At 41.1% G+C, this 57,671-nt stretch carries 59 protein-coding genes, 4 tRNA genes, 1 pseudogene, 1 riboswitch and 1 other annotated feature (2 of these 66 only partly in view); of the genes and pseudogenes, 16 read left to right on the top strand and 48 right to left on the bottom strand.

The annotated features are described in order from the left end of the window. A protein-coding gene (locus ACSSTM_RS12340) for a Rap family tetratricopeptide repeat protein (protein WP_095285588.1) crosses the window boundary here: on the top strand, positions 1–256 show its end. The gene continues 923 nt to the left of window position 1, outside the view; only the last 256 of its 1,179 coding nucleotides appear in the window; the start codon falls outside the window, past its left edge; its stop codon occupies positions 254–256. Between the two features lie 100 nt (positions 257–356). Here ACSSTM_RS12340 and ACSSTM_RS12335 read toward each other — a convergent pair whose 3' ends face one another. From ACSSTM_RS12335 to ACSSTM_RS12320, 4 genes are all read right to left on the bottom strand, one after another. Continuing rightward, the gene (locus tag ACSSTM_RS12335) at positions 357–1,205 is read right to left on the bottom strand and encodes a PRD domain-containing protein (protein WP_034660546.1); all 849 of its coding nucleotides are present in this window, start codon (positions 1,203–1,205) and stop codon (positions 357–359) included. Positions 1,206–1,235: 30 nt separating this feature from the next. After that, complete coding sequence (locus tag ACSSTM_RS12330) at positions 1,236–2,702, bottom strand: glycoside hydrolase family 1 protein (RefSeq protein ID WP_106030713.1); 1,467 nt, start codon at positions 2,700–2,702, stop codon at positions 1,236–1,238. A gap of 4 nt (positions 2,703–2,706) precedes the next feature. Continuing rightward, a complete protein-coding gene (locus ACSSTM_RS12325; protein ID WP_437404187.1) occupies positions 2,707–4,566 on the bottom strand; it encodes a beta-glucoside-specific PTS transporter subunit IIABC in 1,860 nt (619 codons plus the stop codon). A gap of 310 nt (positions 4,567–4,876) precedes the next feature. Then, complete coding sequence (locus ACSSTM_RS12320) at positions 4,877–5,743, bottom strand: hypothetical protein (protein WP_052004378.1); 867 nt, start codon at positions 5,741–5,743, stop codon at positions 4,877–4,879. Between the two features lie 219 nt (positions 5,744–5,962). Here ACSSTM_RS12320 and ACSSTM_RS12315 point away from each other — a divergent pair, with 219 nt between their 5' ends. After that, positions 5,963–6,514: a PadR family transcriptional regulator gene (locus ACSSTM_RS12315; RefSeq protein WP_106030715.1), complete on the top strand. Its 552-nt coding sequence runs from the start codon at positions 5,963–5,965 to the stop codon at positions 6,512–6,514. Between the two features lie 4 nt (positions 6,515–6,518). Then, positions 6,519–7,001, top strand: coding sequence for a DUF4188 domain-containing protein (locus tag ACSSTM_RS12310; RefSeq protein ID WP_095285585.1), 483 nt, complete (start codon positions 6,519–6,521; stop codon positions 6,999–7,001). Positions 7,002–7,012: 11 nt separating this feature from the next. Here ACSSTM_RS12310 and ACSSTM_RS12305 read toward each other — a convergent pair whose 3' ends face one another. Next, positions 7,013–7,636 (bottom strand): NUDIX hydrolase, encoded by a 624-nt coding sequence (locus tag ACSSTM_RS12305; RefSeq protein ID WP_437404186.1) that lies wholly within the window; start codon positions 7,634–7,636, stop codon positions 7,013–7,015. A 170-nt stretch (positions 7,637–7,806) separates the two neighbouring features. Here ACSSTM_RS12305 and ACSSTM_RS12300 point away from each other — a divergent pair, with 170 nt between their 5' ends. Then, the gene (locus ACSSTM_RS12300; protein ID WP_034323321.1) at positions 7,807–8,013 is read left to right on the top strand and encodes a helix-turn-helix transcriptional regulator; all 207 of its coding nucleotides are present in this window, start codon (positions 7,807–7,809) and stop codon (positions 8,011–8,013) included. Further along, positions 8,010–8,690, top strand: coding sequence for a DUF3169 family protein (locus ACSSTM_RS12295; RefSeq protein WP_060597653.1), 681 nt, complete (start codon positions 8,010–8,012; stop codon positions 8,688–8,690). Before ACSSTM_RS12300 ends, ACSSTM_RS12295 begins: the two co-directional genes overlap by 4 nt. A gap of 48 nt (positions 8,691–8,738) precedes the next feature. Here the strand turns inward: ACSSTM_RS12295 and ACSSTM_RS12290 are convergent, their stop codons facing one another. Beyond that, positions 8,739–10,085, bottom strand: coding sequence for an amino acid permease (locus ACSSTM_RS12290; protein ID WP_034660556.1), 1,347 nt, complete (start codon positions 10,083–10,085; stop codon positions 8,739–8,741). Positions 10,086–10,247: 162 nt separating this feature from the next. Next, positions 10,248–10,327, bottom strand: a riboswitch (glycine riboswitch). A 261-nt stretch (positions 10,328–10,588) separates the two neighbouring features. Between ACSSTM_RS12290 and ACSSTM_RS12285 the strand changes: the two genes are divergently transcribed. From ACSSTM_RS12285 to ACSSTM_RS12275, 3 genes are all read left to right on the top strand, one after another. After that, on the top strand, positions 10,589–11,611 hold the full coding sequence (locus tag ACSSTM_RS12285) for a LacI family DNA-binding transcriptional regulator (RefSeq protein ID WP_437404185.1): 1,023 nt from the start codon (positions 10,589–10,591) through the stop codon (positions 11,609–11,611). A 430-nt stretch (positions 11,612–12,041) separates the two neighbouring features. Then, a complete protein-coding gene (locus ACSSTM_RS12280) occupies positions 12,042–13,223 on the top strand; it encodes an MFS transporter (RefSeq protein ID WP_095285584.1) in 1,182 nt (393 codons plus the stop codon). Positions 13,224–13,241: 18 nt separating this feature from the next. Then, complete coding sequence (locus ACSSTM_RS12275) at positions 13,242–14,144, top strand: shikimate dehydrogenase (protein ID WP_034660559.1); 903 nt, start codon at positions 13,242–13,244, stop codon at positions 14,142–14,144. 39 nt (positions 14,145–14,183) lie between these two features. Here the strand turns inward: ACSSTM_RS12275 and ACSSTM_RS12270 are convergent, their stop codons facing one another. The 6 genes from ACSSTM_RS12270 to ACSSTM_RS12245 form a co-directional block, all read right to left on the bottom strand. After that, the gene (locus tag ACSSTM_RS12270; protein WP_034660560.1) at positions 14,184–15,377 is read right to left on the bottom strand and encodes an MFS transporter; all 1,194 of its coding nucleotides are present in this window, start codon (positions 15,375–15,377) and stop codon (positions 14,184–14,186) included. Positions 15,378–15,692: 315 nt separating this feature from the next. Continuing rightward, on the bottom strand, positions 15,693–16,082 hold the full coding sequence (locus ACSSTM_RS12265) for a YxiF family protein (protein ID WP_034660561.1): 390 nt from the start codon (positions 16,080–16,082) through the stop codon (positions 15,693–15,695). 471 nt (positions 16,083–16,553) lie between these two features. Then, positions 16,554–17,219: a hypothetical protein gene (locus tag ACSSTM_RS12260; protein ID WP_034660562.1), complete on the bottom strand. Its 666-nt coding sequence runs from the start codon at positions 17,217–17,219 to the stop codon at positions 16,554–16,556. A 21-nt stretch (positions 17,220–17,240) separates the two neighbouring features. Continuing rightward, positions 17,241–17,780 (bottom strand): DUF2247 family protein, encoded by a 540-nt coding sequence (locus ACSSTM_RS12255; RefSeq protein ID WP_034660743.1) that lies wholly within the window; start codon positions 17,778–17,780, stop codon positions 17,241–17,243. A gap of 13 nt (positions 17,781–17,793) precedes the next feature. Continuing rightward, positions 17,794–19,389 carry a ribonuclease YeeF family protein gene (locus ACSSTM_RS12250; protein WP_437404294.1) on the bottom strand — a complete coding sequence of 532 codons (1,596 nt, stop codon included), beginning with the start codon at positions 19,387–19,389 and terminating at the stop codon, positions 17,794–17,796. 163 nt (positions 19,390–19,552) lie between these two features. Beyond that, a complete protein-coding gene (locus tag ACSSTM_RS12245; RefSeq protein ID WP_437404184.1) occupies positions 19,553–20,788 on the bottom strand; it encodes a TerD family protein in 1,236 nt (411 codons plus the stop codon). 160 nt (positions 20,789–20,948) lie between these two features. On the opposite strand from ACSSTM_RS12245, the gene ACSSTM_RS12240 reads away from it, so the two are divergent. Continuing rightward, on the top strand, positions 20,949–21,110 hold the full coding sequence (locus tag ACSSTM_RS12240) for a hypothetical protein (protein ID WP_223251416.1): 162 nt from the start codon (positions 20,949–20,951) through the stop codon (positions 21,108–21,110). A gap of 4 nt (positions 21,111–21,114) precedes the next feature. On the opposite strand, the gene ACSSTM_RS12235 is transcribed toward ACSSTM_RS12240, so the two are convergent. The 3 genes from ACSSTM_RS12235 to ACSSTM_RS12225 all read right to left on the bottom strand — a co-directional run bounded on the left by ACSSTM_RS12235 (position 21,115) and on the right by ACSSTM_RS12225 (position 25,596). Further along, positions 21,115–22,095, bottom strand: coding sequence for a restriction endonuclease (locus ACSSTM_RS12235; protein WP_066031490.1), 981 nt, complete (start codon positions 22,093–22,095; stop codon positions 21,115–21,117). Between the two features lie 153 nt (positions 22,096–22,248). Continuing rightward, positions 22,249–23,685, bottom strand: coding sequence for a 6-phospho-beta-glucosidase BglA (bglA, locus tag ACSSTM_RS12230; protein ID WP_437404183.1), 1,437 nt, complete (start codon positions 23,683–23,685; stop codon positions 22,249–22,251). A 12-nt stretch (positions 23,686–23,697) separates the two neighbouring features. Then, positions 23,698–25,596 carry a beta-glucoside-specific PTS transporter subunit IIABC gene (locus ACSSTM_RS12225; protein WP_060597661.1) on the bottom strand — a complete coding sequence of 633 codons (1,899 nt, stop codon included), beginning with the start codon at positions 25,594–25,596 and terminating at the stop codon, positions 23,698–23,700. A gap of 154 nt (positions 25,597–25,750) precedes the next feature. Between ACSSTM_RS12225 and ACSSTM_RS12220 the strand changes: the two genes are divergently transcribed. Further along, positions 25,751–26,461, top strand: a complete 711-nt coding sequence (locus ACSSTM_RS12220; RefSeq protein WP_437404182.1) for a GntR family transcriptional regulator — start codon at positions 25,751–25,753, stop codon at positions 26,459–26,461. Positions 26,462–26,510: 49 nt separating this feature from the next. Here the strand turns inward: ACSSTM_RS12220 and ACSSTM_RS12215 are convergent. The 6 genes and pseudogenes from ACSSTM_RS12215 to ACSSTM_RS12190 all read right to left on the bottom strand — a co-directional run. Beyond that, positions 26,511–26,738, bottom strand: a pseudogene (locus ACSSTM_RS12215) (LysR family transcriptional regulator); the annotation flags it as partial. 26 nt (positions 26,739–26,764) lie between these two features. Then, a complete protein-coding gene (locus tag ACSSTM_RS12210) occupies positions 26,765–27,271 on the bottom strand; it encodes a hypothetical protein (protein WP_187704258.1) in 507 nt (168 codons plus the stop codon). 49 nt (positions 27,272–27,320) lie between these two features. Continuing rightward, entirely contained in the window at positions 27,321–27,827 is a 507-nt protein-coding gene (locus ACSSTM_RS12205) for an LURP-one-related/scramblase family protein (protein WP_034660571.1), read from the bottom strand. A 102-nt stretch (positions 27,828–27,929) separates the two neighbouring features. Further along, positions 27,930–28,667: an ABC transporter permease gene (locus ACSSTM_RS12200; RefSeq protein ID WP_034660573.1), complete on the bottom strand. Its 738-nt coding sequence runs from the start codon at positions 28,665–28,667 to the stop codon at positions 27,930–27,932. Beyond that, the gene (locus ACSSTM_RS12195) at positions 28,664–29,398 is read right to left on the bottom strand and encodes an ABC transporter ATP-binding protein (protein ID WP_437404181.1); all 735 of its coding nucleotides are present in this window, start codon (positions 29,396–29,398) and stop codon (positions 28,664–28,666) included. Before ACSSTM_RS12195 ends, ACSSTM_RS12200 begins: the two co-directional genes overlap by 4 nt. Further along, entirely contained in the window at positions 29,395–29,832 is a 438-nt protein-coding gene (locus tag ACSSTM_RS12190; protein WP_034660576.1) for a helix-turn-helix transcriptional regulator, read from the bottom strand. Before ACSSTM_RS12190 ends, ACSSTM_RS12195 begins: the two co-directional genes overlap by 4 nt. A gap of 342 nt (positions 29,833–30,174) precedes the next feature. Here ACSSTM_RS12190 and ACSSTM_RS12185 point away from each other — a divergent pair, with 342 nt between their 5' ends. Together ACSSTM_RS12185 and ACSSTM_RS12180 are read left to right on the top strand one after the other, a co-directional pair. Further along, positions 30,175–30,423: a hypothetical protein gene (locus ACSSTM_RS12185; protein ID WP_034660577.1), complete on the top strand. Its 249-nt coding sequence runs from the start codon at positions 30,175–30,177 to the stop codon at positions 30,421–30,423. A 14-nt stretch (positions 30,424–30,437) separates the two neighbouring features. After that, positions 30,438–30,668 (top strand): hypothetical protein, encoded by a 231-nt coding sequence (locus ACSSTM_RS12180; RefSeq protein WP_223249962.1) that lies wholly within the window; start codon positions 30,438–30,440, stop codon positions 30,666–30,668. 79 nt (positions 30,669–30,747) lie between these two features. Here ACSSTM_RS12180 and ACSSTM_RS12175 read toward each other — a convergent pair whose 3' ends face one another. The 9 genes from ACSSTM_RS12175 to ACSSTM_RS12135 form a co-directional block, all read right to left on the bottom strand. Further along, positions 30,748–31,596, bottom strand: coding sequence for an MBL fold metallo-hydrolase (locus ACSSTM_RS12175; RefSeq protein WP_034660578.1), 849 nt, complete (start codon positions 31,594–31,596; stop codon positions 30,748–30,750). Between the two features lie 91 nt (positions 31,597–31,687). Next, positions 31,688–32,866, bottom strand: a complete 1,179-nt coding sequence (locus ACSSTM_RS12170; protein ID WP_034660579.1) for an MFS transporter — start codon at positions 32,864–32,866, stop codon at positions 31,688–31,690. A 137-nt stretch (positions 32,867–33,003) separates the two neighbouring features. Then, positions 33,004–33,306, bottom strand: coding sequence for an ArsR/SmtB family transcription factor (locus tag ACSSTM_RS12165; RefSeq protein WP_034660581.1), 303 nt, complete (start codon positions 33,304–33,306; stop codon positions 33,004–33,006). A 247-nt stretch (positions 33,307–33,553) separates the two neighbouring features. Further along, on the bottom strand, positions 33,554–34,033 hold the full coding sequence (gene rlmH / locus ACSSTM_RS12160) for a 23S rRNA (pseudouridine(1915)-N(3))-methyltransferase RlmH (protein ID WP_034660583.1): 480 nt from the start codon (positions 34,031–34,033) through the stop codon (positions 33,554–33,556). A gap of 80 nt (positions 34,034–34,113) precedes the next feature. Continuing rightward, entirely contained in the window at positions 34,114–34,284 is a 171-nt protein-coding gene (locus ACSSTM_RS12155; protein WP_066031484.1) for a CxxH/CxxC protein, read from the bottom strand. 161 nt (positions 34,285–34,445) lie between these two features. After that, complete coding sequence (locus tag ACSSTM_RS12150; protein WP_034660585.1) at positions 34,446–35,276, bottom strand: energy-coupling factor transporter transmembrane component T family protein; 831 nt, start codon at positions 35,274–35,276, stop codon at positions 34,446–34,448. Then, positions 35,267–36,982, bottom strand: a complete 1,716-nt coding sequence (locus tag ACSSTM_RS12145) for an ABC transporter ATP-binding protein (protein WP_420734997.1) — start codon at positions 36,980–36,982, stop codon at positions 35,267–35,269. Before ACSSTM_RS12145 ends, ACSSTM_RS12150 begins: the two co-directional genes overlap by 10 nt. 19 nt (positions 36,983–37,001) lie before the next feature. Further along, positions 37,002–37,559, bottom strand: coding sequence for an ECF-type riboflavin transporter substrate-binding protein (locus ACSSTM_RS12140; RefSeq protein WP_012011871.1), 558 nt, complete (start codon positions 37,557–37,559; stop codon positions 37,002–37,004). 14 nt (positions 37,560–37,573) lie between these two features. Further along, entirely contained in the window at positions 37,574–38,434 is an 861-nt protein-coding gene (locus tag ACSSTM_RS12135) for an SAM hydrolase/SAM-dependent halogenase family protein (protein WP_034660590.1), read from the bottom strand. A 110-nt stretch (positions 38,435–38,544) separates the two neighbouring features. Continuing rightward, positions 38,545–38,815 (bottom strand) — a binding site (T-box leader). Positions 38,816–39,007: 192 nt separating this feature from the next. Between ACSSTM_RS12135 and ACSSTM_RS12130 the strand changes: the two genes are divergently transcribed. Continuing rightward, on the top strand, positions 39,008–39,697 hold the full coding sequence (locus ACSSTM_RS12130; protein WP_420734998.1) for an ABC transporter permease subunit: 690 nt from the start codon (positions 39,008–39,010) through the stop codon (positions 39,695–39,697). Continuing rightward, on the top strand, positions 39,698–40,579 hold the full coding sequence (locus ACSSTM_RS12125; RefSeq protein ID WP_060597676.1) for an ABC transporter ATP-binding protein: 882 nt from the start codon (positions 39,698–39,700) through the stop codon (positions 40,577–40,579). Between the two features lie 39 nt (positions 40,580–40,618). Here the strand turns inward: ACSSTM_RS12125 and ACSSTM_RS12120 are convergent, their stop codons facing one another. The 11 genes from ACSSTM_RS12120 to ACSSTM_RS12070 form a co-directional block, all read right to left on the bottom strand. After that, a complete protein-coding gene (locus ACSSTM_RS12120; protein ID WP_223253272.1) occupies positions 40,619–41,089 on the bottom strand; it encodes a GNAT family N-acetyltransferase in 471 nt (156 codons plus the stop codon). A 62-nt stretch (positions 41,090–41,151) separates the two neighbouring features. Beyond that, positions 41,152–42,342: a S1C family serine protease gene (locus ACSSTM_RS12115; RefSeq protein ID WP_411266061.1), complete on the bottom strand. Its 1,191-nt coding sequence runs from the start codon at positions 42,340–42,342 to the stop codon at positions 41,152–41,154. Between the two features lie 78 nt (positions 42,343–42,420). Beyond that, positions 42,421–43,215, bottom strand: coding sequence for an MBL fold metallo-hydrolase (locus tag ACSSTM_RS12110; protein ID WP_034660602.1), 795 nt, complete (start codon positions 43,213–43,215; stop codon positions 42,421–42,423). Between the two features lie 6 nt (positions 43,216–43,221). After that, positions 43,222–44,085, bottom strand: coding sequence for a two-component system regulatory protein YycI (locus ACSSTM_RS12105; protein WP_034660604.1), 864 nt, complete (start codon positions 44,083–44,085; stop codon positions 43,222–43,224). Continuing rightward, positions 44,072–45,451 carry a two-component system activity regulator YycH gene (gene yycH, locus ACSSTM_RS12100; protein ID WP_034660605.1) on the bottom strand — a complete coding sequence of 460 codons (1,380 nt, stop codon included), beginning with the start codon at positions 45,449–45,451 and terminating at the stop codon, positions 44,072–44,074. Before yycH ends, ACSSTM_RS12105 begins: the two co-directional genes overlap by 14 nt. After that, on the bottom strand, positions 45,441–47,279 hold the full coding sequence (walK, locus tag ACSSTM_RS12095) for a cell wall metabolism sensor histidine kinase WalK (RefSeq protein ID WP_034660608.1): 1,839 nt from the start codon (positions 47,277–47,279) through the stop codon (positions 45,441–45,443). Before walK ends, yycH begins: the two co-directional genes overlap by 11 nt. Positions 47,280–47,286: 7 nt before the next feature. Beyond that, entirely contained in the window at positions 47,287–47,994 is a 708-nt protein-coding gene (gene yycF, locus ACSSTM_RS12090; protein WP_034660610.1) for a response regulator YycF, read from the bottom strand. A 349-nt stretch (positions 47,995–48,343) separates the two neighbouring features. After that, a tRNA-Phe gene (locus tag ACSSTM_RS12085) sits at positions 48,344–48,416 on the bottom strand. Positions 48,417–48,442: 26 nt separating this feature from the next. Next, positions 48,443–48,519, bottom strand: a tRNA-Asp gene (locus ACSSTM_RS12080). A gap of 81 nt (positions 48,520–48,600) precedes the next feature. Further along, positions 48,601–48,672: transfer RNA gene (locus ACSSTM_RS12075), tRNA-Glu, on the bottom strand. 6 nt (positions 48,673–48,678) lie between these two features. Then, a tRNA-Lys gene (locus ACSSTM_RS12070) sits at positions 48,679–48,754 on the bottom strand. Positions 48,755–49,096: 342 nt separating this feature from the next. Between ACSSTM_RS12070 and ACSSTM_RS12065 the strand changes: the two genes are divergently transcribed. Next, complete coding sequence (locus ACSSTM_RS12065) at positions 49,097–49,621, top strand: peroxiredoxin family protein (RefSeq protein WP_095286155.1); 525 nt, start codon at positions 49,097–49,099, stop codon at positions 49,619–49,621. Between the two features lie 36 nt (positions 49,622–49,657). Here ACSSTM_RS12065 and ACSSTM_RS12060 read toward each other — a convergent pair whose 3' ends face one another. The 4 genes from ACSSTM_RS12060 to ACSSTM_RS12045 form a co-directional block, all read right to left on the bottom strand. After that, the gene (locus ACSSTM_RS12060; protein ID WP_095286156.1) at positions 49,658–49,861 is read right to left on the bottom strand and encodes a hypothetical protein; all 204 of its coding nucleotides are present in this window, start codon (positions 49,859–49,861) and stop codon (positions 49,658–49,660) included. Between the two features lie 15 nt (positions 49,862–49,876). After that, positions 49,877–51,010 (bottom strand): DUF418 domain-containing protein, encoded by a 1,134-nt coding sequence (locus ACSSTM_RS12055; RefSeq protein ID WP_342689872.1) that lies wholly within the window; start codon positions 51,008–51,010, stop codon positions 49,877–49,879. A 136-nt stretch (positions 51,011–51,146) separates the two neighbouring features. Continuing rightward, positions 51,147–52,436: an adenylosuccinate synthase gene (locus tag ACSSTM_RS12050; protein WP_034660617.1), complete on the bottom strand. Its 1,290-nt coding sequence runs from the start codon at positions 52,434–52,436 to the stop codon at positions 51,147–51,149. Between the two features lie 216 nt (positions 52,437–52,652). After that, on the bottom strand, positions 52,653–53,234 hold the full coding sequence (locus tag ACSSTM_RS12045; RefSeq protein ID WP_034660619.1) for a TetR/AcrR family transcriptional regulator: 582 nt from the start codon (positions 53,232–53,234) through the stop codon (positions 52,653–52,655). A gap of 136 nt (positions 53,235–53,370) precedes the next feature. Between ACSSTM_RS12045 and ACSSTM_RS12040 the strand changes: the two genes are divergently transcribed. After that, positions 53,371–54,576 (top strand): cytochrome P450, encoded by a 1,206-nt coding sequence (locus tag ACSSTM_RS12040; protein WP_034660621.1) that lies wholly within the window; start codon positions 53,371–53,373, stop codon positions 54,574–54,576. A gap of 33 nt (positions 54,577–54,609) precedes the next feature. Here the strand turns inward: ACSSTM_RS12040 and ACSSTM_RS12035 are convergent, their stop codons facing one another. The 3 genes from ACSSTM_RS12035 to ACSSTM_RS12025 all read right to left on the bottom strand — a co-directional run. Continuing rightward, complete coding sequence (locus ACSSTM_RS12035) at positions 54,610–55,023, bottom strand: VOC family protein (RefSeq protein ID WP_034660623.1); 414 nt, start codon at positions 55,021–55,023, stop codon at positions 54,610–54,612. A gap of 130 nt (positions 55,024–55,153) precedes the next feature. Then, a complete protein-coding gene (gene dnaB / locus ACSSTM_RS12030; protein ID WP_003214779.1) occupies positions 55,154–56,518 on the bottom strand; it encodes a replicative DNA helicase in 1,365 nt (454 codons plus the stop codon). Between the two features lie 251 nt (positions 56,519–56,769). Beyond that, positions 56,770–57,671 carry the 3' portion of a DUF4885 family protein gene (locus ACSSTM_RS12025; RefSeq protein WP_334750656.1) on the bottom strand. The gene runs 55 nt beyond the window's last position, so only the last 902 of its 957 coding nucleotides appear in the window; the start codon falls outside the window, past its right edge; the stop codon is at positions 56,770–56,772.

Raw genomic sequence — 57,671 nt, 5'->3', positions numbered from 1 at the left:
AGCCTGTTTCGATGAAATCAGCATTCTAAAAGAATTAAAGGATGCTGAAGGTGCCTGTGAATTAAGTGCTCTAGCTGCAAAACACTTTGAGGAATTGGGTGACATTCATCAAGCCTATCTCTTTTTAAAGGAAGCCTATCACGGGAACCATCCTATACTTGACTGGAGGAATTCTAATGAAAAAAATGAGTTTATTGATCATCGCTTTAACCATCGTTGTTTTCGGACAAACAGCGTCTTTCAATTCGTTAAATGAGACGAATGCTGGTACAACAGAACGACCTATCGGAACTTAATATAAAAATTGGTCATAGCAAAGAACCACTTGCCTGATCACAAGGCAAGTGGTTCCACCATTATTTTAATTGCTGATAAGATATGAGGCGGTGTATATGTACCGCAAGATAAGTAAGTTCATCATTAGGAATGACGATACTATGCACCTGTTTAATATAATCTTTGATTTTAAAAGCAACATCCATCGCTTGAGGATACAAGTGTGCAATTTGTTCAAACAACTCATTTTCTTGATCTGAGAGTAATTTATTTGCATAAAATCTTTCTACAAAGAACTTCACATGTGTAATGAACCGACTGTAATGAATATTCTCTTGGTCCATCTTCATATTCAATGTATAGCGCACAAGATTGACAATACTCCCGATCATTTTGGCATATTTCATGCCATCTTTCGAATCAGATTCTTCACCTAATGCATTAATTAAGTGAAAGGCGATATTGGCGGCTTCTTCTTTTGGTAATTGTATGCCCAATGTATCATTGACTAACTCAAGTGCGTACTTCCCTACTTCAAATTCTTCAGTATAGTAATTTTTGATTTCCCAGTACACGCGATTCGTAATATTAATATTCTTTTTATGTCGTTCGACAGCAAAATTCAAATGATCCATTAAGGTAAAATAAACACCTGAATTTAGATTTGAATTTAACCGTTTTTCTGCATATTGGACGATGTGCTGAGTTAAATCGATAAACTCTTGAGGCATTGAATCTAACAGTTGAAGAAATTCTTTTGCTCTCATGTTATCGACTGACATAAAGACTTGGTCCGCTTTTTTCTCTTCTATCATTTGACCCGGTTTCTGTCCATAGCCAATCCCTCGGCCAAACAAAACCATCTCCTGTTGGTTCTGATCTTCAGCCAGGACCACACTCGAGTTTAAAACTTTTTTGATTTTAAACATCGTCATCACCTGTTTTCATGATTGTGGTGTTCAATCAAGCGATTCACCATTTGTCTCAATGACTTTTTGGTACCAATAAAATGAGTCTTTTCGAGATCGTTTTAAGGTTCCGTTGCCATCATCATCTTGATCTACGTGAATGAAGCCATAGCGTTTTGACATTTGTGATGTACCTGCACTAATAATATCAATTGAGCCCCAGCTCGTATATCCAAAGAGATCGACGCCTTCTTCAATCGCTTCTCTCATCTGACGGAAATGCTCTTTAAAATAGTTAATACGATAGTCGTCATGGATAGAGCCATCACTTTCAACTACATCCTTTGCACCCATTCCGTTCTCGACAATGATAAGAGGTTTTTGATAGCGATCATACAATTCGATTAAAGAAATTTTCAGACCAACCGGATCAATTTGCCAGCCCCAGTCAGTTGAAGGAAGATAAGGGTTTTTGACTCCACGAATCGTATTCCCTTCTGTCTGTTCTAATCCTTCTTGGGCTGATTCAGTTAAAGACATATAGTAGCTAAATGAGATAAAATCTACTGTGTTTTCTTTTAGAATGGTTAGATCATCTGCTTCCATATGAATATGAATATTTTTTCTCTCAAGCATACGTGTAATCAGTGGCGGATATTCGCCAAACACCTGAACATCTGCATAGAAGTAGTTTTCTAAGTTTTGTTTCAAGGCTTGTTCCACATCATTCGGATGACATGTATGCGGATACGTTGTCAATTTTGTCAGCATACACCCAACCTCGCTGCCTGGGATAATACGATGGCAATCTGCTGTTACAAGAGCAGATGCGACAAATTGATGATGAAGCGCTTGATACACCGTCTCTTCTACTTTTCCTTCTGGGCAACGATCAGGAATAATTCCTGCAGTAATGAATGAGTGGCGGTGTATACTATCAATTTCATTAAAAGTGAGCCAATATTTCACATCATGTTGATAACGTTCGAAACAAACATTGGCGAACTTCACAAAGAGATCGACCACTTTTCTTTCAACCCAGCCGTTATATTTCACACTAAGGGCTAAAGGCATTTCATAATGAGAGAGTGTCACAATCGGTTCTATGTTGAGTTTTTTCATTTCGGCAAATACACGATCATAAAATTGCAGCCCTTTTTCATTCGGTTCAGCTTCTTCTCCAGTAGGAAAGATCCGGCTCCATGCAATAGAAATGCGAAGTGTTTTAAAGCCCATTTCAGCAAATAGAGCCAAATCCTCTTTATAGTGATGATAGAAATCAACACCTCTGCGTTTTGGGTACTTTTTATCGTCTGGATCCTTTATTGCACGATCTATATTTTCAGAAGTAACAGCAAGATGTCCTTCATAATCTTCTACACTTAAATTGGAACGATACATTGCAATATCTGCAACTGATGGTCCCTTTCCATCTATATTCCAGGCGCCTTCTGCCTGGTTGGCGGCAATGGCGCCGCCCCATAAAAATCCTTTTGGAAAACCTTTAATTGTTGTCATATGATTAGCCTCCTAATTGTGTGACAACCATCAATGTATCTTGACGATTGACCTCTTGTAATGGCTGTACCTTTATATCATATTGATCTGTATTTGTGATTACAGCAAGTGTAACTGGATCATATCCTGCTGCTATGATTTTTTCTACATCAAATTCAATCAGTAAATCTCCTGCTTGAACACGTTCTCCTGCCTGCACTTTTGGATGAAAATACTGTCCTTCCAGCTGAACGGTATCGATGCCAATGTGGAATAATACTTCAACCCCTTGGTCCGTTTTCATACCAAGTGCGTGATTTGTTTCGAACAGCAAGGTCACCTCGCCATCTACTGGTGCATAAAGCGCTCCTTTTGAAGGTACTATGGCAATTCCTTCACCCATGACCTTTGAAGAGAAAATATCATCTTTTACTTCAGATAGAGAGATCATTTGACCAATCACAGGGCTTTTGAATGTTTCACCTGCTCCAATTTGTTCAGCAAATGCAGCTTGATCATTTGTCTTTTCTTCTACTGTTTTATCCTTACCTAATACAAAAGCAGCGATAAAGGCGACAATAAACGAAATGACTGCTCCAATGACAGCAAACATCAGATTTCGCGGGAGCTCATCTGAGATAAACATCGACATACTTGCTAATCCAGGGCCAACAAGTACAAAGGCTTGTATACCAACTAATCCAATGAAGATTCCGCCAACAAACGAACCAATCATGACACTTCCAAGGACCCGCTTATTTTGAAGTGTCACACCATACAAAGCAGGCTCTGTGATGCCAAAAAATGCTGAAATCCCTGCCGAAATGGCTGTTGATCTGAGTACCTTGTCTTTTGTGCGTAGTGCCACAGCGAAACACGCTCCACTTTCAGCAATATTATGTGCAAGTGATGCAGGTAAATAAAGCGCTTCTTTCCCAAGGGTCCCCATTGTTGTGACTGCATAAGGGACCATTGCTTTGTGCATACCTGATGCGACCATGAATGGGAGGACTGCTGCTAAAATTGCGACAGCTACCCAGCCTACTGTATTAAACATTGCAAGAATGATGGATGAAAAACCTTGTCCTGCTGTAAAACCAATCGGTCCTAATAGAAGTAACGTAACTGGTACAGTAATGACCAATGACATCATTGGGACAAAGAAAATCCGAATTGGTTTTGGTGAAAATCGTGTAAAGAATTTTTCCATTTGAGCGTAAAGCAATACAGAAAGGATTGCTGGGAACACTTGATACGCATAAGCTATATTTTTTACGTCGAATGTCATCAATTGCGCACCTTCAGTAAGCATAGCCGTCATGTTCGGAAGAAGGAGCGCACCGACTGCTGATAATGCGACCAGTGGGTTTACTTTTAGTTTATTGGCAGTCGTTACAGCGACTAGTAAAGGGAGGAAGTAAAGAGGTGCGTCCCCTACCATGTTCAATATTTGATAGGTTTGGCCCTTTGCATCCATCCAGCCTAATAAAGAGAAAAGGAGAAGAAATGATTTTAAAATCCCTCCGCCTGCGATAGCTGGAACAAGCGGCTGGAAGACACCTACAATGAAATCTAACAGAACTGTGCCTGCTTTTCTTTTTTCTTTTGGCTGATTGGAAGGCGCGTCTTTCCCTGATGAGCTGCTACCTATTAACCTTGTTAATTTTTGATACACTTCGATGACGTCATTCCCAATGACCACTTGGCATTGACCTGACATTCTGACAGCTATGACACCTGGCGTTTTTTCTAGAGCCGGTACATCTGCCTTCTTCTGATCAATCAGTGTGAAGCGAAGTCTTGTTGAACAGTGCTCAAGGTGCGCAATGTTTTCTTTGCCACCTACATGCTGTAAAACGTCTTTGGCAACCTGTGTGTAATCCATTTTTTCTCCCCCTTTTCTCATACATGAGACCTATATTTCAGCAATAAAAAAAGGACCTAAAACGACAAATTAAAGAAATTCATCGTTTTTAGATCCTGCCTGCATGACCAGTCACATGTCTAATTTATCAATATTGGATTTGATTTTAGTATATATTGAGTTAATGTAAGCGTCAACATATATTTTTGAATTTAAAAAATATTTTTTTACAAGTCTAATGTCATCAAAACGACCTCATTTTACTTTAGAGGAAATTTAAATCGAAAAAGTCAGATAGTCTCAAATGTCCTATCTGACTTAATTATTATCATTATTTTTTCTTTGCTTTTTTCTTTGCGGCATTTTTAAATGCTTCTTCTTGCTTTTGATATTGTTTCTTATTCACAGCTTTCAGTTTCATTTTTTCATTCTTTTTCCAAATCGGTAACTCAATATAGGAAGCCTCTACATCAGATGACCCTATCATCTTAGACAAGCCACACTTTATTTTTGGTGTGGGATATACCCAAAAGTTTTTAAAACCTGTGGTTCCAACTGCTTGATATTTTTCTTTTTTCAATGGCTTACTTTTCTTCCCTGTGGCTTTGGAGATTGTAATAGCTCCTGAAAAATCCCCTTCAAAAACGGCTTCTTCGATATCAAGGAAAATTTGATATGAATTGTTTTTTGCTGTATACAGATAGCCGTAGGCTTTATTTAAATTATCTGTGTATTTCCCTATGATCTCATAGTAACGGTCTTCTGCTGTATCGACGTACTCATCATAGCGCTTATCTATGGCTTTTTTGTATTCTTTTAATTTCTTCTCATCAACAGCTTGATAGCGTTTACTTTTCTTTGCTCCTTGCTTTTTGACCATGAGATCTTTTCCAGAAAAATAGATGTCATATACGATTGTTTTCTTCTTTTGTTGGACTTTAAGTTTGTATCCTTTTTTGGTGGTTTTCCCGGTTAGTTTGTATTTTGTTTTCACCATAAAAGGTTCAATTGGATCAATCTTAACACCCTTACCGTTTAGGTAACCCGTGACCTTGCCTTTCTTTTCAGTCACCTTCAGCCAACTGACATTGTCCTTTGTTTTATAAGCATATGCATAAGATTGATTCAGTGATTCTTTTTTAGCAGATGCTTTGTTTCCTCCAAAACTTCCAACACCAATCAATAGTGCAACAATCATGAACAATATTCCTATGTTCCTCAACTTCATTTGTACACCCTCCATTCTTTTATGAATAGATGCGCAAGCACTTTACACATCAAGTATATATTACCATATTTATGATTTATCTCCTGTATTTCAAAAATATAAATCTATCAATTATTATTTTCTTGCTTTTTATTCATTTCAAATTTATTATATATCTAATTGATATATCTTTTGGATAGGTGTGCTGATATGAAAAAATACAATGATACGACGTATGCAATTTTAGGTATTTTAACGACAGATTGTAAGTCAGGGTACGAAGTGAAGCAATTAATTGATAAGAGCTTGCATCATTTTTGGAAAATTAGTTATGGACAAATTTATCCAGCTTTAAAGTTTATAGTCGAGGAAGGTCTTGCTGAGGTTTCACCCGCTTCTACGTCTGGCCGCTCAGACAAGCGGGAATATCATTTGACTGAAAAAGGGCTGAAGACGTTAAGGCAATGGCTGGCAAAGCCCCTCGATCAGTTACCAGCAGAACGAAATGAAGTGTTATTAAAGTTATTCTTTGGACAATATCTTTCGTTTGAGAAAAAGCTGGTGCTTCTACAGGATTATGAAAGGCAGCTTCGTATCCGTTATGAGACCTATGTTTCGATTGAAGAAAACATTCAAGAGCTTTATCCAGATGAAGCGGATGCGAAGTATTGGCTGTTTACTTTAGATTACGGAAAAAGAGTGGCTCAAGCGGGAATTGATTGGTGCGTGGAAACATCCCATTTGATGAAGAAGGAAGGGTAAATGAATGAAAAAAGACATACGTGCTGGCAGGTTTACAACAGAGAATTCTGACTCGATTGTTGTGTTCATTATCGGCATGCGGATTAACAAACGCTGGGCAGTTCATCAATGGCTGCCTGTGTTCATGGCGATGCCTGGCATGATCAAAGAGCTGTATACCCATCAAGATGAGCTTGGTTTCCTCGGGACAGAGAATTACTTTGGCTTACGCACGACAGCGATGATCCAATATTGGAAATCAACAGATGACCTCCTTGCCTATGCGAAGATGGAAAAACATTTGGCGGCTTGGAAGAACTTCCATCAGAAGGCTCAGAACAATGACGCAGTGGGCATTTATCATGAAACCTATCAAATTCAAGCCGGCTCGTATGAATCCGTCTATATGAACATGCCTTCCTACGGACTGAGCCAAGCGAGAGCTCCTATTCCAATTGGTAAAGGAAAACAAACAGCGAAAGAACGGCTGAAAACAACAAATTCCTAGAGAGCGAATCTCTAGGAATTTCTTTTTGCAACGGTCACAAAATGCTTTAATATGCGGGCTGTTAATCCCCAAATGGTGTAGTTTTCATAATCATAAAACCATTCCTCTATCGATCGGCTCCCCCAGCGGTACTTCTCACCATTCATGATTTTTTCATAAGGGAAATCCTCACCTGGTGTTGGCTGAACGGATACATGATGTAAGTACGGCTCATATTGGCTGAGCCATGATAGAGGCACGGTAAAGGTCTCTTCTACTTCTTCTTGATTGAAGGAGTGTTTCACTTTTTGTTCATCAATGATCCCGACATATGGGTAGACCACGAAGGATGGAGAAGCAATGTAAAGACTGAGCTGTCCAAGAATCTCCACCGATTCTGGCGGAATGCCCAGCTCCTCATATGTTTCCCGCAATGCAGCTTCCTGTGCTGTTTCGCTGCCGTCGAGTTTGCCACCAGGGAAGCTAATATCACCCGGCTGTTTTCTCATGGTCAGCGATCGCACCTCAAATAATATATGCCATTCCCCGTTTACTTGCACCAAAGGGACAAGGACCGCAGCTTTGAACGCTGTCTCTTCTCCAATAAATAACGGTTGTGATTGATGTAAGTCATTTTTTAATTGGTCAATGAACACGGACATCACCTGTTTTCTGTTCCTCTTTCCTTTAGCGTATCATGGTTCACCTTTTGATTAAAGATGATCTTTCTGACAATTATTTTTATCAATTTGACAACTATACTTGTCAAATTGAATACAATGCTTTACAATCAAAGAAAGATTTCGATCAAAGTTGAGGTGACAGAATGAAAAATCGGCTAAAAGAGCTTCGTGCGCGTGATGGGTTGAACCAAACTGAGCTTGCAAAGCGTGCAAAGGTTTCTCGTCAGACCATCAGCTTGATGGAACGAGATGAATTAATGCCGTCTCTCTTGCTCGCTGTTAAGCTTTCACGAATTTTTCAGGAACCCATTGAACGTATTTTTCTATTCGAGGAGGATGAACTCACATGAAAACTGTATACAAAATGCTCTTAGGTGCTCTCCTTGGCTTTCTCGGCGCTTACTGTCTGCTGGCAGCCGAATTTGAGATGACACTTCTTGATGTTGCATTCGAAGCGACTCTTGTCATCAGCGGATTGACGATTCTATTGATTATTTATTGTTTTTCAGGGATTTCACGTATGAAAAAAAGAGTATCACTTTCGGTATCTGGTGATGAGGAGGATGAACTGGAAGCAAAACAGTATCGAACCTTTACTGATTTGACGTTAGCCAATACGGTGAGTACCATTTTGTCCATTATTGCCATCGGTATGGCCATCGTAACCGAGCAGCCTATTTGGCTGATTCTGGTCAATGTTACTTTATTTATCGTCACCATTATCAGTTCTTATGTAGCGATATCCGTTCTAAAGCTTGTCTACCCTAATCGCAACCTACCAAGCCCATCTGACAAAGATTATAGTAAAAAGCTGCTCGCTATTTCTGACGAAGGTGAAAAGCATGTGATGCTTGGCGGACTGTTTCACACATATCAATTGATGAATATCCTGTTGATCGGTGCCATGTTTATTTTGATTGTGTATTCCCTTGGGGCCAATCACTCTCAGCTCTTCTCAATCATGGTGATTGGACTTGTTTTAATCATTTTGAATGCAAATTATATGTTCAGGATTAGAAATCGTTAAATGAACAAAAGCACAGCCTAATGCAAAAGCTGTGCTTTTTTCCGTCCATTATGACGCACGGCGTTTCTTTCGTGCATAAATCAATAATAAGAAACCAAACCAAACCGGTGTTAATAAGAGCGCCGGACGTGTTGCATCCGCAAACAGCATGATCACAAGAATGGCAGCAAAGAGCACAAGAACACAAATGTTCACAAAAGGTGTGAACGGTGCTTTAAAAGTAGATGCCGCATGCAGTTCAGGCCGTGTTTTTTTATATTTCAAATGGCAAATTAAAATAATACTCCATACCCAAATGAAACAAATGGCGCTGATGGTTGTGACAATACCAAAGGCTTGTTCGGGAATCAGCTTGCTTAAAAGAGCACCGACCGATACCACAATCGTTGAAACGAATAGTGCATTACTTGGAACAGCGTGCTTGTTCAGACGTCCAAAGGAAGCCGGGCCCTGTTTTTGATGACTGAGATTATACAAAATTCGGCTTGTTGAGAACATACCGCTATTACAAGCTGAAGCCGCAGACGTCAAGACAACAAAATTAATAAGTCCCGCTGCTACTGGTATCCCAATCAGCCCAAAAGTTTTCACAAAAGGACTTTCTGATGCACTGAGCTCAGTCCATGGGTTGATACATAGTAAAACAAAGATGGCACCCACATAGAAAAATAGAATTCTTAAAGGAATTTTATTAATCGCAGACGGGATGTTTTTTTGCGGATTGGCTGTTTCTGCTGCGGACACACCGACTAGTTCCACTCCCACATACGCAAAGATTACCATCTGGAATGACAGTAAGAAGCCTGTGACACCATGCGGGAATAATCCGCCGTGTGACCAAAGATTCGTCACCGTCACCGGACCTGCATCTGTTTGAAAACCCATGATTAAAAGGACAATTCCAACGCCGATCAGTAATAGAATCGTAATGACCTTAATCAACGCAAACCAAAATTCCATTTCTCCGAAAAGCTTCACCGTTAATAAATTAAACCCTAGTAAAATCAACAAACAAATGATGGCAGGAATCCATTGCGGGATGTCAAACCAGTACTGCACATACACTCCGACAGCAATGACATCCGCCATCGCTGTCATAATCCAGCAAAACCAATACGTCCACCCTGTCACAAAGGAAGCCCAAGGACCGAGATAGTCCTCTGCAATATCGGTTAATGACTGATAGCCCGCCTTCGATAAGAGTAATTCACCAAGTGCCCTCATGACAAAAAAGATCGCCATTCCGACAATTAAATAAGCAAAAATGATCGATGGACCTGCCAATTGAATGGCCTTTCCAGAGCCTAAAAACAGCCCAGTTCCAATGGTTCCGCCAATTGCAATCAACTGAACATGGCGGTTTGATAAATCTCGTTTTAATTCTTGTTGTTCCAATGCTAACGCCCTCCTACGACACGATCTTATACTGAAATAATGAACCCTCAAAAAGTCCATAAAAAAAGAGATTGGATGCGCTCCAATCTCACGGTCATAAAAGAATAGCAAAATAGAGAAAAGCAATACACGGCGTCATCCATGCATTACAAATACAATATTTCGTACTCTTCTGTCCTTTTGCCTGAGATTGTGAACCCTTCGGCGCCGCACATACATGCGGTCTCTCCAGAAGCTGCTCCTGCCATAGTGTGACCCACAGCAATCATAGCCTTCGTTATTTACTTAAAATGTTGCTATTTCTGAATAATTTCATATTTTACGCCTCTAGAAGAAAGCTGTCAATGGAAATCTTTTATGATTTCTGTCACTCTACCTGACATCACTTCATCAACACCCCTCATTAAGGTATAATAAATCAAAAGATGTTCGGCTCGTTTGATGGAGAAATCCATCCTGACCATGAACCAAGTTAGGCAATCCATTGAAGTTGGTGAAGATAAATGAAAAAAATGAACAAACAGCGTGTCACATTACAGGAAGTCGCCCGTCATGCCGGTGTATCGACTTCAACGGCCTCACTCGTTGTTCGAAACAACCCAAGAATCTCTGAAGCCACTCGAAAAAAGGTCCTGCAATCTATGGAGGAATTAGGATACGTGTATGACCGCATCGCTGCTAACATGCGGTCAAAAAGTTCAAATATTGTAGGTGTGATTGTCACGGATATTTCAAACACGTTTATTTCTGAGTTTTTAATCGGCGTGCAAACCACACTTGAATCACTGGGCTATACCGTTTTACTTGGGACAACCTTTGACAGTGTCGATAAGCAGGAACGGCTCATTTCCACCATGGTAGAGCACCGAGTTGGCGGGATCATTTTAAACCCAGCTTCGAAAAGCTCTGCTCGGACGGTCAAACAATTAAATCAAATTCGCACCCCAAAAGTACTGGCAAATCGTGAATTAGCAGATGTGCATTGTGACTATGTCGGTGCTGATTATGAACAAGGCGCTTGGATGGCGGTCCATCATCTTCTTCAAAAGGGACATCGGCGCATTGCCTTTTTAGGCGGCATCAAGTCCTCCTCGACTTGGATTGACCGAATGAAAGGGTTCAAAAGAGCCCACGACAAGGCAAACCTAACAATTGATGAATCTCTTATTATTGATATGGAACCGACTCGTGAAGGCGGGAAAGAAGCACTCGCCCAAGTCATCGATCAGCCCGATCCTCCTACCGCTATTTTTTGTTTTAGTGACTTAGTTGCGTTTGGGGTCATTCAAGGACTGACATCACGTGACATCAAGCCTGGTGAAGATATCGATGTAGTTGGATTCGATAACATCCCTGAAGCGGAAATGTATCACCCGCCGCTCACCACTGTCTCTTCATTCCCACGGTCCATCGGGGTAAAAGCAGCGAACCTTTTATATCATAAAATGAACGAGCAGGATGAAGAGCTGCAGCGATTGATCTTAAAGCCTCAACTTCATATCAGAGAAAGCTCTACCTCATCGTGAAAAGGAGAATTGTGTATAGCAATTCTCTTTTTTTATTGAGCAAGTCAATCATTTCTTTGTTTCATTTTTCTTTTTTTAAATCACAAAGTCATAAACTTGACACATTTTAAACACAGGAGTATATTTATCTCGTTGCTTCTTTTAGTATATCGTTATACCTATTTCTGTGTATCGTTGTTTTTATCAACATCAGTTAAAAGTGGACTTTTCTGATTCTGATCAAATTATGAAGATTCACTTTCTAATCAAGGCTGTTTTTATTTTTTTATTTTAGTAGAACGATATACTTAATTGAAGAACAGATGAATATTCATTATTTTTTCATCAATCACATAAGGGGTGTTGTGATGGGCTTTTGTACATTCATAAAAAGAACAACCGACATAAAAAGATTTAACCCTAAAAGGGTTGCAAATATAGGAGTGGGAACATGAAAAATCCTTATATTAAATCGTCACTCGGCATGTATTTAAATTACTTCATGCTCGGCATGATCAATATCATTGTAGCGTCCAATATGGATAGCTTATCTGAACGCTACCATGTAGATATTACGAAAATCAGCTTGCTTGTATCGGCGATCGGAATTGGTAAACTGATTGCTCTCTTTTTCTCTGGCCGGTTAGCAGACCGCTGGGGACGTAAGCCTGTCATTATTACAGGGAACTTTCTTTACTTATTATTCTTAATCGGTATTCCAACGACAACGAATTATACATTGGCATTTATCTTTGCGATTTCAGCCGGGATTGCAAACTCATTACTTGATTCGGGAACATATCCTGCTTTGACAGAATCGTTTCCTAAAAAGGCAAGTTCAGCTTCTGTTTTAGTGAAGGCGTCCGTTTCAATTGGAGCGACTGTTCTTCCATTTATCTTGGCGTTCCTTATTGCACATGACATCTTCTGGGGCTGGGCGTTCTTTGGGCTAGGACTTCTTTATTTACTTGTAGGGATTTACTTGATCTTTATGCCGTTCCCGAACCATAAGCAAGTCTCTACACAAGATGACCTTCCAGTGCAGGAACAAATGAAGGAAGAACCTAAAATGTTGGGTGAAGGCTTAGCCGTCGTGCTCATGGGATTCACGTCTACTGCATTGTTTGTCGTATGGCAAACGTGGCTTCCACAGCTCGGATTGAAATTGATTGGGCTTGGCGCAGGACAAGCGACACAGCTTCTTTCTTATTTTAGTATTGGTGCCCTTGTGTCAGTTCTACTGCTCTCAATTGTATTAGATAAATTCATTTCGCCGATTATGGTCGCAATCATTTATCCAGTTGGAGCATTTCTTGCCATGCTTTCACTATTTCAAATTGAAACGTATAGCATTGTCATTGTCAGCACCTTTTTCTTAGGATTATTTACAGCAGGGATCTTCCAGCTGGCGATGAGTATTATGATGAAATTATTCCCTACAAACAAAGCAACGGCTTCATCATACGTCAACATTGCGGCAAGCTCAGCGTTTATTCTTGTGCCGCTCATTACAAGCGGTTTGGTCAGCACGTACGATATTAAAATGACGTTATTTTTCGATATGATCATTGCGGTTATTAGCGTATTGTTAGCGGTCTTTGTTCTTGGACGCATGAAAAAATTGTTTAGATAATTAAAGGAGATGTCAATCATGACAAACATACATGAACGTAATATTGATGGAAAAACAAAATTAGTAGGCCTTCTTGCTACACCAATCGGACACAGCCTGTCACCACGTATGCATAACCTTGGCTATACACTAACAGGAATCAACTACGCTTACCTCGCATTTGAAGTAGGGAATGAGGAACTAGAAGCAGCTGTCAACGGTATGAAAGCAATGGGTGCAGCTGGGTTTAACGTTTCTATGCCGAACAAAATGAAAGTGCTAGACTACTTAGATGAACTAGATGATTCTGCAAAATACACACGTGCAAGTAACACCGTCGTAAACAAAGATGGCAAACTGATTGGCTACAACACAGATGGTCTTGGTTACGTGAGAAACTTGATTGAACATGGCGTTGAATTAGCTGGACAAAAGGTCACACTAGTCGGATCTGGCGGAGCTGCAACACCGATTGCCATTCAGCTTGCACAATCAGGTATTCGTGAAATTAGTATTTTTGCTCGTAATGATCAATACTTTGTTCAAGCAGAAGAAAATGTAAATTACATCAACAACGAAATGACATCATTTGGTGTCAAAGCGAACATTTTCCCACTTGAAGACAAAGACGCTTTCCGCCGTGAAGTAGCTGAAAGTGCAATCTTAGCAAATGGGACAAGCCTTGGCATGAAACCACTAGATCAGCTCAGCATCATCGATGATACGCTTGATGTCCTGCGTGAAGATTTAATCGTGACAGACGTCGTATATAACCCGCAAAAAACAAAGCTCCTTGCGCAAGCACAGGAAGCTGGTGCCAAAACCATTAACGGTCTTGGCATGATGCTATGGCAAGGTGCACTTGCTTACAAACTCTTTACTGGTGAAGATATGCCAGTTGATCAAGTGAAACAAATTCTTTTTGAAAATGACCGTTTCTAAACAAAAGAAAGACGACTTCCTGAGCGGAGGTCGTCTTTTTTATTCATGGACCATGATTTGACGGTATCGATACAGAATATACAGTGCACCGATAATAGCGGCAACTGCCACCACCGCATCGAACAGAAAGATTTGTAAAATGGTCGAGTGACTTTCAATTAAACCTGTTACGACCGGAATGACAATAGCCGACACCCCGCCGGCTGTGGAGATAATCCCTGTCATCGTTCCTTTGTTCTTCCAGAAGAATTCAGCCATCACCGTTAACGTCAGCTGAAAAACACCGGCTGTTGAGAATCCCAATACAAAGGCATTGACAGTTCCGATGACTGGGGATTTCACGACCAATAGTACACAGATGGAGACAAGTGTAATGATTGGATAGATCAGCAGCACAGTGACTGGACGGACAAAACGTCGCAAAAGAAATGCGAGCAATAAGACAGACAGCAGACCGCCCATGCTATAGTAACTAAGCAGCTTCACAGCACTCCCTGAAGCCATCCCCAATATGGTCTCACCGTAAGTAGGCAGCCAAATTTGCGGCAACGCATACAGCCCATTTGACGTAAAGCTGATCACAATGAGTGCAATCCCTTCTCTCCAAAACGTAGGCTCTGTCGAGAAGCGCGGAAGTCCGTCATGCTCCGTTACCTGGACTTGCTCCACCTTGCGATGATTCGGAAATGGCAAGCTCCACAGTATCAAGACATTCACAAGATAGATCAGAGCAGGAACAAAAAATGCCATTCCATAAAACAAATCATGCTCTGCTAAAAAGAAAATCGCCAGTGGCAAAATGGTTGCCCCAATCGAGATAAAGGCCTTCACCATCACATTCGCAGATCCCGAGTTTTGAGGAAAAGCCTCCATTAACGCTGGATACGTTCCTGCATCCATCGCCGAATTCGCCACCCCTGCCAAAATCGCAAACGCAAACGCAATTTGATAATTCGGAGACAATGGGATTCCGATGAGAAACACCGCCATCAGCACACCCGAAACCAAAATGACCGGCTTTCGCCCAAAACGATCTGACAGCACGCCCGATAGACCATACGTGAGCACCCTGCCAATGCCGAGCGCCGAAATCATATAACTAATTCCCGCACTATTGGTATCTAACTGTTTGATTAAAAATGGCATATTTGAAGCCAAAATAATATTGACCATACCTAATAAAAAATAATTGATATAAAGACTAGAAGCCGTTCTCACATACGGATTTCTCATCCTGACACACCCCTCAACACCATCGCAATGAAGTGACAAATAATGGTTACGCTTACAAGATCTCATATGTGAGGAAGAACAGCTTTGCAGCCTTCACGTTCATACATCTCATCCGCTCACAGCTTACATGCCCTTCATGTATCAAGCATTTCTTCAATTTTTCACTCTCTTATTTTATACGAATGCGAAAGGTAAAGATAGTGAATTGCTTAAATTTGAGAGAAAATCATCGATCAAGCGTATGACTCCATCGATAGAAAAAAAGAGTGGCTAATTCCACTCCCTAAAAGATGTGTCAACTCTATTCATCGTTAATTATTCTAGCCCCCAAATACTTAGCTCATAAAAATATTCCGTTCGCTCTATGCATAACCCAAAACAAAAATCCTCTGCGACTAAAATAAAATCCCCGTATCCACTTGAAAATTTCGTTTGCTCAAGAAGCTGGTTTAAATGGCTGAAAACTTCATGTACGTTTACTAAAAGTGCTTCAATTTCATGCTCTCGATAGTGGTTTCCGTGTATTTGAATTTTATCTTCTCTTGATTGAAGGAAAGTAAAAACCTTTTGACAAAACAATTGATTTTCTTCGATATCTAAAAATGCGTTTTCTGGAAGTGTCATATAGCTTAACTCGTTCATTAAGTGCTTTCTTCTGCTTCTTCTTTTTAAGGTTTCGATTTTAGTTTTTGGGTTATTATTCATTTTGGTGACCTTAATATTCCTTTTCCATCTTGTATTTATCAGATACATCCTTCATTAGATAATCAATTAATTTATGAATATGCTTCTTTAATCATAAATCGGAACAAATATAAAAAACCTTTAAGTTGAATTTCGTGTATAGCATACCATAAAACAATTTGGAGGTGTTTTTGTATGAAAAAGGAGTGAGTTATTCAATCAGTGTAAAAGGAGCGACCGTTCGATTGAAGTTAGCAGAGATTCAGTCAAAAAATAAGGATTAAGAATAGTACACAAGTGGAAACATGAAGAAATGGTATCTTAATGGGGAACAGCATTGCTTTCATCAATTGAAATGAAACAACAAGCCATCGAAAGAGTTTCGACAACTGGCTGTTTCATAAAGTGTCATGATCCCTGTCTCAAAAATGAGAGTCAGTCCCGAATGTGGGGATTGTTTAATATGTTAGAGATCATTGTCTTTTGAAGATACTATGAATAGCTTTGTATTCGCTGCCGTATTTTCTGGGTAAGATCTTGATTTAATATCAATGCCAATTCGGCCTCATTTACAACAGAGCCCCATCTGAAAATAATTTCACTATTCAAACCATATTTCAAAAAAAGTGCTTGATAATCTACTTCGTGACTATCCTTGTTCAAACCTGAGTAAAACAAATCTTTTATAGATTCCTCTGAAAGAATAGAATCCCTTCTAGTGGCAATCATGAAACTCGATTGATACTTATCCATTATCCGCAATGCTTTATCTAATTCAGGCTGAGGAACTTTCGCCATACTGACATAAAAATGATTTCTATGTTCATCTAAAAGTAGTTCTGGCCCCTTTTCAAAACCTGAAGTATTTATTTCTGAGTCAATAGACTTCCATACTTTTCGAAATTTCTCTATTCGAGAATGTACATCACTTACTTTCTTACTCAGGAATATATAAAAATGGTAATTATTCAACTGGTCGCTAAAAATTTCGATAAGTTCATTTTGACAATAACGTTGAAAAGTCTTAATTCCGCCATCATCTAAAAAGTAATATCCATTAATACTATATACACTTAACTGTTTAAGTTCATTTATTTTTTGATCTAACCACTTATAGTAGTTTGTAACTTCTTTTTCGAATTCAAGTTCTATTTTCATTAGGCATCTTTTAATCAGTAGTTACATTTGCTCAAATTGAACAAATGCTTTTTCTTTTTGTAAAAACTCCTCAAAAAGAGATGCTAATCTATTTATATTCTCTTCTTTTGAATATAGCAACGGATTATAACCATCTGAAGGAGGCATATAATGAATAAACGGTTCCATATCCTCAGGATATCCAAAATCTGCGTATACTTCAGAAAGTTCATCCAACAACTCTTCAGTTGAATTCTTATTTATTTCTTTTAAGTGAGAAGTTATACCATATCTCCATTTCCTTTTTTCAATGTCCCATTGGCTGGATTCTTCTTCTATCAAATCATTATATAATTCTACCAATACCATTTGAAGTTTTCTATAATCTTCATCTGGGTCGCCAGCTCCCCAAGCTAATTCTAGGATTAAAGAATTTTCACATTCAATATGATTAGATAAATATTCCACAGCATACTTGCTTATTTCTTTATATGAAATCAAATCTAGCCTAATTCCTACATATATAGTTTTCCAATCATAATGAATATTATAAGTTTTTAAGACCTCTATAGAACTTTTCATTTTTTCTTCATTCCTATCTTTTAGGATTTTGATTAGGTAATCCTGTAATTTCACCTTCTGGAATAAACCTTCTATGAGTAACCCCCTTATTGGGATCTACAATCCACTCAAAAATACCATTTTGATCTTTTACCGAAAACACTCTTTCAATTATACGTAAATCTTTATTATAAACGTCCTTGTAACTATAGTATTTCATTCCACCTTCTATTTGATATAACTTAACCTTTGTTTTATCACCACCAACCAAATCAAACTCTTTAGCCAGTGGTGTGTAATTGTCAATTATATCATTGAAACCATGTTGACCATCTGGCTTTTTCAACGCACTTCCGACCCTTTTATTATCTATTACCGGATGTTCAATTTTATCTCCTTTAATCCCCATCTTCCCATTGAACCCTTTCGCCCCAAACGGCAAAAGCATTCCCAGCGCCGCATTCATACTCGCTTCCTGCTGTTCTTTCGAGACCTTATTCCCAAGCATGTCTCTACCTGTAATTGCTTCACTGAAACCGTTGGTGGCGGTGAGGCCATATAAGCCTTTTTGGGATGTTTTTAAGGCATCAAAGGATTTTTGCGAGGTCTTGTAGATGTCGACTGCTCGTACTGCAGCTGAGGTGGCTTGAGTCGTTTTATAAACGGCTTTCCCACCTTTGAAAATGCGTCCTGCCCAACCGACGATAGGGATATATCCTGCTGCTGCCATGCCGCCTGCGGCGACTCGCTGACCTGCGGTGAGCTCTTCGCCTGTGATCGGATCAACGCCTGTTGCGGCGCGTTTTGCATCGTTCACGCCAGTCAGTTCATTCACGATATTTCCGCCATAGTCGAGTGCTTTTTCATACCAAGGACGGTTGGCGAGGGCTTCTTGTTCCTTTGCGATCTCTCGGGCCTCTTCTTGTTCTTTTTTGATTTTCAGATATTCAGACGTTTGCTTCTCAATATCGCTTTTTGCCTTGTAGATTTCGCTATTTTGATACGCTTTCTTGTCAAAATTCATAGGCGAAATCGCTTTTCCGTCATTTGTCGCATTCATCATTTCTGCGTACAATGCCATTGTAGCTTGCTGCTCCGTTTCTGACAAAGCATATTCATCTTTTAAATTTTGATCAAGCTCTCTTAGGTCTTTTACTGTCTTTTTTCGTTCATCTTCTGCATTTGCAATTTTTTCATCAAAGGTTTTGCTGTCAAATACCTCTAGAGAAATGAGGTCGTCGATGTCTTGAAAAATCGTTTTGAGTGCCTTTTTTTGATCCTTTACAATGCTTTTGGCATTTTTGATGCCCATATGTACAGCGTTGTCTAAAAAGTGTTCTTCTACGAAGGTATCGCCGCCAAAGTTTGTATCATCGAGTGTCCCAGAAACACCTTCATGAAAGGCTTTTTGCTTATCAATGAAGCTGATAAACGTGTCTACATTTCCAGCCAGCTCTTTATAAAAGCTTTTAATGTTGTCGGCGCCTTTTCCAGTGAAATCATCACCGAGATTCGCCACACCTTGTAGTGCCTTTTTTAAATCTACCATTTGTTCACGGAGTTCCTGATAGTGTTTTGCCCTTGTGTCCGTGGCACTTGTTAGTGCTTTTGCATCAATTATCTTGCCCAGAAGAAGTCACTCCCTCCATTATTGATCATAAAGTCTATTTTACCGTGTCCACCAAAACGGAAAAATAGGCTAATTGACATAAAAAATGGAATAGACTCACTATTTAACGGGCTAAAAAATAAGATAGACAATGCGCTATGCTCTGTCTAGCCATACATTCGTTTTATTTATAATCATTGACAGGTCCTTTATCCATCAAAACCTCAATTTCATTAGAAGACTTCATTTTTAATTTAGGTCTGCGCTCAGAGTTTGGTTTGCTGTAAAGCTCAAGTGGGCGGATGATCACACCATCATTTGTATTTTGAAGTATACCTGGCACACAAGAATAAATACGATCATTGTCATTGGCATGTTTGGCATGAATCGTCACAGACGTTCCTTGGTGATTATCTATACTCATAGATACTCTATATCTATAAAAGGAACCTGTTCCGTTTGATTGGGCAGAATAAACAACCGGAACGACAGCAAGGATATCGTCATTTAACCGTAGTTTAATAACTTCTGTTTTCATTGATTCATGGTCTCTGCCGACATCTCCCATATGCTCAACAGCTCCGCTGCCGTAACTTTTGAGAGCAGGAATTCCTTTCGCACCAAACATAGCCACATCTACTTGCTTTCCTGACTTTGTGTAGACCAATGCATAAATATCATAATCGGTGCCGGACTCCCAGGATACTGTAGCTGTGATCTCAGGCGTTTTCTCGATTATGATCGGTTTATGACCTTTGTCTAGACTAATTTTACCCTGAACTTTCTCTAAACTGATAGGTGCAGCGACTTTCTCATTAGCAGTTGTCTTCGTTTGAGCAGGGTCTTTAATTGGTTGTTTTTCAGGAGCCATTTGATGTGTAGAAATATCCTGTTCATCAGGTTCAACCTCCACACCATAAAGCTTGCATAGACCTTCCAGTCCAGAATCGAAACCACGCCAAATTGAGCGTGCTTTCGTGTCACCATTTCTTATATATAGCTCTACTACGACAATGCCCTTTTCATTTGTAAAGTTTACTGGTGTTAGATAAAACACCTCGTCACCTGTTCGAATTTCTGCTTGCAAATTCTTCACTAGAGAAAAGCCCGTTCCTTGATCTTCTGTTAATGTAATAGCCATCTTTGTGATTCCAGCAGGCACTTTGCTCATATCAAAATTCAATTGATGCCTTTTCAACTGACCTGATACCTCTGCTGGTAAAAGTGACGCTGCACCCGAAGCACTCTCTGGTTGATTGTAAAAAATAATGCCATGATCTCCTTCAACCTGATCTGAATCTGTTAAAAGAAACGCCGTTAAAGAAATATCAATTGCAGATGACACTTCATAGCTGATGGATACATGCCCCTTTGGAGAACTTAGTACGGTATTGGCTCCCATTTGCAGTGTTTGATTCATTTCAACAACTCCTATACTTTATCTACCATTTATCGTTTTTATAGATCAATTATACCAAATCATGTAATAGAACCTATTAATATCTTTATCTCTTTTCAACCTCTGCAATGATATGAGACAATGCTAACTAAAAACAAACACTCCCGAAAGGAAAATCAATGTGTATAAAAGAATCATTCCTGCAATTATGGTGATATTCGGCCTTTGGATTCTTCTTCAAATATCCTTGAACATCAAGATCTTTCACAATCCAATGAACTATTTTGTCGCCATTACTCTCTTTTTTCTTTGTATTCAGGCATTAATAAAATTTAGACAATAAAAATTCACTCAGGCACATACACTTTTTTCAAAGGTAATAAAGATCTTGTCTCAGTTGGCATATCCTCATACCAATGTACAATAAGATTGACGAGTTCTTCTAAGTCCAATAGATGAACTTCATTATGCTTCGCAACAGCTTTTGCATGAGAGGTAAATCCACCAGTAGAAACAAATAAACTATTTGCATTCATGGGGTTTGCTCCTAATAATTGCTGCACTTCTGGCGCACTGGCTGAATTTTTCCGATGCTTGACTTGTACTTTAATAATGGGCTTTTCAAATCCAAATGCATCTTTATAAGCTAATATATCTACACCGCCGTCAGGACCTTTTGGACTCACACGAACATTGTATGACATAGCTTGCAGTAAGCCCCCGACTAAGTCTTGCATCTGCCACGGATCCAGTTTATCCACCTTATCTGCAATCATCACAGTTGCTTTGCTGACTAAATCTTCAATAATTTCATCTTCTTCTGTTTCATCTTCGAATGCTGGTATAGAAGTAGGGTTTTTAAGTAGGTGTTCAATTTCTTTCCCCCAATCATCTACACGAAAAACAGTTGATATAGAACCGAGGCTGTTCTTAGCTGATTGGCTGAGAGAATCTCGTTTCACTGCGATTGGTTCCCAATTGACTTGAATATGATTTGGATACATTTTATCCCCTGCTGCTTCATCAAAAAAATGTGGAGCAGTCACCGTACCAACTCGATATTCACGGCTTTCTTTTATGTATGTAATAATTCGATCTCCCTTTTGAATTTCTCTACTAAACCTCCATACCTGACTAACCCAGCTTCTTCTCGTAAAAGGTTTGTTCTCGGCGTATATGACATCAGCTCGAGCATTCATCTCTTGCTTTGTTTGATATTGTTTTGGATTACCTAATTTAGGCCACCCGATTGATGCTAATCCTTTCTCTTCCCAAATCGGAATTAAATCATTCTGGTCGCCTGCACGCACCATCCACCATTTTGTCATTTACGATCTCTCCCATTCCAATCTTCTTCTTTCTTACTAAATTATAAGACTTATATCTAGTGAACAAAAGGATATACAAACCAATTTTCCCGAAAGAACGTAAAAACCCGAACAAGCACATACTTCGCTCATCCGGGCTTCTCTTTTCCTTTGTTACATTTCTTCACCGTTCGTGGCAATGACGTTTTGGTACCAAGTAAAAGAATCTTTTTTGAGTCTCTTCATCGAGCCGTTGCCTTCGTTGTCGCGGTCAACGTAGATCATGCCGTAGCGTTTTTTCATTTCACCTGTTGTGAATGACACGATATCAATGATGCCCCAAGGTGTGTAGCCAATAAGGTCAACACCGTCGTATTCAATGGCTTTTTTCAGTGCTTCGATATGAGAAGCGAGATATTGAATACGTTCTGGATCGTGAATAGAACCGTCTTCTTCCACTTGATCTATGGCACCAAATCCATTTTCTACAATGAATAGCGGGATTTGATAGCGATCATAAAAACGATTCAAAGTATATCTTAGGCCTGTCGGGTCAATGGACCAGCCCCAGTCGCTTGATTTGATATAAGGATTGTCTACACCATGCGGCAGGGCTCCGTTGACAATATCTCCGTTGTTATCAGACACTGCATCACTTTTAACCGTTGTCGACATGTAGTAGCTAAAGCCAAGATAATCTACTTTCCCTTTTCTTAAGCTTTCTTCATCGCCTTCTTCAAACGGAATATGATAGCCTTCGCGTTCGAATTCTTTAAGTGCATAGCTCGGATAGTAGCCCCGAACTTGTACATCTGGGAAGAAATAGCGTTGTCTCATATATTCTTCAGCAAGCATGACATCCTCTGGATTTGAGGAATATGGATAGATTGGTACGTGAGAAACCATTGCTCCAATTTGAAAAGCAGGATTGATTTCTTTGCCTTTTGCTACTGCCCACGCACTTGCAAGTAATTCATGATGTCCTGCTTGATACATGATTTCTTTGGCATTTTCGCCTTCTTTGACTGATACCCCTGAATTTGTCCAAAGGAACAGTGGGTTGTTGACATCCATTTTGTTATTGATTTCATTAAATGTCATCCAGTATGTGACTTTGTCCTTGTATCGATTGAAGCACACTTCTGCGAATTTTGCGAAATACTCAGCGACTTTTCGGCTTCGGAACCCGCCGTATTCTCTTGCCAAATGAAGCGGCATCTCAAAGTGAGACAGTGTAATCACAGGCTCGATGCCATGCTTGAGCAGTTCATCAAATACATCATCATAGAATTGTAAACCAGCTTCATTCGGTTCAGCTTCATCTCCCTTTGGGAAAATTCGGCTCCAGCCGATGGATGTACGCAGGCATTTCAAACCCATCTCGGCAAACATCGCGATATCTTCCTTGTAACGATGGTAGAAATCGATCGCTTCATGGTTCGGATAAAATTTGTTGTCTTCTATCGTCTCAGTAATTTGTCTCGGTACTCCGTGAGCACCAGCTGTCATTACATCCACAACACTTGGGCCTTTTCCTCCTTCATTCCATCCACCTTCGAATTGATGTGCAGCTAATGCTCCGCCCCATAGAAAACCTTTTGGTAATGTCATTATTTATTCCTCCTATTTTACAATTGTAATCATGACGTCCGTTGGCTGACATGTCGATTGTGCTTCTACCATCACATCTTCATACGCTTGTGTATTGGTGATGATGACTGGTGTGACTGTTTTTAATCCTTTGCTTTCAATGGCTTCTTGATCAAATGTCATCAACAAGTCACCCTTTTTCACCTTGTCGCCTTCTTGAATTTTGAGTGTAAATGCTGAGCCATCTAGAGAAACCGTATCAATTCCTACGTGAACAAGTAACTCCACACCAAATTCTGAACGAAGTCCAATGGCATGCTTTGTTGGTGCAAGCATGACAACACTGCCGTCAAACGGTGCATACAGCTTATTGTCTGTCGGTTCAATGGCAAAGCCTTTGCCCATCGCCCCGGAGCTAAATACGGCATCCGGTACTTCAGATAATGTGAGCACTTTTCCTGCAAGTGGTGCAGTGATTGTTTCTTCATTGTTCATCGAAGCATTCTTTTTTTCTTTATCTTGATCTTTGACAGTTGTTGTTCCGGCTGTCTGCTCCACTGTATCTTCCCCATAACCAAACATTTGAATGAGCACAACTGGTAAGATCAGCGCAATTGCGACACCAATTAAGATACCGATGATCGATGTTGGATAATCTGCACTAATTCCGTTCACAATTGTCAGCGGACCAGGCAAACCTGCATACGCAAAGTAATAAGGCGTGAAGAAGCTGGCAACGATGGCACCGGCTGCTCCAGAAATACATCCGAAAATAAACGGCTTTTTAAAACGTAAGGTAACACCGTAAATCGCAGGCTCCGTAATTCCGAAGAGTCCCGTGATTCCGGCTGAGACTCCGACTTTCCGAGTTTCGCGGTTTCTTGCTTTTAAAATAACTCCTAACACTGCGCCGACCTGAGCGATAACAGCAATGGTTTGATATGCCTGGAAGGAGTCACGTCCATATTGTTCAAAGTTGGCGAGCACCATTGGCGTAATGCCCCAGTGAACGCCGAATATGACAAGTACTTGCCAGAATCCACCGATAATGGCGCCTGCTAAAGCCGGTACATTTTCTGCTAAGATATTGTATCCGTTTGCAATCCCATTTGCACCTGCTGTTGAAAGAGGACCAATTAATAGAATGGTTAACGGAACCATGACGACCATACAGATAAATGGGACAAATAACGGTTTTACTACCTCGTGAATCCGTTTATTTAAAAATCTCTCTACATATGAAAGAATCCATACCAAGAACAGCGGAGGCAAAACAGATGACGTATAAACAGTTTCAGATAACGCAATGCCTAAAAAGGTAACGCCTTCACCTGAAGCCACACGCCCAGCAATTTCTGTCCAAGCTGGACTGACAAGTGCTGCTGTACACGCTACTGCGATATACATATTCGTTTTAAAATGCTTAGCTGCTGTGATGGCAATAAAGATTGGCAAAAACGTAAACGGTGCCCATGAAATGAAACTAAAGACTTCATATGTTCCCGTTTTCGAAAAGCTTGGAAATAACAAATTAATGAGGATAAGTGCACCTTGTAAAATACCAGCTGCAGCCAAAATATACACAAAAGGCGCAAACACAGCGGACATGGTCGCAATGACACGGTTCAGTACCGTTCCCTTGTTTTCATTAGGCTGGTCATCATCCGACGATTGGAGCTGAACAAGGTTGGAAAAATGCTCGTATACTTCACCAACATGCTGTCCGATGACGACCTGAAATTGACCGCCGTTTTCCACCACGGTAATAACACCAGGCATGGCGTTGACTGCTTCCTTGGCCTTTGGATTCGAACGTTTCAGTACCAAACGCAGACGCGTGGCGCATCTTGCGGCACTCACCACATTTTCTTCTCCGCCAACTGCCTCTAAGATGTCTTCTGCAAGCTTTTGATAATCCCTCACTTTTGACATATAACCCCCCCTTTATCACTACTAGTATATGTATATTATAATTATACCGGTACAATATATCAATACATATATAATTTTGATTAGCATATCAAAGGAAAATCGGTATGTGCTATAATACAAAGACAATAAATCGTGAAAACAAAGAGGAATGGCTATGTTAAAGTATCAACAAATTGCGAGCGATATTGAAAAATATATTGTCACCCATGAGCTGCAGCAAGGGGACAAGCTTCCTGTACTCGAAACCCTCATGAGCCAATTTGCTGTGAGCAAAAGCACCATTATCAAATCATTAGACTTACTCGAAAGAAAAGGAATTATCTATCAAGTGAGGGGCAGCGGCATCTTTGTTCGAAGACACAGGCGCAAAGGCTACATCAGCCTTTTATCCAACCAAGGGTTTAAAAAAGATTTAGAGGAATTTCAACTGACTTCAGAGGTTTTAATGCTAGACACCATCAAACCGCCCGAGGAAGCTGCGCTTAATTTGAACATTGAACAAGAAGAGGATGTTTTTTACCTCAAACGTATTCGTTATATCAATGGAGAAACCTTATGTTTAGAAGAATCCTACTACCGAAAAACCATCATTCCCTATCTCAACACAGAAATTGCCGCCGATTCTGTTTTTAAATTCATCAGTGAAGGCCTTGGACTCAAGGTCGGCTTTTCCGATATGTACTTACAAGTAGGAAAACTGAATGAAACCGAAGCAAAGCACCTCGGCCTTAAACAAGATGATCCCGCTCTCCGCGTCGAGACCGTCTTTCATCTCACAAACGGCCAGCCCTTCGACTTCTCGAAAATCACTTATAACTACATGCAGTCCCAATTTTTTATTCAAGCGAATAATTATTATGGGTGATGGATGGAAAAAGCTTCCTGAGACAATCAGGAAGCTTTTTTGTCGTATGAAGAAATGTCGCATGATGAATGTTTTGCCGAATATGAGGCATCACCCGCTCACCTCATCAGTTAATGAAAGACCGTTTCGATTCCGCCGCAGCAATACAATCCCTAATTCGGATACGAGCTTCACAATGTTATGACTCACGCCAGACTGTGTCAGCCCAAGTTTCTCCTCGGCTTTTAAAACTGCCGGATTCGACGACTGTTAGAAATATTTTGTATTGGAATGTGATCAGTTTGCTTATCTCAAATGTTAATCTCACATTAAATCTTGGCAAAACCTACTGCTCGATATATCTTTGATCTTTCGATTTAAATGGCTTTCTACCAACTGAAAACATTTTTCCTGAATCAATGACCGTTTATGCGTGTCTAGTTGTTCTTTTTCATCACCATGCACATCTTCATCTTCCTCTAACTGAAAATCAGTTAAGTCCATTTTGTCATGAACATGAGTTTTAATAAAAACATGAGCATTGTGAAAATAGTGCATATGCTCTACTAAAGAAGAGATCGTGGTGATAAAATCATCGAATGTTTCTTCTTCAAACGTTTTTTTGAGATCGAGATTACTATGGACATCAATTGAAATGTAATTATCTCTTTCATCCAGTTCTTCTTGGGTAGCTAGAGGATTATCGTGAGTCGTTGCTTTTCGATTTAAATCTGTAATGGAGAAATAAATGGTGATTTCTTTTTTATCGAGAAATTCATACTCCCATATTTCTGCGTCTCTTAATCTTAATATGCGGGTTAGGTTGTCCAACTTTTTAAACCCTCCATTGTTATTCATCTATTTCTAAAAAATGATGATCTTAATTCGTCGTTGCCGACGACGAAGACCTAGACGCTGCTTCATCAGCCTTCACACAATCAATCGCAACAACCAACGCAATCATTACAGGCTCCATCTCTTCTTTCAAAATATCAACCTTATAGCTGTCACCCCAAGTAAACCATTCCTTCTTCACCTGACCGATCACTTCGCCGTTCTGCAGCACTTGGAAATTCATATCCCACCAGTTGCCTTGTACTTCTACACCAGCAGCATCAATTGAATATTTTGCTTTAAAGAACGTAAACTCTTTTTTGATCGTCAATACCTCTTGCCCACCAACTTCTACTAAAAACTTTGGTAAAAAGCTAAACATTTTCTTCGTAATCACGGCGATTTCTTCTCGTTCTGTATTCAGAATGGTGAACGTCTTCGGCATCTTCATAAAGCTGCCCTCGACCACATACACATCGTTCTCCTGCTGATCCTTTACCGTAAACCTGCCGCTCAGACTAAATACTTTCTGCTTCATGTAAAGCTGTTTCATATGTACCTCCCTCTACTAAATGACAACTTCATTAAAGTTTATCATACAGAAAAAGGCCCAGATAACCCAGCTGTAAATTTCTTCACCAAAAACTGTATCAAACTAAGAGTTTTCCCCATTCATTTTACTTTTAAAAGCAAAAATGGCGATAGCTACAATAACACCTGTATATCCAATTACCCACCAAAGATGCAGTAAAATTGATGCATAGTCTCCAGAAAGTGCGGCTCTGCTAGCGTCTACTGCGTGAGCAAATGGAAGTGCGTACGCAATATCTTTGAACCAGCCTCCAACTAAATTCAAATCGAACCATGTACCACTTAACCATGCGCTCATATTCGTTAGTAGTGCTCCACAAATACCACCAACCTGCTTGTCGTTAAATATACTCCCCACTAAGAGCCCTATGCCGATAAATAGTAAAGATGTTGGCAAAAGGACAAGAATGGATAACAAAACACTGGAATTAAAAGGTAATCCTAAGAAAAGTGCTGCGATAAAGCTAATGATAACTTGAACAATTGCTATCGGTATGAGTGGGACAATATACCCTACAATGTAGTCTGAGGCAGAAAGAGGTGTAGTAAACAATCGCATCAAAAATGATGTACTTCGATCTTTAGCTATTAACATTCCAGAGAATAGTGAGATAAAAGAAAGCCCGAAGACGGCTATGCCAGGAATTAGTTTATCAATGACAAATAAATCAGTTGGAACATTCGCTTGAATAGCATGAAGCAAAAATAAGATAACTAACGGGAAGCCTATACCAAATGCTAAGTTTAAAGGATCTCTCAAAATCTCTTTACGATTACGTGTAGCAAAGGCTAGTGACTTCATCTGGTGACCTCCTCATTGGTAGCTAATGAAATAAAGGCATCCTCAAGTGATTTGGTGTTGGTACTTTCCATCAATTCAGCTGCTGTTCCAACTGCCTTTAATTTTCCTTTCGCCATCGTCCCTATTCGATCCGAAAGGGCTGCTGCTTCCTCCATATAATGTGTCGTGAGAATGATGGTCATGCTCCCCTTTAATTTCTCAATAGTACTCCATAGCTCACGCCTTGCGATGACATCGAGACCGAGAGTAGGTTCATCAAGAAAAAGGATTTTGGGGTCTGTAATGAGTGCCATTGCAATACTAAGTCTTCTTTGCATTCCTCCAGATAAGGTTTTAGCCTTCATTTTAGATACCTCAGTCAAACTAAACGTATGAAGCATTTCCTCCACTTTTATATCCACCGTTTTATTGTGGAACCCGTATATTTGAGCGATTAATTCAAGATTTTCTTTAACGGATAAATTAGGAGCTACTGCCGTTTCCTGTGGTGAAACATTAATCTGTTCTTTTACTGCGTAGGGATTAGAAACAATACTGTTACCAAGGATCGTTGCATCACCGGTAGTAGGGATGCTAAGACAGGTCAACATCTTGATCGTTGTCGTTTTACCTGCACCATTCACTCCAAGTAAAGTAAAAAGCTCGCCTTGTTCAATTGAAAGATTAAGAGAATCGACTGCAATCTTTTCTTCGAATTTCTTAGTTAGATTCTTTGTTTGAATAGCAATCATTCCTCATCCTCCTGATCTTCCTGTGCCTTATATATATCGTCAGCAAACTGCAGGAAGGCCTCATTTTTTACAATGGCGATTCCTTGAGCTTCATCACCCAAAATCAACAGGCTGTCTCCAGGACTGATGCTGAATATCTCCCTCGCTTTTTTAGGAATGACAATTTGCCCGCGTTCACCAACCTTTACAAGTCCAAATATGTGTTTTCCTTTTGGTTTCACCCCTACCTCTTCTGTACCATCCACATTATTCACGAGATCATCCAAAGCAACGCCATATATTTCAGCCAAAGCCTTACAATTGTTGATATCCGGCACAGTTTCTCCCGATTCCCATTTCGCAACAGCTTGCCTTGAAACACCAATTTTCTCAGCCACTTCTTCTTGTGTAAACCTGTGTATTTTTCGCATTTTTTTCAAATTCATATTGATCATGTTTTTCACACCCTTCAATATCATTATATAAGACTTATTCCGATCATCTACCAACTGAACATGACATCAGAAGTTATCTTCAATTTACATTTGGTTAAATGCCTAAGTTTAACCCAAAAAAGCCACCTCGAAATTAAGTGGAGGGGACTTTTTTGGTGTGTAATCGAATAAAGGAACTGAGATTCATATGTTTAATCACATATACTAATTTTTTCTTCTGCTACAACACCTTTTGCTAAAGCTAATAAGGGAAGTAAGAATGGCTTGGAAAATAGGTATTCCCTCACGAAAAGCATCACTAGATAAGTATAGTAATGTTATCAGTGAATAAAAGGAGGAACTATGAAAAAAATAAAGTTTTTTGACTGGACAATCAATTTACAACATGATTTAACCGCAATTACAGATCATAATGAAAAGAAATTGGTCATTTTAGAACCATCAATTGAACTAAACAGTGTGATCTGGATGGATGAAAACAATGAACTACAAATCAAACCTACTTGGGATTGTATCATTACAATCGATTCAACTAACAAATCACTGACAATTCAACAAACAGAAGAAGTTTTTGGAAATGTGTACGAGTGAAAATAGGAGGAATGATGAAGGAAACCACTTTTTTTGACTGGACGGTTCACTATCCAGAACATTTAACAGCAGTCAAAGATGATACAGAAAAGAAGATGGTTTTTCTAGAACAAACTGTTGAATTCAAAGGGATTATCCGTATTGATGAGAATGATGAACTGCAAATTAAGCCAACTTGGGATTGTGTCATTATTATTAATGCTAAAAAATGTCTGTCACAGTTTGTGATGCAGAATATGTTGTAGGTTTACCATAGAAAATAAAAAAGTCTCGTTTGAGGGAAATCACTCAAATGAGACTTTTTTGTTTAGTTTCAGGAATTATTTAATAACCATTTACAAAGTAAGCAATGGTTTCTAATTCATCTGCTTTCAGTTCTCTGTTCACGTAATTTTGATATTCTATCGTGATTTTCTGCTGATCTCCACCACAAAGATCAGTGTATTTCGCAATCATCCTAAGCTTATCTGTTTCCTGACGAAACTCCTCCTTTGTCCACGGTCTTTGGTGTGAAGGAATATACGTATCGGCATCAAAAGCATCTAACTCATCTAAAAGACGCAATGTTTCCTTCATTGAATAATGGACTTTTTCGGCATACATTTTCGGATAAATACAATCACCAAGAAAAAGGATTTTCTCTTCTTTCACATACACGATGACTGAGTCAGCGGCATGATCGCCCCCAACAAGTTGCACGACACAAGTGACCCCGCCAAGATCGATCTCCATCCGACGGTCAAATGTCACATCCGGTAAAACCACCTGAATATCTCGGTGATCCTGATATTCCTCCTTGATGGCCTTCGCGCAGAACTCAATCTCCGTTCCTTCCCTCACCCGCTCATCAATTGCTTCATCTGACCACGAAAACGGAAGAAGCTTCTCCATTTCCTTTCTTGTCTTTGCAGAAGCAATCGAAAGCGAATCAGGCAGCGCTGGCAGACCAAAGATATGATCCCAATGCCAATGCGTGAGCACAACCATATCAGGAGTCAAGTTCTCATGTTTTAACGTTTCTTTGATAAAGTACTTGGCATGTTCTTTCGAGTTACCAGCATCAATCATTAATGTCTTGTTACTGCCCACAACCATACCTAGAATGGGGCGGTCGGTAAGCGATATAGGTGTGATGTACCAAAAATTCTGACCTATTTTTTTAATTGAGTGCATAGGTTGCTTCCTCCTTTCTATAATTATATTTTAAATCGAATCACGTTTTTTACCATCGTTCCGCTGTTTATGATGCGGTTGTCCTTCAATATTATAAGTGCGGTTTACTAATTCGAATTCCATTACTCGAAGTAGCACGTGAAGCCAATATTGTTACAATGATTGCGATTGCAACACCCAAAGCCCCTACCCAAGTAATGGAAGATAGAGAAACTCTCTCTACAAAGATACCTCCAATAGCTGCACCTGCAGCCATCGCCAATTGCATCATTGACTGATTGAGACCTAATAGTATACCTGATGACTCTGGCTCCATTGTAGCTAGGTGATATTGTTGAGTCGGGCCAGAAGACCATGCAGCAAATGACCATAATATTAAAATGAGCAATACTCCAATATAAGAATGCGTAACTAGTGAGAGCAATATTAGCATGATGACATGTAATGTCATTCCGCTAATCAGAGTAAAATTCACACCCCATCGGTCGGTACTAAATCCACCAAACTTTGACCCAACTAGACTAGCAATCCCGAATACGAGGAGAACTCCACTCAGCAATTTGTTGCTTACACCTGATATATTTAAAAGGTAAGGGGATAGGTAGGTATAGGCAATTGAATAACCACCAAGCCAGAAAAAGGTGATGGCTAATCCCAACACTACTTTTGGTTTTTTAAAAAGAGCGAGTTGTTGAATTAAAGGTACAGGTTTATCCCCTTGGATTTTTGGAATCGTAAGAGAAATTATAACCATTGCTAATAATCCGAGTAAGGCTATTCCTCCAAATACAGCTTTCCAACCGAAGAAATCACTAGTCATTCTGCCCAGTGGGACTCCAATTATCAATGATGCTGTAAATCCCATTACTACTGTAGCAATAGCGTTACCTTGCTTACCTTTTGGTGCGATTTTTTCAGCAATTGTTAATGCAGTAACGACGACCATCCCCGCCCCAAGAGCCATAATAATTCTTGAAACAATAAATAATTTATACCCAGGAAGGACGAATGCAAGAATATTACCTAGAATAAAAATGCTAAGTGAAAATAACATTAACTTGCGTTTATTCATTCCCGATGTTAAAGCCATTAATACTGGGGTGAAGATGGCATACACAAGAGAAAAAATGGTAATTAACTGGCCGGCTGCAGCTATCGTAATTCCTAATGATTCAGAAATATTATCCAAAATACCAGAGATGATATACTCTGATGTACCAACTAAAAAACTTACAATAGCTAAAATGTATACCTTTACAGTGTTTGACAATGTAGATCACTCCTTATATATAATGTATTTACATATCTAGAATTGTTAATATGTATGAACAAAAAAATATATTACGATAAGTCGATTTGTATTTAATAAATGAAACTGAATTCTGATGTATGAATTCAGTTCATTTATTAAATATTTTTTTCTAGAATCTGAGCAATTTTTTTTATGGCATTTTCATCTCTTTTATAATACGTGTATTTACCTATACGCTCTGTCGTAATTAATCCAGCTCGCAGTAGAATTGAAAGGTATTGAGATGCTGTTGATTGTGTCATTTTCAATTTATCTGTTATTTGACTAACACATACCCCTGTAGTATTCATATCAATCCCTTCATGGGGGGTAAAATGACGGTCAGGTTCCTTTAGCCATTGTAAAATTTGCAGTCTTGATTCATTGGATAAGGCTTTGAAAACTTCTATTGGCTCCATACACCCCATTATATCGATAAATAACGATATGTCAACATGTATTGTTTGAGATCCCTTAAAACTTTCTATTTTCCTATGTCATTCTCGCCGCTTTAGGCTTAATCACGGTTTTTTGCGGGGTGGTGGGAAAACCCCTATAGCTTCTTCCCTGCTGGCAATGGAGATGTTTGATGAGGAAAGGATTAGAGTACTTATTTGCTGCTTGTTTAGTTGACCCTCAGCTAAATTTACCCTTCTCATTCCTCACTTACTTATGGTACGGCTCCCCCCGCACAATCCGAAACGCCCGATAAATCTGCTCCACCAGCACCAACCTCATCAACTGATGCGGGAACGTCATTTTCGAAAACGACAGCTTCTCATTCGCACGCTGCATGACGGCGTCGCTTAATCCGAGGGATCCGCCTATGACGAAACATACCTTGCTTTTTCCGTATGTTGCCAGCTTATCTATTGTATCGGCTAATTCTTCGGAACTTTTCATTTTTCCTTCGATGGCGAGGGCGATGACGTGGGCGTCTGGGTTGATTTTGCTTAGGATGCGTTCGCCTTCTTTGTCTTTGATGATTTTCATGTCTTGATCGCTGAGGTGTTCGGGTGCTTTTTCGTCTGCGAGCTCAATGATGTCGATTTTCGCATAGGCTTGTAATCGCTTTGTGTATTCGGCTATGCCTTGTTTTAAATATTTCTCTTTTAATTTTCCTACTGTGATAATTGATATATTCACAGGTCATCCCCACCTTAAGAACAAGTTATTCATATAAGTTATCAACAATTGTGGATAAAATTTGTGTATTTTGTGTCCGATCATTCGTTCCCCACTATATATATTGCAGGTTCATCGCACAATTCACAGGTTGTGGATAAACTGTGTGTATGTTCGATTTTTCTGAATTCTGGTGGCTGTTCGTGATCATCTATGTACATGTCTAATACGGTTTCTATGTGTTCTGCACAAGCATATAATGTTTTGTTCATAAGTTTCTGATTCCTCCAATATGTTGTCTGGTTATTCACAAGTGTTTCGCTCATTGTTCAATATAACCGATTTATTCACATGTTAATAGTCTTTTGCCATTTCCCACACCTTTTATCCACAAACCAAACAAAGAAGCCTCCACTTCTGTGAAGGCTTCTTTCTATAAAAATGGATTATAAAATCTTGTTCCTCTAACAAATGTAATCACTAGCGACACGATGAGTACCACACCAACAAACAATAACGCAGCATAATCTGCTTTTTGAAAGTCTTTCGCCGTGAACCATGTGCGCTTTTTATGCTTTCCAAATCCGCGCAGCTCCATCGCATTGCTGATCGTTTCAATCCGCTCCAAGCTGGAGAAAATCAGCGGCATCACAATCGACAGCGCATTTTTAATCCGTTTCCCCAGTTTTTCATTCTTCGATAAATCAATTCCTCTTGCTTGCTGAGAAATCGCTATCGTTCGAAAATCCCGCTGAATATCTGGAATATAGCGTAAAGCAATCGCGACAGCATAGGAAATCCGGTAGCTGACCCCGATTCGGCTGAGCGATGAGGCAAATTCACTTGGATTCGTTGTGACGATAAACAAAAGCGCTGCTGGCATGACGGTCACATATTTCAGCGTAATATTCAATTGATAGAAAAGCTGTTCCAGTGTGACGTTGTACCAGCCTGCAATATGAAACAGCTCATGCTTTGCTCCGTAGATGGCGACTCCTTGCTGGGGCGCAAAGATGTAAATAGCGATGTTGTTGATGACTAGGAAAATCGCCAGGACAATCACCACGAAGGAAATATCACGAAATCGCACGTTCGATAGCTGAAAGAATACGATACTGGCGGCTAGCATAAAGACTAAAATGCCTGTATCATACGTGAGCATCGCTGCGGATGACCAGAGGATAAAGCAAATGAGTTTGGTTGCACCTGTCAGCCGATGAATCGGCGACGGGCGATCGATATAGGACAGCATGTCTACAGCCATGTCATTCGTTCCTTTCTGTCAACCTCAATGAAGCGATCCACGAGTTCATTTGGATTTGGCCAGTCTGCTTTCAGTGCCAGTTCGTACAGCGATGTTTCCTTTAAGCTCGCCTTTTGGACAAGCAGTTGATCTGTCAGCACTTTGGCTGGGGTATCATCTGCGATTTTTTCTCCATCTGAAATGACAATGGTTCTTGTCGTGTATTCGAGCATCAAATGCATATCATGGGTGATCATGAAGATCGTGACACCCTGCTGATTTAATTGCTCTAAAAACGTCATCATCTCTGTGTAATGTTTAAAATCCTGTCCTGCGGTTGGCTCATCTAAAATGATGATTTCTGGCTCTAATACAAGAATTGATGCGATGGTGACGCGTTTTTTCTGTCCGAAGCTGAGGGCTGAAATCGGCCAGTTCCGAAATGGATATAAGCCGCATACTTTTAGAACCCGCTCCACCCGTTCCTTGATGTCGTCTTCCTTTACGCCTCTTAAAACGAGACCGAGTGCGACTTCATCAAAGATCATTTGTTTTGAAATCATTTGATTTGGGTTTTGCATGACAACGCCGATTCGTTCAGAACGCTGTTTGATTGTGTCTCCTGTGATGTCATCGCCATTCAGATGAATTGTCCCTTTCGTTGGCTTTTCAAACGCGCAGAGCACCTTGGACAATGTCGTCTTGCCTGCGCCATTGGCTCCAGCGATGCTGATCATTTCTCCTTTTTTGACGGTAAAGGAGATGTTGCTCAGCGTGTTTGGTCTTGTCGGATAGTCAAAGCTCAGCTCACGCACCTCTAGTAAATCCTGCGATGCAATCTGCTCTACTGACGGCTCAGACGCTTCCATCCACTGCTCGATTTTCTCTTTTTCCTCGTCATTTAAGGTGAGATGCTGTAAATTAGCTATCTGATCTCCCGGTGTAACTGGAATGCCTGCATATTTCATGGCCTTTACATATAAAGGCTCGCGCAAATATGCCGCTTCTAATACATTTGAGGCGAGCAATTCATCTGGTGTCATATCCGCTGCAATCGTGCCGTCATTGACGACGATGATGCGGTCGACATGACGGAAGAGGACGTCCTCTAACCGGTGCTCGACCATCACGACGGTTTTTTTCGTTTCTTTTTGCAGTCGATCGATAAGGTCGATCACTTCTTTGCCTGTAGACGGATCAAGGCTTGCAAGTGGTTCATCAAACAGCAAAATGTCGACATCGTTGACAAGTACGCCCGCAATGGCGACACGTTGTTTTTGACCGCCTGACAGCTCATGTACGGACGATGCCAGCTTGCCGTCCACCTCTGTTAATCTTGCCGCTTCTTCGACACGTGTTTTCATTTCTTCGCGTGTGACTTGATCATTTTCAAGAGCAAACGCGATGTCTGCTCCAACGGTCAGCCCGATAAATTGTCCATCAGGGTCCTGCAGCACCGTTCCGACGAGCTGTGAAAGGGAAAAAATGTTCTCTTTCTCTGCATTCTTCCCGCCGATGTGAAGACTTCCTTCCATAGAACCTTTATAAGACGCAGGAACTAGCCCATTGATACAATGGGCTAGCGTGCTTTTTCCCGATCCAGACGGGCCTGCGATGAGGACTTTTTCCCCTTCATAGATGGTCAGGTTGATATCTTTCAATGTCGGTTCTGCCTGACTGCGATACTTGAATCCGAAATGTTCGAATTGAATCATCGGTTTCTTCATTTATGTGTTCCACCTTGCTTCATGATGTTTCTTTCGATAGACTGCCGCTTTTGCTTCTCGTTTTCGCATAAGCCGCAATGATGATGGTTCCTAGTACACCGACTGTGATGATGTTCGAGATCCCTGCCACGATGCCTTGAACAAATACTTTGTTCGCAGGTTCTGCATAGATCACAATGTCGAGTACAGGAGCAATGACAAACCAGCCTAATGCCTGCGCACCTGCTTGTACGGCGTTGAAAAGCGTGATCTTCTTCCAGCCAAAGTCGCCCTCTTCTACTTTTAAACGGTTAGAAATGAAGCCAATCAATAACCCAACAACACCTGAAACGATAATCCAGCTCCACCAAGGGCCGAATGTGGTGGCATCTTTAATGAGATGACCAATAAACCCAATCAGTGCGCCTGCAACAGGACCAAAAAGCACAGCCATTAATGCAAGGAATGCGTATGATGTCTCAATTTGTGTATTCGGAATCCCAGTTGGAATGGAGACGAAGCGTCCTAAAATGACAAAGACGGCTGCGCCAATTCCGATGGCAACGACAGTTTTCGTTGAAAGTTGTTTACCTGCCATGATGTTTCCTCCTCTTATTCGTATATAATGCGCGGAGCTTTGCGAATCGAAAGGCGCCAGCCTGTGCCTGTACCGATGTTATAAGCCTTTGCAAATGACCCTTGATTGATCGCCACGCCTAAATGGTCGAGTGAATTGACATATACGAGTGGTTCGCCTACCTTTAAATCGGCAAAAGATCGTCCATAGGTCATGATATTTTTATACACATTTTTCGGCCCGTTGGCAATGGTAACTTCTATTGCATCGCCGTAATTAATTGAAAGCTGTTCAAATAACGTGTGATGAATGTTTGTCCATAGGTTTCCGAACCTCACGTCTAAAATATCAATCGTCCCTGTGATGACTTCTTCTTTCGCATACGCCTGTACGACTGGAAGGTGAATAATATCATCAATATTCGCCTTTGGCCCCACCTCTTCAAAAGAAATCACACCTGAAGCGATTCTCGCCCCTGTATATGCGTAAATGTCTCTCCCATGGAATGTATGTGATTTTCCCGACTTCGGCAGCCGGTTAATGGTTTCATCTAAATAACGGGCTTCCACAATGCCAATATCCTGCGCGACGTGCGTGAGTGTCCCGTTATCTGGGGTAATGATATAGTGCGAGCTTGTGGTTTTGACGACAAGACTCTTTCTCTCTGACCCAACGCCTGGGTCAACAACGGAAACGAATACCGTCTCTTCCGGCCAGTATGTGACGGTTTGGAGCAGGCGGTAAGATGCCTCCCAAATGTCATACTGCGGTATATTGTGTGTTAAATCAAAAAGGCGGATCCTGCTGCTCACCGTATTTGCCACTCCGTACATTGCGCTGACTGCTCCATCATCAATGCCGAAATCTGATTGTAAAACCAATGCATGTTCACTCATGTCAATCTCCCTTTCATTTGAAAAAATGGATGTGGTGTTTCACGTGGAACATTTGAACATTTGTATGAAAAAAGTGGACAATAAAAAATACCCCATCCTTATCTTTGAATCATAAGGACGAGGTATTTGTCTCGTGGTACCACCTTTATTTACTGTTTGCTCGCGCTAAACAGCCTCTACAAGTACAAAGCTCCAATCTGGCTCATATACTGTGGTTTTGATAACGAGTACCAACTCTCGTCGTGTCCTACTAATATCATAGATATGTTCAGCACGAGGCTCAGAGACCATTTTTCGAATCATTATTTTTGCTTCTTTTCAGCTGCCGAAGCTCTCTGTGGAAAAATTGATGATTGTACTTTCTCTCGTCATTGCCTGTTTAACTATCTTGAATTAAAGCTATCATACATGATGTTTTTTGATAAATCAAGATATTTTTCTGAACATTTTCAAAAGTGGGTCAACTGATGCTGGAAGAGTCTTCTTTTTATAAAATTTAAACAAATGTTAAAGAGCGAGATATGGTGTCTTTCCTTTCTAGCTGTATAATAAAGATGAAGGGAGGTACAGCGTGTGTGGACCATCTGTATGAATGAGTTTAAGCAGCTCTTCAAAAGCACAAAATCGATTTTAACAATTGTTATTATTTTCATTTTATCTACTTTTGTTTCAACTCTTCCGTTTATTGCTGCTCATCAGGACAAATGGGAGCAGGCAAAGGATCCTTATTCTATTGGGAATGAACTGGTGATGTCGTTATTTGGTTTCTTCCTTATTTTTTTATTGTCTCATGATATTTTGAGCCGCGAAATTCATTTAAAAACCATTCGTTTTCTCGTCAGTAAAACAACCCGTTTGAACATTATTATCGGAAAATATCTTGGGCTGATGCTGTTTTGGCTTAGCTGCATTATGACGACATACGTACTGAATATGGTAATTTCACATCGTTTTCTGTTCTCTGATGCGTTAAAAATCTTAACCTTTATCAGTGTCGGTATCTCATGTACTTTATTTTTGTCCATGCTCTTTCCAACACCGCAGAAATCAATGTTTGTTGGGATGTTGTTTTCCTTTCTTTTCCCGATCGTCAGTATGATATCTGTTCTTTCTTCAGAACGATTGATTCATTGGTTCCAATATATGACACCTTATTATTATGCGCGCTTGAGTGAACCGCTGACCTATGTACTCATGAATACAGCATTGACCGTTATCTTACTCATTGGAACAGCACTCCTATTTCAAAGGAGGGATGTCTAAATGCTGCATACAAAAGAGCTCACAAAAAAATATCGGACAAAAGTCGCGATAGATCACATTACCCTTGATGTCAATCAAGGCGATATCTTCGGACTCATTGGACCTAAGGGTTCTGGTAAGACGACGTTTTTCAATATCATTACGGGAATTTCCCGGCCAACCTCTGGTACGTTTACGATGATGGATATGCCTTCATTAAAAAAGGTGAGGCAGCATATCGGTGTTCTGCCTGAATATACGGATTTATATGAAGGGCTCACGGCACTTGAACATATTGCCTACTTATCCAAAATCACCGGGACACGCCAGAAAACGAGTGATTATGAAGAACTGCTCGAATTTGTCGGTTTAGATCACTATCATCAGGAAAAAGTCGGTACCTTCACACCTGGTATGAAGAAGCGGCTCGGAATGGCGCAGGCCATCGCCCATCGGCCCGAATTTATTTTACTAGACGAGCCTTTTGCCGATATTGATGCTGATTCGATCTTACACATCCAGCAGGTCATTGAAACGTTAAAACATGAAGGGAAAACCGTCTTTTTAACGGCTGACCGCCCAAGGTTCACAAATAGTATTTGTACCAAAACGGCATTCATTTCTGAAGGAAAATTAGTGTCCCCCCATACTCATCCTCAAGAAAAAACCATCACATCCTCAAACATACGTGCAACCTTCAAGCATGCGTGGATTGATGATGAGGTGAAACCTGTTCTCACGCAGTACTTACAAACTGTCGGAACAGATCTTGTGATCAGTGATGACGAGACCTCATTGTTGATTCGTTCAGAAGCCCAAGTCCCATCGATCATCCGCGCTTTCGTGAAATGCAAAGTCGATTTATACAGAGTCACGGCTCAGGATGCCATGAGCACCTCATAAAAAAGTACCGTACGCGATCCGCACGGTACTTCTTCTTTTTTATAAAGGTTTACTCATATAGATTCCGGTTTCTGCAAATCCGGTCTTCTCGTACAGTGAACGGGCGATTTGATTGTGAGCAAAAACATGCAGCGAGAGTTTCTGCACTCCTAATGACTTTGCCTGCCCCTCTAATGCAGCAATAGCCTGCTTTGCAAAGCCTTTTCCTCGATAAGCTTCGAATAAAATAAAGTTATAAATGAATCCTTCCTGCTGAGGGTGATTCGGGTCATAACAAAGCCAAACCCAGCCAATCGCTTCTTCCCCATTTAAGAAATTCCATAGTTCATGATGCTCTGTCTGCAGACCTTCTGGAAGCAGACGATCAAATTGCTCTTCTGCGTTCGCAAGTGATTCTTCCTTTTCCCATGTCCCTGCGAGTACCTTTTCTTCTGCGTACCGCTGAATGGCCTTCTCCATCAATACATCGTAATCCGTTTGTGACATTGGTTGTAGTGTAACCAATCGCATCGCCCCCTTTCCTCCATCATATGATGAGCATGCAAAAAAAACCAGTCCCATCAAGGAACTGGTCATCCGCCGAATCGGTCGGTTTGAGAAAGTTTGATCTCTACTGATTTTTTCTTTCCGCTTCGGTAAAACTCCATCTTTACCTTGTCGCCGACTTTCTTTTGATATAAATACTTACGAAGATCTACGATATTCTGTACACTCTTGCCATCAAAGGAGGTGACGACATCCAACTCTTTTAGTCCCGCTTTTCCCGCTGGAGACAAAGACTCGACACTCATCACGACAACCCCTGATGTGACTTTAGATGGCAGCTTCAACGTTTCCTGCCAGTGATAGCTCGCAATATCTGCTAATGATTTCATGCCAACGCCTAGATACGGACGCTTCACCTCTCCGTAGCGCTCTAAATCTTCTATGACAGGGATGACTAGATTCGCCGGGATAGACAGCCCGATGCCTTCTACCTCTGATTCAGCAATCTTCATTGAGTTGATGCCGATCACTTTTCCGTCCATATTGATCAAGGCACCACCGCTGTTGCCTGGATTGATGGCGGCATCTGTTTGCAGTACCTCCGCATTCCAATCCGCCTGTCCGTCCCCATTCGAGTCTACAGGAATCGCACGTTCCGTTCCCGAAATGACACCTTGTGTGACAGAGCCCGCGAATTCAAGCCCTAACGGATTTCCAATGGCGATGACTGGCTCACCTGGCTTCACATGATCTGAATTGCCAAAGGCGGCGGTCTTCTTGATCTTATCACTTTTGACGGTGAGAACCGCTAAATCCATCAGCTGATCGCTTCCAACAAGATTGGCACCAATTCTTGTCCCATCCTGAAGGCTCACTTCAAGCTGGTTGGCTCCTTTGATGACATGGTGGTTGGTCACGATATAAAAGGTATCACCCTTTTTCTTATAAATCACACCTGACCCGCTGCCTGCCTCCCCGCCTTCTTCCCAAAAGCTCGACTTTTGGATATTAATGACGCCGACAACCGTATCCGACATATTAGATACGACTTTCGTGACCGCATCATTGACGTTCACATTGACGGTCTTTAAAGGGCCCTGTGCTGATTGCTCATCTCCGTTCTGCTGCCACCCAAAGGGACTGCCGCTCTGTCCTGACACATAGGGGAAAAAGAATCCCATTAAAAAAGCTCCTACCAATACACCGATCAGACCAGATAGGAAATATCCTTTTCTGCTTCGTCTCGGCTTCCACTCTACATCGCGATAATCCACTATGTTTCCTTCCTTTCAGTGAATAGATGATGTATATAGTGTTGGTAAGAAGCTCTTATCTTAATCATACGATTGTAAAAATCATACGGCGCAAAGCGGGGTTGCTTTTTTCGGGTCCGTATCATATAAATCAAAGCCATCCCCGACAACAAAGCCTTTCATCTCAAGTGTCTGCTGGACCGCCATACGGGCTAAATCCTTCATGTTGTTGTCTTGACTCAAGTGAGCCAAGTAAATGCGTGAGGTGGCATCTCCAATGACATCTGTCATCGCAAGAGCGGCATCTTCATTTGAAACATGTCCGACATCGCTCAAAATTCTGCGCTTAATGCTCCACGGGTATCGGCCCATTTGCAGCATACCGACATCATGATTGCTCTCAAATACAAATGTATTGGCTGACTGAATGATGCCTTTCATACGGTCACTCACATAGCCTGTATCCGTCATTAGGGCAAGTTTGCGCCCGCCATAATGGAACACGTAAAACATGGGCTCAGCCGCATCATGTGAGACGCCAAAGGACTCAACATCGAGACCGCCAAAGGATTGGACGGTTTCCATATCAAAGTGGAATTTTTGCTCTGTGTCAATCTTCCCGATATGAGACTCCATCGCCTTCCATGTTTTCGCATTTGCATAGACGGGGAGCTTGTACTTTCTCGCCATGACACCGAGCCCTTTAATATGATCTGAGTGCTCGTGTGTCACAAAAATGCCATCCAAATCTTCAGGCTTGCGGTCGATTTGACCAAGCAGCTCGACCATTTGTTTGCCGCTTAACCCAGCATCCACTAAAAAGGCATGCTCGTCTGTTTCTAAATAAAAAGCGTTCCCCGTACTTCCGCTCGCTAGTACACTGAACTGCAAGCTCATGTTCTCTCACTCCATTGAAGATTTGTCATCTTTCTCTATATGATCAAGTGTTGAGCCATCAATGGCATTGATCAAATATTCTTCTTCTGTCTTTTTCTTTGAACTAACTGATACGCCTTCAAGCTCGACTCGCCATACAGGCACCATGACCTGCGTGCTTGCACCCGGGTATTGCGTATAGTAGCCAAGCTCTACCTTTTTCACGGTCGTGTTTTGGCTCAGCATGTTTTGTGTATATAAGTCCTTCACGGTTTCAAGCGCTGGGACAAGGGTTTCTTTTCTCACTTCATTAATCGACGTCACCATCGACTGCTGATACGACACGACCTCGTTTTGATCGTTTACATCTAAGGTGATTTTCCCGATGGTTTCGGTGTCATCAAGGCCTTCTTGGAAGATGTATTTCCCTTTATACGTTTGGAAAAAGACGATCTTCCCTGTCTCTTCATCAATACTCCACAGCTTATAATTCTTCCCATCCAGCAAACGCTGGTTTACGAGGTTTGCCGCCGCTGTTTTTATATCCTTTTTTGGCAATGCAACGGGTTTATTGAAGGTCATCTCAAGCAGTGTGACAGGATCATCTTTGTCCGTTTTCGGGAATGTGCTTTTCGTCTTTTGATCAGCTAATCCGTCGACATCCTTTTTCGTATATTGCTTCTTTTCAGCTGTAATGCGGTATCCAATCTTCGCTTCATCTGATAGATTGCCATATTTGATCCCATCTGCCTTCATTTCTTCCAGCGTATCCGTTTTTTCGATAATCGCAAAATGATCGGTTGATCGTTTTTCAAAGTATTGAAAACCTAGAAAGATATCGAGAACGAGAAAGGCTAGGATAAAGATCGTTTTGGTCTTATTCCACTCCATTATTCTCGCTCCCCTCTGTCAACAAATCATGCGATAGTATCACGGTTTTGCCGTTATATTTCATGCACCATACTGGCTCCAGCCAGACAAACATCGCTTGATCTTGATCTGATGCGGTTGAAGCAGCTTGATAGGCCGGGAAAATTTGTTCAATTTTCTCCAGGTCATCATATTTCGTCTGCTTGACGATTAAGTCCTTCAGCTCTGTCCCGTTCATCAGCTTGACCTGTTCACTCTGACTCGCTTTGTTGCCTAGAATATAGTTTGGACGCTTGTAATTCAAGATGTCATCATTCGCCCACTGTACTTCAAGAGAGGTCATCCCAAATGGATGCTTTGTACTGTTGACGATCGGCAGACCATCCATAAACATATTAAAGGAAAGCTGCTGGTTGCTGTTGATGCCAAAGTATTGATAGTCATCGGTAAAGCTCCCCGTATCATTGAAATACTTCACACTTCGCTTGATCAAATCCCCCGTTTGGAAAACGGTGCTGGAATTGATATTGCGGTGCTGATATTGGATGCGGTGGTCTTTTTGATTGGCTTCAAGACGGCTTGTGCCATCTGTGTACACTGTCCGATTTAAATTAGACTCCTCGCCCACAAGACTCGGGTCCGTAAACAGAGCGTCCTTGAATTTGCTTGTCTTAATCGTTTCGATAAAGAACATTTTCGCTTCAAGCTGCTTTTGCTTTCTCGGAAGGAGGAAATCTCGTTTAGAATTAGCTGAGAATGTATAGAGATCGTAGCGCGGCATCTCGTTTTGAGCGGCTGAGATACTGTCCATTAGATTCCGATAGTTAGCGGATTCTATTGTCAGCTCAAGCACCGTTTCCTTGCTGTATGAAACCAAATAGACTTTCTTATTGGCCTTGTCCTGCTGGGAGAACGGCACAATCATCCGATCAAACGAGTTGTATTCAATGGACTTATTCGGCCATTTAAACAGCGCTTGGAAAATATCAATCGGAATCGAGTCATTGAATACAAGATCCAATGTCTTCCCCTGTCCTCCGCTTCCATAGAAGAAATTCTTAAATCTCTGCTCAGAATATTGATCCGACACATCCGAAATCTCTTTGACATCCCAAAGGCTCACATCATTCCAGAAGTTTTGAAAGAGTTCCTTTTGATCGACTTTAAAATGCTCCCCATTTGAATGGATGAACATCTCGCGCGGCTTCACGACATCAATGAGACTTCTAGGCTCGTCGCTTGAAATCTTCTTCGTTTCCACGACCTTTGTGCCGGCATCTGCCTGGTCCTGCATGACGGGCTGGAACATCCAAATATTCCACGTAAACACAAGACTGATCGCAATTAGGATTGTCAATATTATGGTTTTAAAGGTCTCACGCTTCATCCCAATCATCCTCTTGTTCTTCATTGTACGGAAGGGTAAAGGTCACCGTTGTTCCTTTTCCTTCAATGCTGTCAGCCCAAATATCTCCGCCATGAGCCTGAACCATTTCTTTTGCAATCGCAAGGCCTAGGCCGGTTCCGCCAAGCTTTCTTGTTCTCGCCTTATCCACTCGATAAAAACGTTCAAAGATTTTATCCATATCCTTCTTCGGAATACCGATCCCTTCATCTTTGACGCTGAATAACACAAGGCCATTCTCCTCATCCAGATCAACGGTAAACGTGATATGTCCACCCTCTGGGGAGTATTTCATGGCATTTGAAATGATATTATCGAGCACCTGTGTGATTTTATCTTGATCAATTTCCACGTATATTTCACGCTGCGGCAGATTGCGGATAAACTCGACATGCTGCTCTTTCGTCATTTCAAAACGATCAATGACCAATGAGATAAACCTGATAAAATTCGTCCACTCACGGTTGAATTGATAATCCTTGCTGTCGAACTTAGACAGCTGCAGCAGGTCATTAACAAGCCGGATCATGCGCTCTGTTTCATTTTGCGTGACACTGAGGAACCTTGGCGCAAGCTCTTTATCACCAATTGCCCCTTCAGCCAGTGCCTCAAGATAGCTTCGCATCGTCGTCAGCGGTGTGCGCAGCTCATGTGATACGTTTGCGACGAATTCACGGCGTTCTGCATCAATTTTCTCCTGCTCTGTGACGTCATAAATGACCGCAATTAAACCATCAATCTTCCCATGCTCTTTCTGAATGACTGAGAAATTCACACGCAAAACAGACAGCTGATCTTCGCGTTCAATTTCTATCAGCATGGAATCTTGATTTTCGACTAAATCTTCAAATGTATGCGTGTCCTCGAGGCCCAGTAAGGACGTAATCGGCATCTCTAGAGCTGTTTCACGTGAAACATTTAACAGCTCTAATGCGGGGCTGTTTAATAGAATAATCGCACCGTTTTGATTCGTGGCGATGACGCCATCCGTCATATAGGCAATGACAGAAGAAAGCTTTTTCCGCTCACCCTCCGTCATCAGCTGCGCTTCCTCCAGTTCTCTCGTCAGATGGTTAAAGGTTGTCGCAAGCTGGCCAATCTCGTCATGTCCATACTTTCGGACTTTCCTGGAAAAATTCCCTTTGGCAAGCTCGATCGCTTGCTTTCTCATATCCGAAATAGGATGAGTGATTGTTCTAAAGATGAAGATACCAAGCAGTGCGGTCGTCCCAAGTGCGATCAGTGTGCCAGTCGCCAAAATGGTGTTAATGGTTCGCATTTGGTTAAAAACGCTCTCCATCGAAGACACAACATAAATCACACCGACGGTTTCTTGGTTTTCATTTTTCACGGCTGTCGCAGAAATACGGACCCGTTTGTTTGATTCAGGGTCATAGAATTTTTTCTCATAGTCTTTGCCGACCGCAAAAATACGGCTAATGATTTGATCAGTGATTTTCTTCCCGGCAATCTCCTGACTGCCATTATTCACAGAGGCAATGACCTCTCTGCTTTCGTCAATATAGCTGACTTCAGAAATTTCATTAGACTCATCTTTGTTGTTAAAGTCGTTTAATATCTTTTGAGCATCCTCTTTTAATTCTGCCTTGCTTTTCGATGAATCTTGTTCTAGGTAATACGATAACGAGTAGATTCGCTGATTCAAGGAATTATCATAGGAATTAATTAAGGACTGCTCTAGCTGCTTCACAAAGTACACGCCAATGATCTGCATGGCGACAATGATCAGCAGCACGTAAATTAAGGTCAATTTGAAGTGAATCGAGCGAAAAAAACCTACTTTACTCATAAGAATCTTAGTCCTGCTCTGGGTTTCTTAAATAGTAGCCAACGCCTCGTCGTGTCACGATCCAGCTCGGGTGGCTAGGATTGTCTTCAATTTTCTCACGAAGACGGCGGACTGTGACGTCCACTGTACGCACATCCCCGAAATAATCGTAGCCCCATACGGTTTGCAGCAAGTGCTCACGTGTCATAACTTGTCCGATATGTTTCGCTAAGTAATGAAGCAATTCGAACTCACGGTGCGTCAATTCAATTGTTTCCTCACGCTTAGACACCACATATGCATCTGGATAAATGACAAGTGATCCAATCTCAATATCATTTGATTCAGATTCTTCCTCTGTCTGCGGCGCAGCAATTTGTCTTCTCAAATTCGCTTTCACACGGGCAAGCAGCTCGCGCGTGCTAAATGGCTTCGTCACATAATCATCTGCGCCAAGCTCAAGACCGATGACTTTATCAATTTCAGAGTCTTTTGCTGTCAGCATGATAATCGGCATGTCATATTTTTTTCTCACTTCACGGCATACCTCAACGCCATCTTTGTTCGGCAGCATAATGTCGAGCAGAATGATGTCCGGTTTGATTTCTTCTACCATTTCAAGGGCTTCATTTCCGTCATATGCACAATGAACCTCATAGCCCTCTTTTCTTAAGTTAAACTCCAATATATCAGCAATCGGTTTTTCATCATCTACGACAAGAATCTTTTTTTCCATTGTGATTTCCTCCTGCATTTTTAGCATCTATGTCATTCCATTTTGCATCTCTCATCAGGCCTTTTCGTTTGAGCAAAAAAGGCTCACTGTCTATTATAACGTTTTACGTGGCAAAGATAAAAATAATAACGGCTTTCTTTTCTAGTAAACGTTGAATAGGAAGTCACCTCTCAAAAAAATTGATGGCTTTTTTCCTTTTTTATTGAAACTTTTCCAGTCACCAATCGTCTATATAGATGTAACGTCTTCTTCTTATGGAGCCGGGCCCTACCTAGGTCCGGCTTCTCCCTTTTTATGCCTTCTTTTCATAAAATAAAAACGCACCTGCGATTGCAGATGCGTTTGGAAGTGGCTCGGGACGGAATCGAACCGCCGACACACGGATTTTCAGTCCGTTGCTCTACCAACTGAGCTACCGAGCCATCATCAAAAGATGAATATGTATAAATGGCGGTCCGGACGGGACTCGAACCCGCGACCTCCTGCGTGACAGGCAGGCATTCTAACCAACTGAACTACCGGACCTCAGTAACTTGCCCGAAAAAGCAATCGTGGTGCTCCTTCAAGCAAGTGAGGAAAAATTAGCTTAACGCTAAAGTAAATCAATGACCCGTACGGGATTCGAACCCGTGTTACCGCCGTGAAAGGGCGGTGTCTTAACCGCTTGACCAACGGGCCAATACATGGTGAGCCATGAAGGACTCGAACCTTCGACCCTCTGATTAAAAGTCAGATGCTCTACCAACTGAGCTAATGGCTCTCGGTTTGTGAAAAGTGAATCTGAAGAAGCCGTATTGCGTCAAACCAATCGCTTTAAAAAAGCTGGAACATCGCATCCTAACAAGTTTCAGAGACCTTTGCAACAACGAGATTTATAATATCATAGAGTAATTACATATGGCAATACGTTTTTCGACATTTTTTTAAAAAAAGTGTCGGATTTGAAATCTCCTGCCAAAGCCCTTCTATTTGCAATCGCCTTCATTTCTGATTCACCTTTTCATGACCACTGCCTATTCAAGCACATAGAAACGTTTTAGACCGCTCAAAAATGGTTATACATGAAACAAGTGACATTGTGATTGAAAAAGGAGGAAGCAGTATGAGTTCATTTAAATTAGGAGATAAAATGCCCAACTTTTCACTTCCAACAGTACAGGGTGAACATATTGATTTTCACAAACATTTAGAGGAGCATCAAAGCTGGCACCTCATCGTCTTCTTTAGAGGCTCATGGTGCCCAGTATGTGTAGAAGAATTGAAAGAGCTCGAACAGCAGCAATCATACTTTCAAGACAAGGATATCCACTTAATGGCGATTTCAACAGATAATTCTGATGACTTGAAGGAATTTGCGGATAAAGAAGGGCTGTCCTTCCCAATCATGTCTGACAAGGACCTCACTTCATTAAAAGCATATGAAGTCCACTATCACGGAGAAGATGCTCCTTATGAAGATCACGGAGTGCACGGGGAACCTGCCTATTTCTTACTAAACGAAAAGGGCCAAGTCCTCTATCAGCAAAGACAAACAAGTCCGTTTGGCAGACCGCATGCCAACGAACTGCGCAAAATCATTCAGTACATCCGCAAAAACTTAAAAGGCCAATATAAAAGCGTGAAATAAGAAAGAACCCTCGTAATGAGGGCTCTTTTTTTATGATTATCTTTTGTTAAACAGCCAGTCTGCGGCGAAAAACACAAGAAGTCCCGCCATGAGAATGACAAAAGTGACGGGTGGTCTGTCACATTCGACATACGAGTACAGCGCATGCCCTCCTAATGCGAGAAGATAAAAGACAAACGCTGGTACAGCTGCTTTATGTGAATTCGCTTGTTCTCTTTTCGTCATTTTTTTAAAAAACATTGTAGCTATTCCCCTTTATGCTGCCTTCTTCATCGTCACTCGGCGAAGTGCCCGCGAACGAATATATTCCATTGGACCCATTCTCCAAACCTTTAGACAAAATGCTGATACGGCGATTTGCAGAAGAGAAATGAGCAGCCATGCCAATACGATAAGAGGGGCGTTGATTTGTCCGCCAAGACCCAATCCCCAGCTATAAAAAAGAACCGAGCAGACGATATTTTGCAGGATGTAACAGCTGAGTGCCATTTTCCCTACATATTCAAACCAATTCCACATGAACCATGATTCCGTGTGAACCAGGAGCTTCGCAATGACAGCGATATAGAAAAGAGAGAGGAATGGCGAAAACGCATAGCGCACAACGAATTCCACTAGTTCGTTCGGAACGAAGACAAGTGCATTCAGCGGCAGCCCCACCCACAGACCGACTCGGAATAATATTTTCCGTAGAGATTGCCCGCGTTCATTTGCATAAAAAACACCGGCTCTCATCATCCGCACACCTAATAAAAACAGAAATGTGTTCATTGGAATGATAAAGATCGCTTCTTCACGGTACATGAAAAAGTGTTGTAATCGTTCTTGAACCTGCGAGATCCATGTCTCTGGCAGCTGCTCTTCCAGCGCCGGTTCACTGCTTTGATCATACGATTCTGTCTCCATTTCAGAGAGGGAGAACACCATCAGATAGGACAGAACAAGTAGATGAATGACTCCAGAGAAGATCATGCCTCTTTTGATGCGCTTGCTCCCTCCTCGTACAATAAATGCCACAAGCAAACCGGTGACAGCGTAACTCATGAGCACATCATATTCCATCACAAGTGCAAAATGGACAAAGCCTTCGATAAATAAAAATAAAAGAATCCATAAATATGTACCCGGCCAAGGCGTGTTTTTTCTTTTGGCCTGCTGATATTTCAGCTCTAGCCCTACACCGAACATGATTGTGAGCAGTGAGAGCATTTTCCCATAGACGAACATGGAAACAAGGCTTTCTAGAAAACTGCCATGTTCATATTCATCTGCAATCTGATCTGTCGCAAAGGTATCCCCTGCATACGCAAAAAACCAGACGTTCGTTCCCAATGTGCCTAATATGGCAAAACCTCGTAAAATATCTAATAATCTTATTCTTTCTTTCACTAGAACGCTCCTTCCCCCTATACAGTTATCATATTTTGGTAATGATCGGAAGCCTGTTCTACTGAAATTAAGAAATATTTAAACAAAAAGACACCAGTAAAATGTGCAATTTTACTGGTGTCTGATCAGTCTATTATTATGGACGGTACACGCTGCGGACAACGTTCGTTTGGGAACGATCTGGTCCGACTGAGAAAATGGAAAGTGGAATACCTGTTAATTGTGAAATGCGCTCTAAATAATGACGGGCATTTTCAGGCAGTTCGCTTAAATTCTTCACGCCTGTAATATCCTCTGTCCATCCTGGCATTTCCTCGTAGACAGGCTCACATTTCGCTAGTTCATTTAGACTTGCTGGAAATTCTTCTGTGATTTCTCCGTTCAATTTATAAGCGACACAGATTTTCAATGTTTCAATCCCTGTCAGTACATCAATTGAGTTAAGAGATAGATCTGTAATCCCGCTCACACGGCGAGCATGACGGACAACGACACTGTCAAACCAGCCAACACGGCGCGGACGTCCAGTTGTTGTACCGTATTCACGGCCAACCTCACGGATTTGATCGCCAATTTCATCATGGAGTTCTGTCGGGAATGGGCCATCTCCAACACGTGTTGTGTACGCTTTTGACACGCCGACCACATGTTGAATTTTCGTTGGTCCTACACCAGAACCAATCGTCACTCCTCCAGCCACTGGGTTAGATGACGTGACAAATGGATATGTCCCTTGATCGATATCAAGCATAACGCCTTGTGCTCCTTCAAATAGCACACGGCGGCCTTCATCTAGTGCGTCATTCAAGACAACAGATGTGTCCACGACATATTTTTTCACTTGCTGGCCATATTCATAATACTCGTCTAAAATATCTTCAATCTTGAAGCCTTCTGTGTCGTACATTTTCTCTAAAAGACGATTTTTCTCTTCTAGATTACGTGCAAGCTTCTCTTCAAATACTTCACGATCTAATAGATCTGCGACACGGATACCGATACGAGCTGCTTTGTCCATATAAGCTGGTCCGATTCCTTTTTTCGTCGTACCGATCTTGTTAGCCCCTTTCCGCTCTTCTTCCACCTCGTCCAATTTTAAATGGTAAGGCAGAATCACATGGGCTCTATTGCTGATTCTGAGGTTATCTGTACTCACATTCCGTTCGTGAAGATACGCAAGCTCAGTGACCAACGCTTTAGGATCAACCACCATTCCATTACCGATGACACAAGTTTTCTCTTGATAAAAAATACCGGACGGAATGAGGTGTAGCTTGTAAGTCACTCCATCAAATTTGATCGTGTGACCTGCATTGTTCCCCCCTTGATAACGGGCAATCACCTCTGCATTTTCTGAAAGGAAATCGGTAATTTTCCCTTTCCCTTCGTCACCCCACTGCGTACCTACTACGACTACTGAAGACATATCGTGCACCTCCGTTAACCTTTCAAAACGTTATCTCTTTCAAACACATTTATTTTATCAATGCAAAACGAAAAAGTCAACGTGAAATCCGAACATTAATATCTCGAAATCAAATTTTGTTCGTTTTAATTATGAGAAAAAGCGCTTTAATCACTTATTCAGCGCTTAAAAAGGGAGATTTTGAGTAAAAACAACTATTTTGATGGTTCCTAATTTCTATTGATTTTCAATTAAATGAATCATCGAGCTTGCCATAAAATCAGGTGAGTACGGTCTCCCTGTCCTCAACCACCATTCTGCTGTTCCAACATAAGCAGAAATGACGAATTGCTGCTGCATGTCGATTGGAACGAGATGTGGATGAGGCTTTGAGCCTGCGATTTCCTCTAACCCCATAGAAAAGCTTTCTTCAAAAAAAGCACGAACCGTTTCATGAATATTGAGCTCTCGTCCTCGTTTCAAAAGAATTTGATACTCCTCTTCATGTTCCTGCAAATGCTGATAAAATCGAAAAATATACACATATGCCGCATGCTCTTTTTTCACATCATCTTCTTGTACAGGAGCAAAAATGGCACATTTCATCACATCAAACATCTCATCCATCACCTGCTGGGCAAGATCAAATTTATCCTCATAATGCTGATAAAAGGTGGTGCGGTGGATGCCCGCCACTTTCGTCAAATCCTGTACAGAAATCTTCTCCCACTCTTTTTCTCTTAATAACTGAAATAACGCTTTTCTTAATTGCTGCTTCGATTCCGTTGCACGCTTATCCCCTCTGTAGCAGTCCGCCACAAGCCATTCTCCCCTTCCTATGAACTTCAACAGATTCCGCTTTTCTGTTGGTTGAATCCTCAAGGCTGATGAATTAACTTTAATCTAACACAATGAAAAAAAGGAAGCATCTGACAACCTATAAGGAGTGATGATCATGGAAACAACAACACCAACTGCCGTGCAAAAAGCGTTATTAAGAGGAAAAAACAAGCAAGATCCGTATGACCCATTTGATTGGTATGCCAACATGCGTCAGACATCACCTGTTCATTTTGACGAAGCCAGCCGAACATGGAGTGTATTCACCTATGAGGAAGCAAAACGTGTGACAATCGATAAAGATACCTTTTCTAGTCAGCCTCCTAAAGACCAGCGGAAGCATTCACTGATGAAAACAATGGTGATGATGGACCCTCCCAAACACACTCGAATCCGCTCCATTGTGAGCAAAGCCTTTACACCTCGAGTCATGAAATTGTGGGAGCCGCGTATTCAAGAATTGATGGAGGAACTCATGGCACAAATAGAAGGAAAAAACGAGATTGACCTAGTGCAAGCCATCTCTTATCCGCTTCCTGTCATTGTCATTGCAGAGCTTTTAGGTGTGCCGTCAGAGCATAAACAATCCTTTAAAGAATGGTCTGATATTCTCGTCAGTATGCCTAAAAGTGAAGATGAGGAGGATGTCGCTGAATGGCAGAAAATTCGGGACCAAGGAGAGGCTGATATGATGGCGTTTTTTGCAGACATCATTGAAAGGAAACGTCACAACCTCGGTGATGATTTGATTTCCCTCCTCATTCAAGCGGAGGAGAATGGAGACAAACTGTCAGCGGATGAATTAATTCCATTCTGTAATCTTCTTCTTTTAGCTGGCAACGAAACAACCACCAACCTGATCTCCAATATGATCTTCAGCTTGTTAGAACAGCCGGGTGCGTATGAAGCGCTCGTTCAATCACCTGAGCTCATCCCGCGTGCTGTGGAGGAGGCCGTCCGTTTCCGTGCACCCGCTCCTACGATCGTCCGCTATGTCACAGAAGACACAGAGCTTGGGGGAAAAGTGCTGAAAAAGGGAGACAATGTGATTGTGTTTCTTGCTTCTGCCAACCGGGATGAGCGTCAATTTTCAAATGCACATGAATTCGATATACACCGCCACCCTAATCCTCATATTGGTTTCGGGCACGGTATCCATTTCTGTCTTGGCGCACCACTTGCCCGCTTGGAAGCATGTACTGCCATCAAGGCCTTATTGGACCGATATGAGTCACTAGAGCTCCTCTCCTATATGCCGATGACAAACAGCGGCATGTATGGGCTGAAAGAGCTGAAGCTGCGTGTCACGCCGCGTTCATAACAGAAAAGACTCCCGGGCATGGGAGTCTTCCTTTTAAACGGGGGTGATTCCATCTGTGTTCATGAGCACAATGCGATACCCATCTGGATCTTCAATGGTTGCTCCTCCCCGTTCCCAATATGGATTTGTAGAGGTGACTTGCCGTCCGCCAAATGAGATCAATCTCTCTTTCATTTGCTGAAATTCCTCAGCATCTGGAATATAGAACACAAGAAGTTGTTCTGGATGCGGAACGGGCAGGCTCTCTTCTTCTTCATGTTTGGTGATTTCTAAATGAACATGCTGATGAGGAAGCCCCAGCATCACACCATCGTATCCTTCATGCTGATCAAATGAACCTATTCGTTTGAGCCCTAAGCCTTTTTCATAAAAAGAAACAACCTCTTCCATGTTGACGGTTGGACGTGCGATGCGTAATTGAGCGGCTTCGAACTGTTGAAATTTCATCAGTCATCACTCCTTTTCTCCTTTTAGTATACGATTTCTCTCTCTCCCTCTCCTCCTCATTTCGACCGTTTTTCAATCATTCTTTCGATGTAGATCCATCAAAAAAAAGCCCAGCTTCTTGAGCTGGGCTTTAAGCACCGGGCGGAACACCCGCATCGTCAAACCTTCTTTCCAGATTGACGAATTTGTTATATTCTTTGACGAACGCCAGTGATACTGTACCAACTGGACCGTTACGCTGTTTGGCAATGATGATTTCAATAATGTTCTTATTCTCTGATTCTTTGTCGTAGTAATCATCACGATAAAGGAATGCCACGATATCGGCATCCTGCTCGATACTTCCTGATTCACGAATATCAGACATCATTGGACGTTTGTCCTGACGCTGCTCTACTCCGCGTGAAAGCTGAGACAAAGCAATAACCGGAACTTCAAGCTCCCTTGCCAGCGATTTCAATGCCCTAGAGATTTCAGAAACCTCTTGCTGACGGTTATCGCTTGATCGTCCGCTTCCTTGAATGAGCTGCAAGTAGTCAATCAGGATCATGCCAAGACCGTTTTCTTGCTTCAAACGGCGGCATTTCGAGCGAATTTCACTTACTCTGATTCCTGGTGTATCATCAATGAAAATCCCACTATTTGATAGCGAGCCCATCGCCATTGTCAGCTTGCCCCAGTCCTCTTCTGTCAGATTACCGGTTCTTAGGTTCTGTGCATTGATATTTCCCTCTGCACAAAGCATACGCATGACAAGCTGCTCAGCCCCCATCTCTAAACTAAAGATGGCGACACTTTCGTCTGTCTTCGTCGCGACATTTTGTGCAATGTTCAATGCGAAGGCTGTTTTCCCTACCGATGGACGAGCCGCTACAATAATCAAGTCATTTCGCTGGAATCCAGCAGTCATCCGGTCAAGCTCAGAGAATCCCGTTGGAATCCCTGTGATATCGCCTTTTCGGTTATGAAGCTGTTCAATATTATCATATGTCTGAACAAGAACGTCCTTAATGTTTTGGAAAGCTCCTGAGTTTTTACGCTGCGCCACTTCCATAATGGTCTTTTCAGCATCACTCAACAGATCCTCTACTTCATCCTCACGCGTGTATCCATCCTGTGCAATGGTTGTCGCCGTGCGGATCAGACGTCTTAAAATTGATTTCTCTTCTACAATTTTTGCATAGTATTCAATGTTTGCGGCAGTTGGGACAGAATTCGCAATATCGGTTAAATACGAAATCCCGCCTACCTCTTCTAGTAAATCTGTATTGGCCAGTTCAGAAGTCACCGTAACAAGATCGACCGGTTCCCCTCTATCGCCAAGTACAAGCATCGCATTGTAAATCTTTTGATGCGACATTCTATAGAAATCCTCTGGAATTAATACCTCAGAAGCGAGCGTGAGCGCAGATGGTTCTAAAAAAACAGCACCTAATACGGCCTGCTCGGCTTCTATATTTTGCGGCGGCAGCCGGTCATCGAGAAGTTCCGTCATGCCAAGCACCGTCCTTTCATAAAAAAATACGCTACTCATCATTTTAACATTTTCATCAATAAAAAAGTGAAAAACATCGACTATAGTCAAAATTACCATGAGGATGTTTCGTTGAACAGCCAACCAACGCATTTCAATAGAAAAGACTCTGTAACATAAATTGTTATAGAGTCCTTCTGTATCGGATTTTTATCTGTTGTAGTTCACACATGTGATCGACGCTCCAACATGGCATGTTCGAATGCGTTTTTTTAATCTATCGTTTTCTTCACTCCATAATTTTCTTTTTGCCCAATGTCTTGTAAAGACCCGTTTTGATAACCAATAGATAGCACCAAATCGGGAATTGAATCAAACCCGTTTTTGGCTAGATCAAATAACTGTGCTCCGTAATGTGAAGCGGCAATGCGTGCATTTTCTGCTGTGTATGGATTTTTCAGGAGTTCTTCTTTGTATATATCAAAAATATTCTTCCCGTTATCCGTTACAAATTGACCGTTTACAATGCTTAAATCTTTTAAATTGTAGCCTGTGACCGTTTTGATTTGATTAACAAGGTGGAATTTGGCAAGAGAATCAGGCGTGAATTGAGTAGAATCGTCAGATCTGCTTTTCATGATGTGGAAAAATAATTCTCTTGTATTGTTGGTTGTATTTAATAGGTCTTCTATTTGTTTGGTCAGCGATTCGTCTGTTGAACCACTCACCAATAATTTGAAATGATTTGGGTCAATGGTAAAAGTTAAATTTGTGTTTTTAGGAATGGTTATACCGTTTTTAGAGAATAAATCTTGCAATTGTTCGTTGACCTTTTGCCGATTGAATATTTTTTTCTCTACGCTTTCTTGGGTAGGATCGTACCGTTTTTCATTACGGAAGATGGCGTCATTAAAGTCATATTGACCTCCTTTATTATTCCTTGCCCAACTCATTTCCATAATGTAAGCAGCTTCTCTTTCCGGTTTTGTTAGATCACTTCTGAAATAAGAAGAATAAGGGTTTCTATACTTATTATATATATGGTCTTGAGGATCTTTGAATCGTTTATTTTGTTCATTTATTTTTTCGTATTTTTCATCTAGTATTTTCATCCGTCTATCAGCTTCGGTCATCACCTCATTTGTACTTTTAATAGCTGATTGACCTTTATAGT

The organism is Bacillus sp. RK1064 (assembly GCF_051488405.1).
Lineage (GTDB): Bacteria > Bacillota > Bacilli > Bacillales > Bacillaceae > Bacillus.
Note: the sequence above shows the minus strand (reverse complement) of the source record. Positions and strands in the feature narration are given on the sequence as shown.

Coding starts and splice junctions, on each gene's coding strand:
- ACSSTM_RS12335 (WP_034660546.1), bottom strand. CDS start 1,205: ATGTTTAAAATCAAAAAAGTTTTAAACTCGAGTGTGGTCCTGGCTGAA.
- ACSSTM_RS12330 (WP_106030713.1), bottom strand. CDS start 2,702: ATGACAACAATTAAAGGTTTTCCAAAAGGATTTTTATGGGGCGGCGCC.
- ACSSTM_RS12325 (WP_437404187.1), bottom strand. CDS start 4,566: ATGGATTACACACAGGTTGCCAAAGACGTTTTACAGCATGTAGGTGGC.
- ACSSTM_RS12320 (WP_052004378.1), bottom strand. CDS start 5,743: ATGATTGTTGCACTATTGATTGGTGTTGGAAGTTTTGGAGGAAACAAA.
- ACSSTM_RS12315 (WP_106030715.1), top strand. CDS start 5,963: ATGAAAAAATACAATGATACGACGTATGCAATTTTAGGTATTTTAACG.
- ACSSTM_RS12310 (WP_095285585.1), top strand. CDS start 6,519: ATGAAAAAAGACATACGTGCTGGCAGGTTTACAACAGAGAATTCTGAC.
- ACSSTM_RS12300 (WP_034323321.1), top strand. CDS start 7,807: ATGAAAAATCGGCTAAAAGAGCTTCGTGCGCGTGATGGGTTGAACCAA.
- ACSSTM_RS12295 (WP_060597653.1), top strand. CDS start 8,010: ATGAAAACTGTATACAAAATGCTCTTAGGTGCTCTCCTTGGCTTTCTC.
- ACSSTM_RS12285 (WP_437404185.1), top strand. CDS start 10,589: ATGAAAAAAATGAACAAACAGCGTGTCACATTACAGGAAGTCGCCCGT.
- ACSSTM_RS12280 (WP_095285584.1), top strand. CDS start 12,042: ATGAAAAATCCTTATATTAAATCGTCACTCGGCATGTATTTAAATTAC.
- ACSSTM_RS12275 (WP_034660559.1), top strand. CDS start 13,242: ATGACAAACATACATGAACGTAATATTGATGGAAAAACAAAATTAGTA.
- ACSSTM_RS12270 (WP_034660560.1), bottom strand. CDS start 15,377: ATGAGAAATCCGTATGTGAGAACGGCTTCTAGTCTTTATATCAATTAT.
- ACSSTM_RS12265 (WP_034660561.1), bottom strand. CDS start 16,082: ATGAATAATAACCCAAAAACTAAAATCGAAACCTTAAAAAGAAGAAGC.
- ACSSTM_RS12260 (WP_034660562.1), bottom strand. CDS start 17,219: ATGAAAATAGAACTTGAATTCGAAAAAGAAGTTACAAACTACTATAAG.
- ACSSTM_RS12255 (WP_034660743.1), bottom strand. CDS start 17,780: ATGAAAAGTTCTATAGAGGTCTTAAAAACTTATAATATTCATTATGAT.
- ACSSTM_RS12245 (WP_437404184.1), bottom strand. CDS start 20,788: ATGAATCAAACACTGCAAATGGGAGCCAATACCGTACTAAGTTCTCCA.
- ACSSTM_RS12235 (WP_066031490.1), bottom strand. CDS start 22,095: ATGACAAAATGGTGGATGGTGCGTGCAGGCGACCAGAATGATTTAATT.
- bglA (WP_437404183.1), bottom strand. CDS start 23,685: ATGACATTACCAAAAGGTTTTCTATGGGGCGGAGCATTAGCTGCACAT.
- ACSSTM_RS12225 (WP_060597661.1), bottom strand. CDS start 25,596: ATGTCAAAAGTGAGGGATTATCAAAAGCTTGCAGAAGACATCTTAGAG.
- ACSSTM_RS12220 (WP_437404182.1), top strand. CDS start 25,751: ATGTTAAAGTATCAACAAATTGCGAGCGATATTGAAAAATATATTGTC.
- ACSSTM_RS12205 (WP_034660571.1), bottom strand. CDS start 27,827: ATGAAACAGCTTTACATGAAGCAGAAAGTATTTAGTCTGAGCGGCAGG.
- ACSSTM_RS12200 (WP_034660573.1), bottom strand. CDS start 28,667: ATGAAGTCACTAGCCTTTGCTACACGTAATCGTAAAGAGATTTTGAGA.
- ACSSTM_RS12195 (WP_437404181.1), bottom strand. CDS start 29,398: ATGATTGCTATTCAAACAAAGAATCTAACTAAGAAATTCGAAGAAAAG.
- ACSSTM_RS12190 (WP_034660576.1), bottom strand. CDS start 29,832: ATGATCAATATGAATTTGAAAAAAATGCGAAAAATACACAGGTTTACA.
- ACSSTM_RS12185 (WP_034660577.1), top strand. CDS start 30,175: ATGAAAAAAATAAAGTTTTTTGACTGGACAATCAATTTACAACATGAT.
- ACSSTM_RS12180 (WP_223249962.1), top strand. CDS start 30,438: ATGAAGGAAACCACTTTTTTTGACTGGACGGTTCACTATCCAGAACAT.
- ACSSTM_RS12175 (WP_034660578.1), bottom strand. CDS start 31,596: ATGCACTCAATTAAAAAAATAGGTCAGAATTTTTGGTACATCACACCT.
- ACSSTM_RS12165 (WP_034660581.1), bottom strand. CDS start 33,306: ATGGAGCCAATAGAAGTTTTCAAAGCCTTATCCAATGAATCAAGACTG.
- ACSSTM_RS12155 (WP_066031484.1), bottom strand. CDS start 34,284: ATGAACAAAACATTATATGCTTGTGCAGAACACATAGAAACCGTATTA.
- ACSSTM_RS12150 (WP_034660585.1), bottom strand. CDS start 35,276: ATGGCTGTAGACATGCTGTCCTATATCGATCGCCCGTCGCCGATTCAT.
- ACSSTM_RS12145 (WP_420734997.1), bottom strand. CDS start 36,982: ATGAAGAAACCGATGATTCAATTCGAACATTTCGGATTCAAGTATCGC.
- ACSSTM_RS12140 (WP_012011871.1), bottom strand. CDS start 37,559: ATGGCAGGTAAACAACTTTCAACGAAAACTGTCGTTGCCATCGGAATT.
- ACSSTM_RS12135 (WP_034660590.1), bottom strand. CDS start 38,434: ATGAGTGAACATGCATTGGTTTTACAATCAGATTTCGGCATTGATGAT.
- ACSSTM_RS12125 (WP_060597676.1), top strand. CDS start 39,698: ATGCTGCATACAAAAGAGCTCACAAAAAAATATCGGACAAAAGTCGCG.
- ACSSTM_RS12120 (WP_223253272.1), bottom strand. CDS start 41,089: ATGCGATTGGTTACACTACAACCAATGTCACAAACGGATTACGATGTA.
- ACSSTM_RS12110 (WP_034660602.1), bottom strand. CDS start 43,215: ATGAGCTTGCAGTTCAGTGTACTAGCGAGCGGAAGTACGGGGAACGCT.
- ACSSTM_RS12105 (WP_034660604.1), bottom strand. CDS start 44,085: ATGGAGTGGAATAAGACCAAAACGATCTTTATCCTAGCCTTTCTCGTT.
- yycH (WP_034660605.1), bottom strand. CDS start 45,451: ATGAAGCGTGAGACCTTTAAAACCATAATATTGACAATCCTAATTGCG.
- walK (WP_034660608.1), bottom strand. CDS start 47,279: ATGAGTAAAGTAGGTTTTTTTCGCTCGATTCACTTCAAATTGACCTTA.
- yycF (WP_034660610.1), bottom strand. CDS start 47,994: ATGGAAAAAAAGATTCTTGTCGTAGATGATGAAAAACCGATTGCTGAT.
- ACSSTM_RS12065 (WP_095286155.1), top strand. CDS start 49,097: ATGAGTTCATTTAAATTAGGAGATAAAATGCCCAACTTTTCACTTCCA.
- ACSSTM_RS12060 (WP_095286156.1), bottom strand. CDS start 49,861: ATGTTTTTTAAAAAAATGACGAAAAGAGAACAAGCGAATTCACATAAA.
- ACSSTM_RS12050 (WP_034660617.1), bottom strand. CDS start 52,436: ATGTCTTCAGTAGTCGTAGTAGGTACGCAGTGGGGTGACGAAGGGAAA.
- ACSSTM_RS12040 (WP_034660621.1), top strand. CDS start 53,371: ATGGAAACAACAACACCAACTGCCGTGCAAAAAGCGTTATTAAGAGGA.
- ACSSTM_RS12035 (WP_034660623.1), bottom strand. CDS start 55,023: ATGAAATTTCAACAGTTCGAAGCCGCTCAATTACGCATCGCACGTCCA.
- dnaB (WP_003214779.1), bottom strand. CDS start 56,518: ATGACGGAACTTCTCGATGACCGGCTGCCGCCGCAAAATATAGAAGCC.